The sequence below is a fragment of the Mycobacterium nebraskense genome (assembly GCF_002102255.1).
GTDB lineage: Bacteria > Actinomycetota > Actinomycetes > Mycobacteriales > Mycobacteriaceae > Mycobacterium > Mycobacterium nebraskense.
Genome location: NZ_LQPH01000150.1, coordinates 57,672 through 113,292, shown reverse-complemented (window position 1 = coordinate 113,292; position 55,621 = coordinate 57,672). Strand labels below are relative to the sequence as shown.

Genomic DNA, 55,621 nt, shown 5'->3' with positions numbered 1-55,621 from the left:
ATGCCGCCCACCAGCAGGCCGGCCACCAGAAAGACCACGAACCGGGTGACCAGCACGGTCGTGAACACCGAGCGGTAGCCCAGCTCACCGAACCACAGCCAGTCCACGTAGGCGTCGATCAGCCGCGGACCGGCGAGCAGCAAAGCGATCACACCCAGTGCGATCAGGATCAGAATCCGGCTACGCCGAGTCAGCTTCGGCATCCGTGCGGCGGGTCGCATCCCCACTGGCTACGCTCCCTGCTCGATTGATCGACGGTGACAACTCTACGCATCGCGCGACCTGCGATCCCGGCCCGTCCAACTTCAGCAGCTTGGCGCCTGGCCCCCCGACGTGATCGCATGCAGCGCGTCGACCGCCTGGCCAAGCGTCTCGACCTTCACCAGGCGCAGGCCGGACGGATTGTCCGAGTTCGCCTCGTAGCAGTTCTTGGCTGGCACCAAGAATACGGTGGCGCCCGCCGCGTGGGCGGCGACCATCTTGTGCGTGATGCCGCCGATCTGGCCAACCTTCCCGTCGGCGGAGATGGTGCCGGTTCCCGCGATGAACTTCGACCCGGTCAGGTCACCGGTGGTCAGCTTGTCGACCACCGCCAGGCTGAACATCAGGCCGGCGGACGGCCCGCCCACGTTGGCGAGGTTGAAATCCACGACGAACGGCGCCCAGGGTGCAGTGAGCACGGCGACGCCCAGGAAGCCGTAGTCGCGATCCTTGTTCGCGCCCAGCGTAATTTGCGCCACGCCTGCCGGCTCGTTCTTGCGTCGGTAATCGATGGTCACCGTCTGGCCGGGCTTGGTGCTCTTCAGCAATCCCGTGAACTGGTTGACGTCGGCCACCGGGGTGCCGTTGACCGCGTCGATGGCGTCGCCGTCCTTCAGCTTGCCCGCCGACGGACCCGGATCGGTGACCTTGGCGACCGTGACCGCTGCGGGGTACTTCAGGTAGCCCAGCGCGGCGTACGCGGCGCTGTCCTCCGAATCCTTGAAGTCCGCGTTGTTGGCCTTGTCGACCTCGTCCCGCGACTTGCCCGGCGGGTAGATCAGATCGCGCGGTACCAGCTGCTCCTGCCCCGAGAGCCACAGCGTCAGCGCTTCACCCAGGGTCAGCTCGTCCCGCTGGGACACCGTGGTCATGTTCAGGTGCCCTGTGGTCGGATGGGTCGCGGCACCCTCGATCGCCACCACCTGCTTGCCGTCGACCTCGCCGAGCGTGTCGAAGGTGGGGCCGGGGCCCAGCGAGACGAATGGCACCGTCACCATCGCGAGCAACACGCCGAAGACCAGGATCGGCACGAGCGCGACCATCAAGGTCAGAATCCGCCTGTTCACGCCGATTACACTAGACGGAGCCCGTTGCGCACGGTTCAGCCACAAGCTGACCCGAGACCGCCCGCCCCGTTCCAGCGGTGAGTACCGTTGACGGTATGGCTGACCTGCCTTTCGGCTTCTCCCACGGAGAAGACCCCGACAAACCTGGGAAGAAAGATCCCAATTCGGGCTCCGGCGGCTCCGATCCGTTCGGCGCATTCGGCATGGGCGACCTGGGGCAGATCTTCACTCAGCTGGGTCAGATGTTTTCCAGCGCGGGCACCGGGATGGCCGGGGGCCAATCGGGACCGGTCAACTACGAGCTGGCGCGCCGGGTGGCCACGAACTCGATCGGGTTCGTGGCGCCGATCCCGCCCACGACACACTCGGCGATCGCCGACGCGGTACACCTCGCCGAGACCTGGCTGGACGGTGCCACGGCGCTGCCCGCCGGCACCACCAAGGCGGTGGGCTGGACCCCGGCCGACTGGGTCGACAACAGCCTGGCGACCTGGAAGCGGTTGTGCGACCCGATGGCGCAACAGATTTCGACGGTGTGGGCCTCGTCGCTACCCGAGGAGGCCAAGAGCATGGCCGGCCCGTTGATGGCGATGATGTCGCAGATGGGCGGTATGGCCTTCGGCTCCCAGCTGGGGCAGGCGCTGGGCCGATTGTCCCGCGAGGTGCTGACGTCGACCGAAATCGGTCTGCCGTTGGGGCCCAAGGGCGTTGCCGCCATCCTCCCGGACGCGCTGGAGTCGTTCACCGCCGGACTCGAGCAGCCCCGCAGCGAGATCCTGACATTCCTGGCCGCCCGCGAGGCCGCCCACCACCGCCTGTTCAGCCACGTGCCGTGGCTGTCGAGCCAGCTGCTGGGCGCCGTGGAGGCCTATGCGACGGGCATGCAGATCGACATGAGCGGTATCGAGGAGCTGGCCCGCGACTTCAACCCGGCGACGCTATCCGACCCGGCGGCCATCGAAAACCTGTTGGGGCAAGGCGTTTTCGAGCCCAAGGCGACCCCGGCGCAGACGCAGGCGCTGGAACGCCTCGAGACGCTGCTCGCGCTGATCGAGGGTTGGGTACAGGTGGTGGTGACCGCGGCACTGGGCGATCGGATTCCGGGTGCGGCCGCCCTCGGCGAAACGCTGCGCCGCCGCCGCGCCACCGGCGGCCCTGCCGAGCAGACCTTTGCGACGCTGGTGGGCCTGGAGCTGCGGCCACGCAAGATGCGCGAAGCCGCCGCGCTGTGGGAGCGCCTCACCGAGGCCGTCGGCGTGGACGCCCGCGACGCGATCTGGCAACACCCCGATCTGCTGCCCGCCGCCGAGGACCTCGACGAGCCGGCCGGCTTCATCGACCGGATCATCGGCGGCGACACCAGCGGCATCGACGAGGCGATCGCCAAACTCGAGGAGAACCCCGAGGACCCCGGCCCCGGTCCTGTGGATAACTGACCAAGGCGGCTACCCGCCGCGTGGCACAGTGCACCCGTGCCACCGGCCGTGCTTTCCACCTACGCGCTGAACCCGGCCATGCCTGTGCTGCTGCGGCCCGACGGCGCCGTCCAGATCGGCTGGGATCCCCGTCGCGCGGTGCTGGTGCATCCACCGGGCGGCCTGGCCGCCGCGGAGTTGGCCGCATTGCTGCGGTCCATGCGGTCACCGACGCCGCTATCGGAGTTACAGCGGTGGGCCGCCGACCGCGGCTTGCAGGACGCCGAGGGGCTGATGGACCTGGTCGCCCAGCTGGTCGGCGCGGGCGTCGCGACCGAGTGCGCGAAATCCCGCGGCCGGGCGCCGTCCATCCGGATCCACGGCCGCGGCCCGTTGTCGGAGCTGCTCGTCGAGGCGTTGCGCTGCTCGGGCGCCCGGGTCGCCCACAGCAGCCAACCGCACGCCACCGTGTCGGCAACCGCCGTCGACCTGGTGGTGCTGTCGGATTACCTGGTCGCCGATCCGCGTATGGTCCGCGATCTGCAGACCCAGGGTGTCCCCCACCTGCCGGTACGGGTCCGCGACGGCATCGGGCTGGTCGGTCCGCTGGTCATCCCCGGCACGACCAGCTGCCTGGGCTGCACCGACCTACATCGGCGGGACCGCGACGCGGCGTGGCCGGCCATCTCGGCGCAGCTGCGGGAAACCGTCGGGGTCGCCGACCGGGCCACGCTGCTGGCGACCGCCGCGCTGGCGCTCAGCCAGGTCAACCGGGTAATCGCGGCGGTCCGCAAGCACGAGGCGGTACCCGATCCGGGCCCGCCCCAGACGCTGAACGCCACGCTGGAATTCGATCTCAACGCCGGCGCCATCGTCGCGCGGCAATGGGACCGGCATCCGCTGTGCTCGTGCTGACGCGGGCGCTACCCCAGCCGCCCCTGGTCCGGGACGTTCGCAGACACCGACTCGTAGGCCGTGGCGAGCTGGTGCAGGATCTCCGCGGTCAAGGTCTGGTCGTTTCGGTGTTTGTCCAGCGTCTCGATGATCGCCCTGAACAAGGAGTCTGCAGCGTCGTGCTGCGATTGCTTTGCTGCCATGGCCTGGTCGATACCGCCCTTCGGTGGGTCGCCGACTGCAACCCGCAAGGACAACCTAGGGCTCCGCGCGGCCGGCGGCCCGGGGACCAGGTGTTGCGAAGATCAAGCGCGAGGCGACCCGGCCGTCATGGATGATGGGTACGTGGCAGACATCAAGCGCGGCCGTGCGGCGCGAAACGCGAAGCTGGCCAGCATCCCGGTCGGCTTCGCCGGCCGGGCGGCCCTCGGCTTCGGTAAGCGGCTGACCGGCAAATCGAGAGACGAAGTCCAGGCCGAGCTGATGGAGAAAGCCGCCAACCAGCTGTTCACCGTCTTGGGCGAGCTCAAGGGCGGGGCGATGAAGGTGGGCCAGGCCTTGTCGGTCATGGAGGCCGCCATCCCGGACGAGTTCGGGGAGCCTTACCGCGAGGCGTTGACCAAGCTGCAAAAGGACGCCCCGCCGCTGCCCGCCAACAAGGTGCACCGGGTGCTCGACGGCCAGCTGGGCACCAAGTGGCGGGAGCGGTTCAGTTCGTTCGACGACAAACCCATCGCCTCGGCCAGCATCGGCCAGGTGCACCAGGCGGTCTGGGCCGACGGCCGCCCGGTGGCCGTCAAGATCCAATACCCGGGTGCCGATGAGGCGCTGCGCGCCGACCTCAAGACCATGCAGCGGATGATCGGCTTGGTCAAACAGCTCGCCCCGGGCGCAGACGTCCAGGGCATCGTCGACGAGCTGGTCGAGCGCACCGAGATGGAACTCGACTACCGGCTGGAGGCCGACAACCAGCGCGCCTTCGCCAAGGCCTACGAGGGCCACCCGCACTTCGCGATACCGCACGTCGTGGCCAGCGCGCCCAAGGTCGTGGTCCAGGAATGGATCGAGGGGCTGCCGCTGGCGGAGATCATCCGCAATGGGACTCGCGAGCAGCGCGACCTGATCGGTACCCGGCTACTGGAGCTCACCTTCGACGCGCCGCGCCGGCTGGGAATGCTGCACGGCGACGCCCACCCCGGGAACTTCATGCTGCTCCCCGACGGCCGGATGGGCGTCATCGACTTCGGCGCCGTCGCACCCCTGCCCGGCGGCTACCCCATCGAGCTCGGGATGACGATCCGGCTGGCCCGGGACAAGAACTACGACTTGCTGTTGCCGACGATGGAGAAAGTCGGCTTCATCCAGAAGGGCCAGCAGGTGTCAGTACGCGACATCGACGAAATGCTGCGCCAGTACGTCGAACCCATCGAGGTCGACGTCTTCCACTACACGCGCAAGTGGCTGCAGCGCATGACCGTGGGCCAGATCGACCGGTCGGTGTCGCAGATCAAGACGGCCCGGCAGATGGACCTGCCGCCCAAGCTGGCCATCCCGATGCGTGTGATCGCGTCGGTGGCCGCGATCCTGTGCCAGCTGGACGCACGTGTGCCGATCAAGGAGCTGTCCGAGCAGCTGATCCCCGGCTTCGCCGAACCCGACAGCGCGGTCGTCTAGCGCGGCTCACGCGGCGACCCCGTCTTTGCGGGGTCGCCCGCGCGGTCGCTTGAAGCTCAGGATCGAGCCTCGGTCGAGGATCTCGCCGCCCCACACGCCCCACGGCTCGGCCCGCTCCAGCGCCGACGCCAGGCACGCGCGCCGGATCGGGCAGCCCGCGCAGAGCGCCTTGGCGCGCTCGAGGTCGGCCGGGGTCTCGGCGAACCAGAGGTCGGGATCGCCGACGTGACACGGCAACACCAGCGATGGCTGTCTGGGGACTGTCAGTGCCGACATGTCCTGCTCACCTGCTTCCTGGTCGGGGCTTCCTGCGGTGATCCGGACCAGGTAGCGGGCTTTCAATATTGATGCCCCTAAAACTGTGGCCACGGATCCTTGACTTCGGGTCCGTGGCCATTCGGTGAAAACCGGGCTGTTACGTAGCCATTCGGTGGACCTCGAGTCCCACGGACGCGTTCGTGGCGGCGGCGGCGGCGCGATGCTTGAGCGCGGCCGCCGGCGTAGCGGTGTGGGCGGCATGGAAGGTCCGCGCGGACAGCGCCGCGACGGCCACGCCTACACCGAACGCGTCGTTGATCATCGTGGCCACCCTCCTTTCATAGCGCCAGCACGCGGTTTCGAGGGTAAACGGTCGCCGCCGTTCACCACAACCGATTTTCTGACCTGCACCTTTACCGGTCAACGGTCGCGCACCAGCTCCAGCACGTCGGGCCCGTACTGTTCCAGCTTGCGTGCGCCGATGCCGGGGATCGCGATCAGCGCGTCCTCGTCGTCGGGGCGCAGCTCGGCGATCGCGATCAGCGTGTTGTCGGTGAAGACGACATACGCGGGCACCTTCTGTTCCTTGGCGATGTCGAGCCGCCACGCCTTGAGCCGCAGTAGCAACTCCTCGTCGACGTCGGCGGCGCACGTTTCACAGCGCCGCAGCATGACCGCCGCGGCGGTGCACAGGTCCTTGTTGCAGATCCGGCAGCGCGCCGCGGCGCCCCGGTTGCGCCGGGCCTTGCTCGGCGCGGCGTCGGTGCGCGCCTGCGGCGCGATGCCGTTGAGGAACCGTGACGGCTTGCGGCCCTGCCGCCCGCCGGGGTGGCGGGCCAGCGCCCAGCTGAGCGCCAAATGTATTCTCGCCCTGGTGATTCCGACGTAGAGCAGCCGACGTTCCTCCTCGACGGCCTCGCTATCGGGGCCGTGCGCCAACGCGTGCGAGATGGGCAGTGTGCCGTCGGCCAGCCCGACCAAGAACACCGCATCCCATTCCAGTCCCTTGGCGGCGTGCAGCGAGGCCAGCGTGACGCCCTGCACCACCGGCGGGTGTCGCGCGTCGGCGCGCAACCGCAGTTCGGCCACCAGGCCCGGGAGTTCCAGCTGCGGGCGCTGGGCCACCTCGTCGTCGACCAGCTCGGCCAGCGCGGTGAGCGCTTCCCAGCGCTCCCGGGCGCGGGTGCCGACCGGCGGCTCGGCCGTCAGCCCCAGGGGTTCCAGGACCGCCCGCACGACGGCGGGCAGCGGCCCCTCGGCGCCGCGCTCGGCCGCCCGCTGCAGCGCCAACAACGCCTGCTTGATCTCCTGACGGGTGAAGAAACCCTCGCCGCCGCGGACCTGATACGGAACGCCCGCCTCGGTCAACGCTTCCTCATAGGCCTCCGACTGCGCGTTGACCCGGTACAGCACGGCGATCTCCGACGGCGGGGTGCCCGCTTCGATCAGCCGGGCGATCGAAGCGGCGACCGCGGCGGCCTCGGCCGGTTCGTCGGGATACTCGTGGAACGACGGCGCCGGGCCTGGCGGACGCTGCCCGGACAGGTGCAGCTTGCTGCCGGCGACCCGGCCGCGGGCCGCGGCGATCACCTGGTTGGCCAACGACACCACCTGCGGGGTGGAGCGGTAGTCGCGCTCCAGGCGGACCACGGTGGCGTCGGGATACCGCCGTGAGAAGTCCAGCAGGAACCGCGGTGAGGCCCCGGTGAACGAGTAGATGGTCTGGTTGGCGTCGCCGACGACGGTCAGGTCGTCCCGGTCGCCCAGCCACGCCGCCAGCACCCGCTGCTGCAGCGGCGTGACGTCCTGGTATTCGTCGACGACGAAGCAGCGGTAGCGGCCCCGGAATTCGTCGGCCACGGCGGCGTCGTTTTCGATCGCGGCCGCGGTGTGCAGCAGCAGGTCGTCGAAATCGAGCAGCGTCACCGATTCGTCGCGCACCTTCAGCGCCTCGTAGGCGCCGTAGACCGTCGCGACCCGGGCGGCGTCCAACGGGATGTCGCGCCCCGCCGCGGCCACGGCCGCCGGGTACTCCTCCGGGGTGATCAGCGACGCCTTGGCCCACTCGATCTCGCCCGCCAGGTCGCGGACGTCGTCGGTGCTGGCGTTGATCCGGGAGCGGCTGGCCGCCCGCGCGACCACGGCGAACTTGGTGTCGAGCAGCTGCCAGCCGGTGTCACCGACCACCCGCGGCCAGAAGTACCGCAGCTGCCGGTGCGCCGCCGCGTGAAACGTCAGCGCCTGCACCCCGCCGACACCGGTGTCCGTGCCCGTGGCGGCGTCCAGCGTCCGCAGCCGGGAGCGCATCTCCCCCGCCGCCCGCTGGGTGAAGGTGACCGCCAGCACCTGCCCGGCGGCCACATGACCGCCCGCCACCAGTTGGGCGATGCGGTGCGTGATGGTGCGGGTCTTGCCCGTCCCGGCGCCAGCGAGCACGCAGACCGGCCCGCGCGGAGCCAGCACGGCCTCGCGCTGCTCGTCGTCCAGTCCGGCGGTCAAGGCGTCAGCGACCAACGGCATGGCGTCCATCTTGGCAGCGATAGCCGACAAACCGTGGCGCCGCCCAGTGCGCGTCGGCGAGTTGCCGCCGCCACGCCGCCCGTACCCGTGCGGTGCCCGCGGCGCGGAACACATTGTCGGCGGGCTACGTTAACGAGCTATGACCAGCGCCCCGATCACCGTCTACACGACCTCATGGTGTGGCTACTGCCACCGGCTCATGACCGTGTTGAAGTCCAACGGAATCCCTTACGAGGCGGTCGACATCGAGCACGACCCCGCGGCGGCGGAGTTCGTCGGTTCGGTCAATGGCGGCAACAGGACGGTTCCGACGGTGAAGTTCGCCGACGGGTCGACGCTGACCAACCCGAGCGCGGCCGAGGTGAAGGCCAAGCTGGCCGAAGTCGGCGCCTGAGCGCATCGGCCCAGGCCGCGACGACACGCCGCCGGCGTTGATCAAGTGGTCCGCGCGCCGCGGACAGCGGCCTAACATAGGAGACCATGGCGTCGAGTTTTCGGTCGAGCCGCTTTCTCCGGCGTCTGTCCAAGGTCGGCAAAGCTTTGGTCGTCATCGCCTGCGGCGCCGCGGCGTTCCTGTCGGCGTGCTCGCACTCGCCGGGCAATACGACGGCGAATCCCACCCAACACGCCTACGCCGAATCATTGACCATCAGCCTCGAAGACGCGCGTCGCATCGCCAATTTCGAAGGCCTGCAACCGTATTCGTACGCCGATCGCCACGATCCGCCACGGGAGACCGTCGGGAACCCGCCGGGCCCGTGTCGGGCGGTGGGCACCACCGACCTCACCTTCGCCGGCGGCTGGAAGGAATATCGTTCGCTCGCCTACAGCGGCTCGACCGACGACCTGAGGCCGGGCGGCATCGCCCCGATCAACGAGGTCACCAACGCCGTCGTCATCTACCCGAACGCGGCCGCCGCGCGCGGGGCCCTCAACCAGCTGCACACGACCCTGGACCAGTGCGTCGCCCTGCACCACAGCGCCTACGACTTCGCCCTGAACAAGCCGGACACCGAGACCCTGAAGTTGGACTCCGACGGATGGATCCACCTGTACACGGTGAAATCATCGGTGCTGGTATCCGTCGGCGTGCTGGGAATCGAACCCACCGAGCAGATCGCCAGCACCATCCTGAAGACGGTGACCGACCGCATCAAGTAGCTGCGTCGGGTCAGTCGATCGCGGCCCAGGATTCGATGATCACCCGCGCGATCGAGATCGCCCCGGGCAGCAGCAGTTTCGACTCCGCCGAGCTGGACCAGTCACCCGCAGCCAGCGCCGCGCGCACCTCGTCGCGGGTGAACCACGCCGCCTCGGCGATCTCACCGTCGTTGAACGAGAAGTCCTCGCTCGGGTCCGCGACGGCGTGGAAGCCGACCATGAGTGAGCGCGGGAACGGCCACGGCTGGCTGCCCAGGTAGCGCACGTCGCGGACGGTGAGGCCGATTTCCTCGCGAATCTCGCGAGCGACGCAGACCTCGAAGGATTCACCGGCCTCGACGAACCCGGCCAGCAGCGAGAACATCCGCTCCGGCCACACCGCCTGGCGGGCCAGCACCGCGCGGTCGCCGCCATCGTGGACCAGGCAGATCACCGCCGGGTCGATGCGCGGGAACTCCTCGTGCCCGGTGACCGGATTGACCCGCGCCCAGCCCGCCCGGGCCGGCCTGGTCGGTGAACCGTCCACCGAGCTGAACCGCGCGGAGTCATGCCAATTGAGCAGCGCGACGGCCGACGACACCAGCTGACTGCTGGTGTCGTCGAGGATCGAGCCAAGGCCGCGCAGGTTCACCACCTCGGTGCGCACGTTGGGGTCCGCCGGTGCCTCCAGCGCGCCGCGGATGGCCCACACGTGGCGGTCGTTGTCGATGCGGCCCAGGAACACCGCTTCCGGTGGCGGCTTGTCGGCCAGCTTGGCCGCGGCGCCAAGCACCACCCGGCCGTCGGCGACCAGCACCTGGCTGCGCGAATCCACCCGCAGCAGCGCCGCGTCCGCCCATCCGGCGGTGGCCGCTTCGACGTCGGTGCGCAGCTGGTCGGCCCGGTCGGCGCCGACGCGCGACAGCAACGGAACGTTCCGCAGCTGAAAGTCCGCGATCGCCACTAGGCCCTCACTCCGTGGCGACCCACCGCGACCGGCTTCGCCGCTCTTGCGATCGCCACTAGGCCCTCACTCCGTGGCGACCCACCGCGACCGGCTTCGCCGCTCCTGCGATCGCCACTAGTGCCCCGCGTGCCGGATGTAGAGCAACCGGTCGTTGGCCTCGACGGCGTCCACCTCGGGCGCGCCGATGCGCAGCAGGTGGCCGTCGCGCACCACGCCGAGCACGATGTCGCGCAGATGCCGCGGGGAACCGCCGACCTCGGTCGGCTCCACCTCGCGCTCGGCGATCGCCAGCCCGAAGTCCGGGGTCAGCAGGTCCTCGATCATCTCCACGACGCTCGGTGTGGTGGTGGCAAGCCCGAGCAGCCGGCCGGCGGTGGCCGAGGAGACCACCACCGAGTCCGCGCCCGATTGCTGCAGCAGGTGCTGGTTTTCGGATTCCCGGATCGACGCCACGATTTTGGCGTTGGGCGCAATCTCGCGCGCCGTCAACGTCACCAGCACCGCGGTGTCGTCGCGGCTGGTGGCGACGATGATCGAGGCGGCGTGCTGCGCCCCGGCCAACCGCAGGACATCGGCCTTGGTGGCGTCGCCGTGCACGGTCACCAGGCCCGCGCTGGCGGCGTGCTCGAGGGTGCTCCGATCGGTGTCGACGACGACGACGTCCCCCTGGGCAGCCTCGTCACCGAGGATGGCGGCGACCGCCGTTTTGCCCTTGGTGCCGTAGCCGATCACGATCGTGTGGTTGCGCACTTTGTTCCTCCAACGCTGAATCTTCCACCCTTGCCGGGACCGCTCGGAGAGCACTTCGAGGGTCGTGCCGACCAGCACGGCCAGGAACGCGATCCGCAGCGCGGTAAAAATCAGGGTGTGAACCAAACGCGCGGTTTCGGTGTACGGCGTGATGTCGCCGTAGCCCGTCGTCGACAGTGACACCGCGGAGAAGTACACACAGTCCAGAAAGGTCAGCGGCTGCCCCCGCACATCGCGGTACCCGTTGCGGTCCGCATAAACGATGACCGCCGCGGCGAACAACACGACCAGCGCGATGGCCACGCGGCGGGTGATGACGCGGATGGGGCTGGCGTGATCCTCGGGGATGCGCACCACGCCGACCAATTGGTGGCCTCGCTGGGCGGTCAGCGCTTCTTCCAGGCCGCTCAGTTGTCGGGACCTACCGTTGCGCACGGCGGTCCGTCATCGGCTCGACGCCAGCGCAGGAGACACGCACGAATCAATGTAACCACGATCGCGACCCGCGTACGCGGGCAGCGCAGGTCACGCGACGGCGGGGTCGGCCAGCAACCCGGCCAGTTCAGCGGGGGCGGGCAGATCATCGGGGGCGATCGTGGCGCGGGCGCGCACGTAATAGAAGGCCGTCCGCACCGACGATTCCGGGACACCGGACAAGGCGGCCCACGCCAAGCGGTAGACGGCGAGCTGGACGGCGGCCTGCCGCACGGCTTCCGGCCCGTGCGGCGGCTCACCCGTCTTCCAGTCCACGACCGTGGCGCCGCCGTCGGGGTCGGCGAACACCGCGTCGATGCGGCCGCGCACCAGCGTGTCGCCGATCGGCATTTCGAACGGCACCTCGACGGCGATGGGAGCGCGGGCCGCCCACGGCGATTCGGTGAAAGCCGCCTGCAACGCGGCCAATTCCCGGGTATCTCCGACGTCGGAGTCCGCGGCGCCCGGCAGGTCGGCGAGATCGAACAGACACTCGGCGCCGTAGAACTGCTGAACCCAGGCGTGAAAGGCATTGCCCAGCAACGCATGCGGGTCCGGGCGGGTCGGCAGCCGATGCCTCAGCCGCTGCGCCGCGCCCGCGGGGTCGCGGGCCAGGTCCACCAGGCCGCTGACCGACAACTGACTGGGCAGCTCCCCGGCGGTCGGTTCCGCCAACCGCGCGCGCTCGGCCAGTAGCGCATCGACGTCGGCGGCCCAACCCTCGATGTCGGCGCTTTCCTCACCCGCGTCGCCCGACATCGCCCGGGTCACCAACGCCGCGCCGCGCTCGACATCGCCGCGCCGGGCGGCCAGCGGGTCGGCCGGCCATACCGCCTCGACGGTGTTGTCGCGCAACGGGTTCCGGTCACCGTCGGCGGGCGCGGGCGCCCACTGATCCACCACCCCGCAGGGCTCCCCGGCCGCGGCCGAACGGTCGATGACCTCCTTGATCTCGCACAGGAAATCCGAGGGGCCGCGCGGTTTGATACCGGTGGCACCCCAATGATGACCCGACACCAGCAGGGTGTCCTCGGCCCGGGTGACGGCGACATACAACAGCCGGCGCTCCTCGTCGACGCGGCGCTGTTCGAGCTGGCGGCGATGCTCGGAAATCTTGTCGGACAACTGCTTTCGATCGGTGACGTCCGAGGTGTCCAGCACCGGGATGCCCAGTGCACCGACCGAGGCGCGGTCGCCCCGCAACAGCGGCGGTAGCTCGGCCGCGTCGGTGAGCCAGGTGCTCCTGGAGGCGGTCGACGGAAAGATTCCGCCCGACAGGTGTGCCACCGCCACCACCTGCCACTCCAACCCCTTCGCGGAATGCACCGTGAGCACCTGGACGCGGTCGCGCGCGGCCACCAACGGGGCCGGCGGCAAACCGTTCTCGACGGACTCGGCCACCTCCAGGAACGCCAACAGGCCCGACACCGACGCCGTTGCGGAACGGTCAGTCACGCCGGCGACGTCGGCTCGGTCGGCGTAGCCGGCGACGACGTCAGCGAACGCGTCGAGGTGTTCGGTGCCGGTCCAGCCCGCGTTCGCCGCCGCCGCGGCGCGGACGTCACAGTCGACGCCCAGCACGCGGCGCACCTCGGCGACCAGGTCCGGCAGGGAATGGCCCAGGTGGCCGCGCAGGGCGCGCAGTTCGGCGGCCAGGGCGGTGATGCGCCGATATCCCGCGGCCGAGTACTTTTCGGCCGGACCCGGATCGGCGATGGCGTCGGCCAGGCACGCGGTGTCGGCCTCCAGGCCCGCGGCGATCGCGATCGATTCCGGCGCGGACGTCCCGCCCGCGCCCAGCCCGTCGCAGAGTTGCCGAGCACGCCGCCAGAGCGCGGCGATGTCCCGACCCCCGAGGCGCCAGCGCGGACCCGTGAGCACCCGCATCGCCGCCGCGCCCGCGGTTGGGTCGGCGACGAGCCGCAGCATGGCCACCACGTCGGCGACCTCGGGGACGGACAGCAGCCCCGCCAGCCCGACGACCTCGACCGGGATTCCGCGGGCGCGCAGGGCATCGGCGATGGGGGCGGCGTCGGCGTTGCGGCGCACCAGAACCGCGGCGGTCGGCGGGCTCACGCCGTCGTCCCGGGCCCCGTGGTACCGAGTAGCGAGCTCGTCGGCGATCCATTCACGTTCAGCCTGCACATCGGTAAGCAGTGCGCAGCGGACGGTCCCCGGCGCGGCGTCCGGTCGCGGCCGCAGCGCGTGCACCGCGACCGACCTGCGGCGCGCCTCCGCCGATATCGCGTTGGCCAGCTGCAGGGCCCGCGGCGGGTTGCGCCAGCTGGTCCGCAGCTCCAGGACCGGCGCGGGGGCGCCGTCGGATAGGGGAAAGTCGGTGGTGAAGCGCGGCAGGTTGGTCGCCGAGGCGCCGCGCCAACCGTAGATCGACTGAATCGGGTCGCCGACGGCGGTCAGGGCCAGCCCATCGTCGACGCCACCGCCGAACAAGGCCGACAGGGCGACCCGTTGGGCATGCCCGGTGTCCTGGTACTCGTCGAGCAGCACCACCCGGTAGCGGCCGCGCAGGTCTTCGCCGACCTGTGGGAAGTTCGCCGCCAGCCGTGCCGCACAGGCCATCTGGACGCCGAAGTCCATCGTCTTGGCGGCGCGCATGCGCTGGTTCAGCGCATCGAGCAGCGGTACCAGCTCGGCGCGCTGGGTCTGGGTGGCCAGCAGCCGCAGCAGCCACTGACTGGGGCCGCGGTCGCGCTGATTGGGGCCCGCCGGCAGCGCGTGGATCAGCCGCTCCAGCTCGACATGGGTATCGCCGAGCTGGCGGGTGTCCACCAGGTGTTCGGCCAGCTGACCCCACAACCGCAACACCATCGACGCGACCGCGGCCGGGGTCTTGTCGGTGCGCAGCTCGCCCCGATATCCGCTCACCACGTCGAAAGCCAGCTGCCACAGCTCCGTCTCGCCTAGCAGCCGGGTGTCGGGCTCGATGGGCAACAACAGCCCGTAATCGCGGATCAACGAACCGGCGAAGGCGTGGTAGGTGCTGACCGTCGGGGCGCCCGCCGGTTCCGCGGGGGCCGCGCCGTCGGGACCCAAGCCGACGCCGGCCAACCGGGCCAGCCGGGACCGGACCCGGCGCAGCAGCTGGCCGGCGGCCTTGCGGGTGAAGGTCAATCCCAGCACCTGGCCGGGTTCGGCGTAGCCGTTGGCGATGAGCCACACCACCCGCGCGGCCATGGTCTCGGTTTTGCCGGCGCCGGCGCCCGCGATGACGACCAGCGGTCCGGGCGGTGCCGCGATGACGGCGGCCTGCTCGTCGGTGGGCGGGAAAAGCCCCAGCGCGCAAGCTAATTCGTCCGGGCTGTAGCGCGGGTTCATTGCGCCGCCCCGTCGGCGTGCGCCGGACACGAAGGCCGTAACGGGCAGTGCGAGCAGCCGTCGTTGCGCCGGGCGATGAACCGCGGCCCGGCCGTCGCCTGAGCCGCGCGACGGATCAGCCGGCGCCATTCGTCGCGGGCGGCCGGCGTCAGCGGATCCTGCTCCCGTTCCGTGGCACCCGAGGCTCCGGCCTTGGCGAGGTAGACCAGCCGCGCGCCGCCGGGCTCTTCCCCCGCGGCCACCATGCCTTCGGCCACCGCCAGCTGATACATCGCCAGCTGGGCGTGTTGTTGGGCATCGTCCTTGCTGACCGGCGTTTTGCCCGTCTTGATGTCGACGATCACCAGCCGGCCGGCGGCATCGCGCTCCAACCGGTCGACCCGGCCGCGCAAGCGCACTTCGCCGCCGTCATCGCCGGACGCCCCGAGGGCGCCGTCAATTTCGACCTCGACGCCGACCTCGGTCAGCTCGCCCCGGGTCTGCGCACGCCACTCGATGAAGGCCTCGATCATCGCGCGGTGCCGCGCCAGCTCGTTGGCCGAATGCCACTCGGCTTCGAAGGGCAGATGCCGCCAGGCGCGGTCCAACCCGGCCAGCAGTTCGGATTCACTCCGCTGCGGTTCGGCGACCAGGGCGTGCAGCACCGAACCGATGGTGGAGCGCAGATCGCGCGAATTGGTTCCACCATGCCGCTCGGCCAGCCAGCGCAGCGGGCAGTCGTTGAGCATCTGCAGGGTCGACGGGGTCAGCGTGACGGCGTCGTCGTCGCCACGTAGCGGCTCGCTGGTGCTGACCGGGATCAGGCCGTGCCAGCCCGCCGGGTCGGCGCCCGGGACGCGGGCCCCGGCCAACCGCGCCAATTGCGTTGCCGCGCAAGCGCGGGTGGCGTCGTCCACCGCGCCGTCGGGTGCGCACACGACACCGCGCAGCCGGCCCACCAGCGCCGCCGTGGACAACACCCGGGGCGCTGAGATGGGTTGCTCGCCAGCGAGATCGCCGTCGCCGTCGGCCCACTGCGCGAGTTCGTGGCAGAACGCCGACGGCAGCGCGCCGTCTTGGTCCGCGCCGCCCGTGTCGCTGTCCACGGCGGTCACCACCAAGCGCCGGCGGGCCCGGCCCATCGCCGCCACCAGCAGCCGCCGCTCCTCGGCCAGCAGCGGCGCCCGCACCGACGCGTCCTCGGTGACGCCGTCCAGCACGTCGAGCAACCGCTGGGTGCCCAGCACACCGCCGCGCGGAACCGTGTTGGGCCACAACCCCTCTTGCAGCCCGGCGATGACCACCAGGTCCCATTCGTGTCCCAGCGCGGCGTGCGCGCTGAGCACCCGCACCTGCTCCACGGTTGACAACGGCTCCCGGTTCACGCTCGGCAGGTGCAGCGCGGCCACGTGCTCGACCAGTCCGCGCAGCGACGCACCCGACGTGCGCGACACGTACTGATCGGTGATGTCGAACAACGCGGTCACCGCCTCCAGGTCACGGGTGGCCTGGGCACCCGAGGGACCGCCGCGCTCCGCAGCCGACAGCCAACGGCGCTGCAGACCGGAACGGTGCCAGGCGGCCCACAACGTGTAGCGCGGGTCTTGGCCCGCGCTATGGCAGCGCGCGGCCGCGTCCAGCACCGCCCGCACCCGTTGCACCGGGCGAAACTGCGGGCCCGATGGTGGCGTGTCACCGGACAGCGTGCCGGCCAGCAGGTCCCCAAAATCGCCCGGTGCGTGATTGGCGTTGGCGCGCTGCAGTGTTCGGCGCAGCTGCCGCAGCGAAACCGGGTCGACGCGACCGATGGGGCCGGTCAGCAGCGCCAGGGCCCGTTCGCCGTCGAGCCCGTCGGCGGTGGCCGCCAGGACGGTGAGCAGCGCCCGGGCCGCCGGCTCGTCGGACAGCGGCCCACTCGCCGCGGGTGCGGCCACCGGCACCCCGGCGGCGGCCAGCGCGCGGGGCAATCGGGCGCCGGCCCGTGGCACCGACCGGACGATGACCGCCATCTGCGACCACGGCACGCCGTCGACCAGGTGCGCGCGTCGCAGGGCGTCGGCGATCATCGCCGCCTCCGCGTGTGCGGACGCGGCCAGGCGCACCGTGACCGATCCCTCCTCGGGCCCGGTGCCCTCGATCCGCCTGCCGCCGCTGGCGCCGGGCAGTCGGCGGGCGATGCCGCTGACGGCGCGGGCTACCGCCGGGGCGCAGCGATGCGAGACGGTCAACGTCACCGACTCCGAATCGTCCTCGAGCAGCCCGGCGGATTCACCGCCCCGGAAGCCGAACACCGCTTGGTTGGGGTCGCCGGCGATCAAGGCCAGCTCCGCACCCGCCGCGAGCACCCGGACCAGGCGGGCCGCCTGCGGGTCGAGTTGCTGGGCGTCGTCGACCAACAAGACCCGCACCCGGGCCCGCTCGGCGGCCAGCAGCTCAGGATCGATCGCGAAGGCTTCCAGGGCCGCACCCACCAGTTCGGCGGCGCCCAGTGCGGGCGTCGTCGCCTGGGGCGCCGCCGTCCCGACCGCTGCCCGCAGCAGCATCACCTGCTCGTACTGTCGGGCGAACTGCCCGGCGGCGGTCCATTCCGGACGCCGGCACCGACGGCCCAGCCGCTCCAGGTCCTGCGGGTCCAAGCCCCGTTCGGCACAGCGCGCCAGCATGTTTCGCAGTTCGGTGGCGAAGCCCGCGGTGGCCAGCGCGGGTTGCAGATGGGCGGGCCACGCGGTCGCCGCGCGCGGTCCGTCCTCGAGGTCACCGGCCAGCAGCTCCCGGATGATGGCGTCCTGCTCGGCGCTGGTGATCAGCCGCGGCGGCGCATCACCGGCCCGCTCGGCGGCCCGCCGCAGAACCGCGTACGCGTAGCTGTGCACGGTACGTACCAAGGGTTCGCGCACGGCGGCCCGGCAGGGCCCGGTGGAGCGCGGCCGCAGCAACGCCGTCGTCAAGGCGCTACGCGCCTTCATGCCCAGCCGGCCGGAACCGGTAAGCAGCAGAACCGATTCCGGGTCGAGCCCAGCGTCGATGTGGGCGACCGCGGCCTCGACCAGCAGGCTGCTCTTGCCCGTGCCCGGGCCGCCCAGCACCCGGACCGGCCCGCGCACGCCGGGCGCCAGCAGAGCCCGCGCCTCGGTGTCCCAGGTGTACGACATGGCTGCATGGAATCACCAGGGTCTGACAAGCCGACCCGACCTGCACCGGCGCGGCCCCCTACGATGGAGGCCCGAGCGCCAGACGACCGGTGAGGAAAGGTAGGTAATCGTGACGGAATTCGAACCCGGCTTTCCCAGCGACGAAGCGCCCGAAGGCGACGCCGCGGAACAACTGCAACCCGTCGACTCCGACGATGAGGCCGGCTTGGACACGGAGTATCTGAACGTCGCCGACCGCGAGGCGAACGAGGCCGACGTGATCGAGCAGGCCTACGTCGTCCCCACTGACGACGAGTGGGACGACCAACGCTGAGCCGCCTGCACGCGAGCGGGCGTGGCGGCGGCTGGCACGATCGACGAGTGACCGCTGATCTCCATGTGCACCGCTACGGCCCGCCGGGTCCGGTGCGAGTGCTGGCGCTGCACGGGTTGACCGGCCATGGGCAGCGCTGGCAGCAGCTGGCCGGCCTGCTGCCCGAAATCACCTTCGCGGCACCGGATCTGATCGGTCACGGCAGGTCGTCGTGGGCGGCGCCGTGGACCATCGACGCCAACGTCGAGGCGATGGCCGCGCTACTCGACGACCAGGCCGAGGCGCCGGTGCTGGTGGTGGGGCACTCCTTCGGCGGCGCGCTCGCCATGCAGCTGGCCGCGGCACGACCGGAGCGGGTGGCGGCGCTGCTGCTGCTCGACCCGGCGGTCGGACTGGACGGCGGGTGGATGCGCGAGATCGCCGACGCGATGTTGTCCTCGCCCGACTACCCCGACGCCGAGGAAGCGCGCCTGGAAAAGGTGCACGGCTCCTGGTCGGACATCGATCCCACGCTGCTCGACGCCGAGATCGACGAGCATCTGATCGAGCTGCCGGGCGGTCGGTACGGCTGGCGCGTCAGCCTGCCGGCGATGATGTCGTACTGGAGTGAGCTGGCCCGCGACATCGTGCTTCCGCCGGCCGGGACGCCGACGGTCCTCGTGCGGGCCAAGCGCACCTCGCCGCCATACGTCGGCGACCACCTCGTCGCCGGACTGCGGGAACGGTTGGGATCCGATTTCCGGATGCTGGAATTCGACTGCAACCACATGGTGCCCTACGCCGCGCCGGCCGAAGTCGCCGCGCTGACGCGCGAGCTGCTGGAAGCCCGCTGATCGTGGCGCCGGTGACCGAGGAGCAGGTCGAGCGGGTGCGCGCGCTGGTCGCGGCGATTCCGTCCGGCAGGGTCGCCACCTACGGCGACATCGCCGACGTCGCAGGCCTTTCCAGCCCGCGCATCGTCGGCTGGATCATGCGGACCGACTCCTCGGACCTGCCGTGGCACCGGGTGATCACTGCCTCGGGGCGCCCGGCGCGTCATCTGACCACCCGGCAACTGGAGCTGCTGCGCGCCGAAGGGGTCCTGGCCACCGACGGCAGGGTTGCGCTGCGCGAGGTCCGTTACGACTTCCGTCGCTAGAGCACCAGCCGGACCAGCGCCGCGGTGCGAGCCAGCCCTGGGAAGGCCTCGGCGGTCGACCGCGGGTGCAGCGCATGAACGGCCAGGCGAAACATCAAGGCGCGCAACAACATCTGTGGCCATTCCGGCAACGCGTTCCAGCGTTCGATGAGTCCGTCGTCGGCCTCACCCCAAGACAGGGCGTCGACCACGACGACGCCGGCCGCCCACGACGCGGGCCGCCAGTAGGGGGTGATGTCGATGATCCCCGGCGGTGCGGTGCCGACGAAAAGCACTGTGCCGTAAAGGTCCCCGTGCACCAGCTGGTTCGGGCTCTTGGTCGGCCGGCGCAAGGTGGCCAGCTGATTGATCAGTTCCACCGACCGCTGGGCGTCGGCCGTCGGCGGGGCGGTCCGGGCGCCCGGGGGCACCGAGGCCAACGGCCGTTCCTCCCAGGCCGCGCGGTCGGCGGCGATGAAGATGTCCACGTCACCCCACGGCGCGGTGGGGCCCTGCGTCAGAAATCGGGGGCGTTCCAGTTTGCCGGTCGCCTCGTGCAGGCGCACCGCCGCCGAGACCACCTCGTCGTGCCGGGGTTCGGGCGTGCCGGCGACGAAGGTATCCGCCCGCCACCCGGAAACCACGTATCGCCCGTCCGTCGAGCGGACCGGACGGGCCAGCCGAACACCGTCGACGAACAACGTCTCCCGCACCCGGGCCGACCAAGCCGCCCGGGCGTGATCGGCCACCAGCGACAGCACGACTTCGCCGCAGCGCCAGCCGCCTTCCCAGCTAGCCCCCAGATAGACGGGCTTCACACCGGTCAAACCAAACGCCGCCAGCACATGCTCCGGCGGTGGCTCGACATTCACACGGGTAGCCTAGACGAGGCCACCTGCGGCGACCGCGAGCGCGGCGAGGCCGGGCGCGGCGGGTCGCCGCCAGACAAGCAGGGCGTATCGGGTCAGTACATCACCATGTCGGGTTGCATCTGCTGCGCCCATGCCACGATGCCACCCTGCAGATGCACCGCATCGGAGAATCCGGCCTTCCGCACCGCCGCCAGCGCCTCGGCCGAGCGCACCCCCGTCTTGCAGTACAGCACCGGCATGCGGTCCTGTGGCAGCTTTGCCAGACCCTCACCGGAGTTGATCGACGACTGCGGGATCAGCTGGGCGCCGTCGATGTGCACGATGTCCCATTCCGCGGGTTCACGAACGTCGACCAACGCCAGCTTCTTGCCGGAATCCAGCAATTCGCGCAATTCCCGCGGGGTGATGGTGGAGCCGGTGACAACCGAACCGGCGTCGTCGGGCGCCACACCGCAGTACTGCTCGTAGTCGATCAACTCGGTGATCTTCGGCCGGAAGACGTCCTCGGGGTCCCTGCGGATCTTGATGGTGCGGTAGGACATTTCCAGCGCGTCGTAGATCATCAACCGGCCCAGCAGCGATTCGCCGATCCCGGTGATGAGTTTGATGGCCTCGGTTCCCATCACCGACGCGACGGAGGCGCAGACGATGCCGAGCACGCCGCCCTCGGCGCACGACGGCACCGTCCCGGGTGGCGGCGGCTCCGGGTAGAGGTCGCGGTAGTTGAGGCCCCGCCCGCCGGGCGCGTCCTCCCAGAACACCGAGACCTGCCCCTCGAACCGGTAGATCGACCCCCACACGTACGGCTTGGCGGCCAGCACCGCGGCGTCGTTGACCAGATACCGGGTGGCGAAGTTGTCGGTGCCGTCCACGATCAGGTCGTATTGCTCGAACAGGCCGACGGCGTTGCTCGAATCCAGCCGGAACTCGTGCAAACGCACCTGGACCAACGGGTTGATCGCGGCGATCGACTCGCGCGCCGACCGGGCCTTGGACCGCCCGACGTCGGCCACGCCGTGGATGATCTGGCGCTGCAGGTTGGACTCGTCGACGACGTCGAAATCGACGATGCCGATCGTTCCGACACCGGCCGCGGCCAGGTACAGCAGCGTCGGCGCGCCCAGCCCGCCGGCGCCGATCACCAGCACCTTGGCGTTCTTGAGCCGTTTCTGCCCGTCGATGCCCAGGCCGGGAATGATCAGATGGCGGCTGTAGCGGGCCACCTCATCGCGGGTCAGCTGGTCTGCCGGCTCCACGAGAGGCGGCAACGATGTCGACACCACTTCTCCTCGGTTCTCCTAGGTCTCGCATTGCGGTTCGTCCATAACCATCACAGCAGCCGCCGAAGTGGACGGCAATGAATTCAACCCGGCGAGCGTGGGCCGAGCCGAGTTAGGCGATCGGGAACGGCCAGGGGTTGAATCGGCACGTCTTCCCGTCGGCCTTGACGAAATCCGGGTCGAACTTGGCGGCATCGTCATTCGACGTGGAGAACGTCTGCTGCATCATCACCGGCGCCAACGCGCCCTGCTGCTCGCACGGCTCGTGGCGCACGTACCCGATGGCGTGGCCGACCTCGTGGTTGATCACGTATTGGCGGTAGGAGCCGATGTCACCCTCGAAAGGGACGGCGCCGCGCACCCAGCGCGCCTCGTTGATGAACACCCGCGACTGCCGGTCCCTGCCGAAGGCCGGGTTGTAGCAGGAGGTCTCCAGCCGGAATTCGTAGCCACAGCCCTCGCGGACCGTCACCGGGGACACCAGTGAGATCCGGAAGTCGGGATTTCCCCCGTTAGTTCCGTCGATCCGGACGAACGCGAATTGCGGATTGTGGGTCCAGCCCTTGGGATTGGCCAACGTCTGGTCGACCATCTCGGAAAAAGCGTTGTCGCCGCCGAACATCGTGGGGTCGATGCCGTCCTCCACCTCGACCGTGTACCGAAACACCTTGACGGTGCCCTGACCGATCTGCGGCGTCGTGCCGGGCACGACGCGCCACGTCTTCTCGCCCGCCTCGGTGAACGGGCCGCCGTCCGGCAGCGTCCCGGCCGGCAGGTTGGCGTCGAACGCGGCGAGCCCGCGAGGTGGCACGTCGATGATCGAGGTGCCCACCGCGCCGATCGCCTGCGGACTCTGGATGGGCTGATTCGCCGTCGGTTTCGTCGCGGCGGTGCCGGTCACCGTCTGGTAGACGACGACCGCGGTGAGCCCCGCCAAAACGGGCAGCGCGTAAGCGCGCCAACCGTACGTGGAGACGAACCGTCCCAGCCACGTCTGTTTGCGCCACTGGCGCGGCCGCTCCCGGTCGGCCCGGGTCCGTCCGGCGTCGCGCGCGATCGGGTCACGCAGGGCCCGTAGCGGTTCCCGCCACTCGTCCCGCAGCACCGGAACTCGACCGGTGCCGCGCGAAGGCCGCTGGGACGTCATTTCCCCAGGATTACATAGTCGGCAGCGCAGCCGTCCTTGGCGCGCCCGAATGCACCGCCCGGCACCACATTCTGGCAGCGACGACGGCGGCGACGACGATTACCAGAACGACGCGGGTAGTAATGTCTGTGCAACGAGCCGCGCGCGGCCGGCCCAGTAGTGCCGGCGGCCGGTTGCCGACACATCAGATGAGGACTCGATGAGCGAACTCGCCAAACCGGCGGCGCGGCGTGCCGTCAAGTCGGCCGACCGCAGTCGGCCCGGGGACGGCATTGCGGCTTCGAGCCGGCGCGGCAACCGGTTACCCCGGGATGAGCGTCGGGGTCAGTTGCTCAGCGTCGCCAGCGATGTCTTTGTCGATCGCGGGTATCACGCGGCGGGTATGGACGAGATCGCCGACCGGGCCGGGGTTAGCAAACCGGTTCTGTATCAACACTTTTCGAGCAAACTCGAGCTCTATCTGGCCGTGCTTGCCCGGCACGTCGAGAACCTCGTCTCGGGCGTGCAGCAGGCGTTGCAGACCACGACCGACAACCGCCGGCGGTTGCACGCGGCGGTCCAGGCGTTCTTCGACTTCATCGAGCACGACAGCCAGGGTTACCGGCTGATCTTCGAGAACGACTACGTCACCGAACCCGAGGTGGCCGCGCAAGTGCGCGTCGCCACCGAATCGTGTATCGACGCGGTGTTCGCGTTGATCAGCGAGGACTCGGGCCTCGATCCGCACCGCGCCCGGATGATCGCGGTGGGATTGGTCGGCATCAGCGTCGACTGCGCCCGCTACTGGCTCGACTCCGACCGCCCGATCTCCAAGGCGGACGCCGTCGAGGGCACCGTCCAGTTCGCCTGGGGCGGGCTGTCACACGTGCCGCTTACTCGCCTTTAGCGCCCTTGCCGGTGAGCTTGGCAACTTCGGCGCCGATGCCGAAGCCGACCCGGCGTGCGTCGGCGGGGCCGATCTCGACGTAGGCGATCTTGCTGGTGTGAACGAGGAAGCGACGTCCCCGCTCGTCGTTCAGCCTCAGCAGGCCCGGTCCCTCGCTCAGCGCGGCGCTGACGAGCTCTTCGACTTCGGCCGGCGTCTGCGCACTGGCGAGGACCAGCTCGCGCGGACTGTCCGTAATACCGATCTTGACCTCCACGGTCACCCCTTCCGTTGGTATCGAAGTCGACAGACCTGTCAGCTGCAGGCTAGTGGACGCCGTGGGCCCGCATCCCCGACAGCCCCCCACCGCACGGTTCGCGCTGAGCGAAACCTCGGTCGCGAGCAGATAACGATTAGCTTGCAGCTGATCTCAGACCCGGGTTCGAAGCCCGATCTGTGTTTTCACATCGCTAACTTCGGCACCATGGGTACCACACTGGCCGATCTCGACGAGGTGCGGGACTACCCCGACGACGAGACCGATGAGCTTTACGGAGCCGACTCCTACCCCGAGGGCGACTACGGCTGGACCGGCTGGCCGGTCGAGCTTCGCTGGCGCCCGGTCACGGCGATCCTGGGTGCCGTGGTGGCCGTCGGCGCGATCGCGACCGCCGTCATCATCAACAGCGGCGACAGCGCGTCGACCAAGGCCGTCGTCGCACCGGCCCCCCAGCCGGTGACGTCCGCGCCCGCCACCACGAAGAGTTCCGTCCCGCCCAGCGCGCAGCCCAGCCCCTCGCGCACGGCCCAATTGCCGCCCGAAACGTTCACCACCGTGACCACGCCCAGCGCGTCGCCCAGCCTGGCGCCGACGGGAACGCCCACCGCCGCACCGCCCCTGACGCTGACGCCCCCGCCGCCGGCCGCGCTGAACCCGCGCACCGTCGTCTACAGCGTCACCGGCACCAAGCAGCTGCTGGACCTGGTGAACATCGTCTACACCGACGGGCAGGGCCACTCCCAGACCGACTTCAACGTGTCGCTGCCGTGGACCAAGGCGGTGATCCTGAACCCCGGCATCCAGAACCCGTCGGTGGTCGCGACCAGCTTCTACGGCCGGCTCAACTGCTCGATCGTCAACGCCGCCGGTCAACTGGTGGCCGCGTCGACCACCAACTCGAGCCTGGCGACCTGCGCGCGCTGAGCCTCAGCTCAGACCCAGTTCGCGCATCCGCCGGTCGTGCGTGTGCTGCAGCCGGTCGAAGAACGCGCTGAGCTGGCCCAGGCTGCCGGCGCCCGACATCACCAGGTCGACCAGCTCGTCGTGGTCGGCCAGCAGGTACTGGGCCTGCGTGATCGCCTCGCCGAACAGGCGACGCGACCACAGCGCCAGCCGGCTGCGCTGCTTGCCGCTGGCGGTCACGGCGGCGCGCACCTCGGCGACGACGAACTGCGAGTGCCCGGTCTCCGACAGCGCCGCCCGCACCACGCCGGCGATCTCGTCGGGCAGCCCGTCGGCGATCTCCAGGTACAAGTCGGCAGCCAGGGCGTCGCCGACATAGGTCTTCACCAGGGCCTCCAGCCACGTGCTGGGCATCGTCAGTCGGTGGTAATTCTCCAGCGCCGAGACGTACTTCGACATCGCCGGCACCACATCGACGCCCCGTCGTTCCAGGGCGTCGCGCAGCACCTCATAGTGCTGCATCTCGGCGGCGGCCATGCTCGCCATCGAGATCCGTCCGCGCAGGTCAGGGGCCATCCGCGCCTCGTCGGTGAGCCGATAGAACGCGGCGATCTCGCCATACGCCAAGACCGCGAACAACTCGTTGACGCCCGGGTGGTCGGCCGACAGACGAGGGGCGGGCGAATCGTCCACCTGGTCGGCGGAGGGCTGCCAAGAGGGCCGGGTCATGGCAACACTGTAGTCGGCGGAAGCGGCGCGAAATGGGGGCCAGCTGTCGACCAGCTATCATGGGTGTAGATAGCGGCTGTATTGCTTTCCAAGCAGCTATCGGCGAAATGTGCGTGCACAGCTGGCCCGCCCAGATTGAGCAGGGGCCGGCAACTCGGCGACGTATTCGGAGTCGGAACTCGTGCGCGCTTGACCGCGACAGAGAAACACCGACACAAACCGATACGTCACCGAAAGGCTTACTACCCACGCATGAGCACACTCACCAGCACAACTGAATTGACTTTTGCCAACCTCGGCGTTCGCGACGAAATCGTCCGTGCCCTCACGGAAAAGGGCATCGAACGCCCGTTCGCGATCCAAGAACTGACCATGCCGCTGGCGCTCGCCGGCGACGATGTGATCGGCCAGGCCCGCACCGGCATGGGCAAGACCCTCGCCTTCGGCGTGCCGCTGCTGAACCGCATCACGTCCGGAGTCGGCGTGCGGGCGCTCACCGGTGCCCCCCGCGCCCTGGTCGTGGTGCCCACCCGCGAGCTGTGCATGCAGGTCACCGAAGACCTGGCCGCCGCGGCCAAGTACCTCACCGCCGACGAGGGCCGGCGTCTGTCCGTCGTCTCGATCTATGGCGGGCGGCCCTACGAGCCACAAATCGAGGCGCTGCAGGCCGGCGCCGACGTCGTGGTCGGCACCCCCGGCCGGCTGCTCGACCTGGCCCAGCAGGGCCACCTGCAGCTGGGCGGGCTGTCCATGCTGGTGCTCGACGAGGCCGACGAGATGCTCGACCTGGGCTTCCTGCCCGACATCGAGCGCATCCTGCGTCAAATCCCCGAAGACCGGCAATCCATGCTGTTCTCGGCGACCATGCCGGGCCCGATCATCACGCTGGCCCGCACCTTCATGAATCAGCCCACCCACATCCGGGCGGAGGCACCGCACTCGGCCGCCACGCACGACACCACCGAGCAGTTCGCCTATCGCGCCCACGCGTTGGACAAGGTCGAGATGGTCAGCCGGATACTGCAGGCCGAGGGCCGCGGCGCGACGATGATCTTCACCCGCACCAAGCGCACCGCGCAGAAGGTCGCCGACGACCTCGCCGAGCGCGGCTTCAAGGTCGGCGCCGTCCACGGCGATCTGGGTCAGATCGCCCGGGAGAAGGCGCTCAAGGCGTTCCGCAACGGCGACATCGACGTGCTGGTGGCCACCGACGTCGCCGCCCGCGGCATCGACATCGACGACATCACCCACGTCATCAACTACCAGATCCCTGAGGACGAACAGGCCTACGTACACCGGATCGGCCGCACCGGTCGCGCCGGTAAGACCGGTATCGCGGTCACCCTGGTCGACTGGGACGAGCTGCCCCGCTGGACCATGATCGACAAGGCGCTGGGCCTGAACACCCCCGACCCGGCCGAGACGTACTCGAACTCGCCGCACCTCTACGAAGAGCTGGGCATCCCCGCCGAGGCGAGCGGCACCATCGGCACGCCCAAGAAGCCACAGGGCCAGCGCCCCAAGACCGAGCGTGACGGCCAGAAGGCGGAACGGTCCGAGCGTGCTCGCTCCGGTGCGCCGCGGCGGCGCACCCGCGGCGGCCAACCCGCCACCGGACACCCCGGCGGGAATGCCGCGACCGGCGCCACCAAAGGTGAATCCGCCGCCGAGGCGACCGGTAACACCGGAACGAGCCCGCGCCGCCGTCGGCGCCGCAAGCCCGCCGAAGCCGGCGCGCACGCCGACTGAGCCGCGCGCCCACGGATGGTCAGACCCGAACGCCGGACCAAGGGCGACCTCTTGGCCGCCCTGGCGATCGCGGTCGTGGTCGGCGCAGTCGCCTCACTGATCTGGTGGACCAGCGACGCCCGCGCCACCATCAGCCGGCCGGCCGCCGTTCCGGCGCCCAACCCGACCCCGGCCCGACAGGTACCGGCCACGCTCAAGGAGCTGTGGACCGCGGCCAGTCCGGCCACCACCGCACCCGTGGCGGTCGGCGGGACGGTCGTCACCGGCGACGGCCGCCGAGTCGACGGACGCGACCCCGGCTCGGGGCAGTCCCGCTGGAGCTACGAACGCGGTAGCGACCTGTGCGGGGTCTCCTGGATCTACCACTACGCCGTCGCCGTATACCGGGACGACCGCGGGTGCGGGCAGGCGAGCACGCTCGACGGGTCCACGGGTAGCCGCGGGCCCGCCCGCAGCGGCTACGCCGACCCGCACGTGCAGCTGTCCTCCGACGGCACCACGGTGTTGTCGGCCGGCGACACCCGGCTGGAACTCTGGCGCTCGGACATGGTCCGGATGGTGGCCTACGGCGAGACCGACGCCCGGGTGAAGCCCTCGGCTCGCGGGCTGCACTCCGGCTGCAAGCTGGTCTCGGCGGCGGCCAGCTCGTCGGCGGTATCGGTGCTCGAGGCCTGCGCGAACCAGGCTGACCTGCGGCTCGTGCTGCTGCGGCCGGGCAAGGATGACGACGAACCACAGCAACGCATCGTGTCCGAACCCGGGATCACGGCGGACTCGGGTGCCCGGGTGCTGGCCGTCTGGGAGAGCAACACCGCGGTGTACCTGCCGTCACCGCGGCCCCGGGTCGAGGTGGTCGATGAGACCGGCACCGCGGTGTCGAGCGTCCTGCTGCCCAAACCGCCGTCGACCCCTGGGGCGGTTTCGCACGCGGGCAGCCTGATCACCTGGTGGACCGGCGATTCCGTCATGGTTTTCGAGACGCCCAACCTGACGCTGCGCTACACCATCGCCGCCGGCGACACGACCGCCCCGTTGGGGCCGGGCGCCATGATGGCGGGCCGCCTCCTGGTCCCGGTCAGCGGCGCGATCGGGGTCTACGACCCGGTCAGCGGCGCCAACGAGCGCTACATCCCGGTGAACCGGGCGCCGGGCACGCCCGGACGGGCGGTGGTCCCGGCCGTCGCGGGATCCCGGGTGTTCGAGCAGCGCGGCGACACCGTCGTGGGCCTGGGCTGACGTCGCGTGGGCGCTCAGGGCGGCGACACGCCGACTGGCCGCACCGCCACGGCACACTCAATGCCGTGACCGCACACTCGAACCGCTAGACCTCGACGGCGAACGTCGGCAGCGGCTTGCCGGTCTTCCAATGCTTGAGCAACGCCTTCGCCAGCTCGCCGTAGGCCAACGCGCCCTTGTTCTTGCGCCCCGCCATCACGGACGAGCCCGAGGCGCTGGCCTCGGCGAAACGGACGGTGCGCGGGATCGGCGGGGCCAGCACCGGCATGTTGTAGCGGTCGGCGACGTCCAGCAACACGTCGCGGGTGTGGGTGGTCCGCGAGTCGTACAGCGTCGGCAAGGCGCCCAGCAGCCGCAGGTCCGGGTTGGTGATCTGCTGGACATCGGCGACCGTGCGCAGGAACTGGCCGACACCGCGGTGCGCGAGTGTCTCGCACTGCAGCGGCACGATCACCTCGTCGGCGGCGGTCAGCCCGTTGAGGGTGAGCACGCCCAGCGACGGCGGGCAGTCGATGATGACCACGTCGAAATCGTCGGAGAGCTTGGCCAGCGCGCGTTTGAGCGCGTATTCGCGGCCGGCGCGCATCAGCAGCATCGCCTCGGCTCCCGCCAGGTCGATGTTGGCCGGCAGCAGGGTCATTCCCTCCATCGTCGAGACCAACGCGGCGTTGGGCTCGACGTCACCGAGCAGCACCTCGTGCACCGACACCGGGAGTTTGTCGGGATCCTGGCCGAGCGAGAAGGTCAAGCAGCCCTGCGGATCGAGGTCGACCAGCAGCACCCGTTGACCCTCGTCCACCATCGCCGCGCCCAGCGACGCGACCGTCGTCGTCTTGGCGACGCCGCCCTTCTGGTTGGCCACCGCCAATACCCGGGTCTTAGCCATAGGCGCGGCTCTCCCCTCTGCGTCGTCGCCATGGGTCAACAGTGCCCATCCTGGCACGTTCGCTCGCCGCGCGCTGCGGGCAGTGACTCCAGCGGGCGCTGGCATGTCCATCCGGCAGAATCGGTCGATATGGGCTTGCACAACCATCGCCTGGTCCTACTCCGTCACGGCGAGACCGAGTGGTCGAAATCCGGCCAGCACACGGGCCGAACCGACCTCGAGCTCACCGACACCGGCCGTGTTCAGGCCGAGCTCGCGGGCCGCGTTCTGCGTGAGCTGAACCTCGCCGACCCGTTGGTGATCAGCAGCCCGCGCATACGCGCCCTGACCACGGCCAAGCTGGCCGGGCTCGCCGTCGACGAGGTCTCTCCCCTGCTCGCCGAGTGGGATTACGGTTCCTACGAGGGGTTGACGACCCCGCAGATCCAGGAATTGGTCCCCGATTGGCTGGTGTGGACGCACGGATGCCCCGGCGGCGAGAGCGTGGAGCAGGTCAGCGACCGTGCCGATCGAGCCGTCGCATTCGCGCTGGAGCAGATGAGCTCGCGCGACGTGGTGTTCGTGGGGCACAGCCACTTTTCCCGGTCGGTCATCACGCGCTGGGTGGAGCTGCCCCTGGTCGAGGGCAGCCGCTTCTGGATGCTGGCCGGCTCCGTTGCCGTGTGCGGTTTCGAACATGGCGTGCGGCAGCTCGCTGCGCTCGGATTGACCAGCCAGCCCCAGGCGATCAAACCCGGGTGAACACCGAACCGCCGTTCGCGCTGTGCGGACCGAAGCAAACCCTGGTCGCCGACGGGGTGCGGGAGCGCTACCGCGACGTGGCAGCGGCGCAGGACGCGCTGCGTTCGGGTTCGGCCCCGATAGTGTTGGGCGCGTTGCCATTTGACGTGGACCGGCCCCCGGCGCTGCTCGCGCCCGACGCGGTGCGCCGCACCGACGGGCCACCGGACTGGCCCACCGGCCCGCTGCCGCCGGTGCGTATCGCCGCCGCCGACCCGCCGCCGGCCGACTACCGCCGCCGGATCAGCCGGGCCCTCGATCAGCTGACCGCTCCCGACAGCCTGCTGAGCAAGGTGGTGCTGTCCCGCGCGCTGCGGCTCGTCGCCGACGCCCCCCTGGACGGACGCATCATCCTGCGCCGGCTCATCGCCGCGGACCCGGCCACATACGGCTATCTCGTCGACCTGACCGGCGCCGGCGACGACTACGCCGGCGTGGCGCTGGTGGGCGCCAGCCCCGAACTTCTGGTGGCGCGCACCGGGGACCGGGTCACCTGCCGGCCGTTCGCCGGTTCGGCGCCCCGCGCCGCCGACCCGGAAGCCGACGCCGCCAGCGGCGCCGGGCTGGCCGGATCGGCCAAGGACCGGCACGAGCATCAGTTGGTCATCGAGACCATCCGGGCCGCCCTGGAGCCGCTGTGCGACGAGCTGACGATCGCCGCCGAGCCCGAGTTGAGCCGCACCGCGGCGGTGTGGCATCTGTGCACACCGATCAGCGGCCACCTGCGCGATACATCAACCACCGCAATCGATTTAGCGCTGGCGCTGCATCCCACCCCGGCGGTCGGGGGGGTGCCGACCAAGGCCGCGATCGAGCTCATCGCCGAGCTGGAAGGCGACCGTGGGTTCTACGCGGGGGCGGTGGGTTGGTGCGACGCGCGCGGCGACGGCCACTGGGTGGTGTCCATCCGCTGTGCGCAGCTGTCGGCTGACCGCCGCACCGCGCTCGCCCGCTCCGGTGGCGGTATCGTCGCCGAATCCGACCCCGATGAGGAAGTCGCGGAAACCACAACGAAATTCGCCACGATCCTCAACGCGCTGGATGTCGAGCAATGACCATTCGCCGCGCCGCGCCCGAGGACACCGCCGCGATCACCGCAATGATTCACGCACTGGCCGAATACGAACACGCCGCAGATCAATGTACGGTCATCGAAAAGCAAATTGCCGCAGCGCTTTTCGGTGCCACCCCGACCGTGTACGGACACGTCGCGGAAGTCGACGGCGAGATCGCCGCGATGGCGTTGTGGTTCCTCAACTTCTCCACGTGGGACGGCGTGGCGGGCATCTACCTCGAAGACCTGTTCGTGCGGACGGGATTTCGCCGCCGCGGCCTGGCCCGCGCACTGCTGGCGGCGCTGGCGGCCGAATGCCTCGACAAGGGCTACACGCGATTGTCCTGGGCCGTGCTGAACTGGAACGCCGATGCCATCACGCTGTACGACGGCGTCGGCGGCGAACCGCAGCGCGAGTGGACCACCTATCGACTGTCCGGGCCCCGGTTGGCCGAGCTGGCGGAGTCGCGCTGATCGCCGCCGGCGGCCCAACGCACGCCCGCGGGGCTGAAGAGCAACCCCACCACGGCCAGCGCCACAACGGCCGCGGGAATCCCGAAGCCGGGCCGGTGCGAGTCGACCGTCAGGTACCACGCCACCGGCAGTAACAGCAGCTGGGTGATCACGGCCGGTCCGCGCCCCCAGCGCTTGCCGAGCGTGAGCGCGCGTCCGGCGGCCAGCACCACCGCCCCGACCAGGACGAAAAAGACCGCCGTGCCCAGGCCGTTGACCACGCGCTGGTCGGCCCCGGCGATGCCCCGCACCACCAGCACCGCCGCCATGACCAGCGCGGCCACCCCCTGCACCATCACGAGGAGCCCGGCGCCGCGTACGGCGGCCGGGGCGGCCCCCGGGTTGCGACGGAAAACTGTCACCCGCGTCAGCGTAGTCACCCCCGCTGGCGGGGCAGTTCCCCACAGCGCGGCCTTAACCGGCCCGCATAAGCTCGTGCCTCATGCGCGCCGTGCTGATCGTGAACCCCACAGCCACCTCCACCACCCCGGCCGGCCGCGACCTGCTGGCGCACGCGCTCAAGAGCCGCCTGCAGCTCACCGTCGAACACACCAACCACCGCGGTCACGGCGCGGAACTCGCGGAGAAGGCGGTCGCGGACGGCGTCGACCTGGTCGTGGTGCACGGCGGCGACGGCACGGTGAGCGGGGTGGTCAACGGCCTGCTCGGCCGTCCCGGTGCGGCTTCGGGGCCCACCGGCCCGGTGCCGGCGGTCGCGGTGGTCCCCGGCGGTTCGGCGAACGTGCTGGCGCGGTCGCTGGGGATCTCGCGGGACCCGGTGGCCGCCACCAACCAGCTCATCCAGCTGCTCGACGACTACCGCCGCCACCACACCTGGCGCCGCATCGGCCTGATCGACTGCGGTGAGCGGTGGGCGGTGTTCAACACTGGGATGGGGGTCGACGCGGAGGTGGTCGCCGCCGTCGAGGCCGAACGCGACAAGGGCGGCAAGGTCACCGCGTGGCGCTACATTCGCGCGGCCGTACCCGCCGTGTGGGGCTACACGCGCCGCGAACCGATGCTCCAGCTCGAACTGCCCGGCCGCGAACCCATCCCGGGGGTGAGCTTCGTGTTCGTCTCCAACTCCAGCCCCTGGACGTTCGCCAACGACCGGCCGGTCTGGACCAATCCCGGCTGCACCTTCGAGTCAGGGCTGGGAGTGTTCGCACCCACCAGCATGAAAACGATCCCCACCCTGCGGATCGTGCGGCAGATGTTCGCCAAACGGCCCAAGTTCGAGTTCGACCACCTCATCACCGAGGACGACGTGCCCTGCTTGCGCGTCACCTCGACCGGGGGCCCGGTCGCCTGCCAGTTCGACGGGGATTACCTCGGCGTGCGCGAAAGTATGACGTTCAAGGCGGTACCCGACGCACTGGCGGTGGTCGCGCCTCCCCGGAAAGATCCGCTCTGAGCTGCGGAAACGAAGCGCCCGGGGGCCAGGCGGCGAAAACTCTCCCCGAGATCGGCCCGTCAGTGTAGTACAACGGAGTAATGGCCCGACTACTGAACGATCAAAGTGAGATTGCCCACGAGCTAACTCACGCTATTGACATCTGTTGGGCCTGTGAAACGATCAAAAGGTTGCATGCAGAAATTTAGATAGGGGTACGGACCCTTTTCTTGTGCACGCGTTAACAGCCGAAGAAAATTGGCCGTGCGCCTTGCTGCGCACTCAGTGAGGAGTAACAACTTATGGATTGGCGCCACAAGGCGGTCTGTCGCGACGAGGACCCGGAGCTGTTCTTCCCGGTAGGGAACAGCGGCCCGGCGCTCGCGCAGATCGCTGACGCGAAACTGGTCTGCAATCGGTGCCCGGTGACCACGGACTGCCTCTCCTGGGCCCTGAATACCGGCCAGGACTCGGGCGTCTGGGGCGGCATGAGCGAAGACGAGCGGCGCGCACTCAAGCGTCGCAACGCCCGGACGAAGGCCCGTAGCGGAGTCTGACTCAGTTAGAGCCAACAGTGCGGCCTCGACGAAAGTCGGGGCCGCACTGTTGTGTACGCCTACAACACCAGTCGGGCTCGCCGACCGATCGGCACCCGCAACACTACGTCGGTGCCGCGTGCAGGAGCTTCGCGCATGCCCAGCGTGCCGTCGAGTTCCGCCGACACCAACGTCCGCACGATCTGCAGACCGAGGCTGTCGGACGTCTCCAGGCTGAAGCCTTCCGGCAACCCGCGGCCGTCGTCGTGGACGACGACGTCGAGCCAGCGCGCCGAACGCTCGGCGCGGATGGTCACCGATCCCTCTTCGACCGCAGGGTCGAATGCATGCTCGATCGCGTTCTGAACCAGTTCGGTGATCACCATGATCAGGGCCGTCGCCCGGTCGGAGTCCAGCACGCCCAGATCGCCGACCCGGTTGATCCGGATCGGCCGGTCCACCGACGCCACGTCGTTCATGATCGGCAGGATCCGGTCGATGACCTCGTCGAGGTTCACCTGCTCGTCGACCGACATCGACAGCGCGTCGTGCACCAACGCGATCGACGACACCCGGCGCACCGACTCGATCAGGGCTTCGCGCCCTTCGGCGTTGACCGTCCGGCGGGCCTGCAGGCGCAGCAGCGCCGCCACCGTTTGCAGGTTGTTCTTCACCCGGTGGTGGATTTCGCGGATCGTGGCGTCCTTCGAGATCAGGGCCCGGTCGCGGCGCTTGACCTCGGTGACGTCGCGAATCAGCACCGCGGCACCGGCGCTGGCGCCGTCGACCACCAACGGCAGTGTCCGCAGCAGCACGGTGGCGCCGCCGGCGTCGACCTCCATCCGCATGCTCTTCCCGCCGGCCAGCAAGTCGAGCACGTGCTCGGCCAGCTCCTGCGCCTCGAACGGGTCGGAGATCAGCGGGCGCGTCACCTTGACCAGGTTGCGGCCCTCCAGCTCGGTCGTCAGGCCCATCCGGTGGTAGGCCGACACCGCGTTGGGGCTGGCGTAGGCGACGACGCCGTTCACGTCCAACCGGATGAAGCCGTCGCCCGCCCGGGGGGTGGAGCGGGACATGACCACGTCCCCCACGTCGGGAAAGGTACCGTCGGCGAGCATGTGAACGAGATCGCCGGCGCAGTCCCGGTATGCCATCTCCAGCTGGCCGGACGCGCGGTCGGCCGCGACGGCGGTTTGATGCCGGGTGAGCACGGCCACCACCTGGCCGCCATACCGCACCGGGGAGGCCTCGACGTGCGGGCCGGGCAGCAACGAATCCTCTTGGCCCGCATCGTAATCCCGCTGGGCGGTGCCGGAGTCGAAGGTCTCGGCGACGAGCGCGAGCCGGTCGGCGCCGACGACACTGCCCACCGAGTCGGTGAGCAGCACCGTGGGCGCGGTGTTCGGCCGGCACTGCGCCACACACACCAACATGCCGTCGTCGCGGCGAACCCACATCAGGTAGTCGGCGAACGACAGGTCCGCCAGCAGCTGCCACTCCCCCACCACCGCGTGCAGGTGGTCCACCGCGTTGCCCGGCAGCACGGTGTGTTCGGCAAGCAGATCACCGAGAGTCGACATCACTCACTCCCCGGGCCATCCCCCGGCAGCAGACAGGGCGGTCCAACGGCTAGCTGATCACGGCAATCAGGTCGCCCGCCTGGATGACATCGCCCACCGAGACGCTCACCTTGCTGATGGTGCCGTCGACCTCGGCCAAGACGGGGATCTCCATCTTCATCGACTCCAGCAGCACCACGATGTCGCCTTTGCCGATCTGGTCACCCTCGTTCACTACGACTTCGAGCACGCTGGCCACGATCTCGGCGCGCACATCCTCGGCCATCTTCACCCCACTCATTTCGGCCATTGCGCAGGCTGGCTGCTGGTCCATCTAGCTTCCGTCAGGCTCACGTACATCGAACCACAGGACTGCTCGGGACCGCGGCGCACGGGCCGTTGTCGCAGCGCCCGACTTCCGTGAGAGACTGTGCGGCAGGCTGACGGGCGCCGGACGCCCGGATCAAAGACCAATCAACGGAGGTTCGACCGATGGCCAAACGGGGCCGTAAGAAGCGCGACCGCAAGCACAAGAAAGCCAACCACGGCAAGCGGCCCAACGCCTGAGGACCGCTACTGCGTACCCCGGATGATGGTGGTCCGGCGGATCTCCAGCCGTAGCCGCTCCTTCAGGCCTTCGGGGGCCCTCTCCCCTTGGCACTTGGTGGCGATCAACGCCTTGATCCGCTCCTCGAGGCCGTAATGCTTGAAGCACCCGGGGCACGCCTCGAGGTGGCGGCGCAGCTGGTCCCGGGACTCCGGCGTGCATTCGCCGTCGAGCAGGAGCCAGACCTGGCGGATCACCTCGGCGCAGCCGACGGCGCCGTGATCGTCGTCGTTGGGGCACGTGTCGCTGGAGCCGGAGAATTCGCTCATGACGACACCTCCTCGTGCGCCTGGTGGCCGCGGTTGAAGCCCCGCTCCTTAGCCACGTCAGCCAACAGCCCACGCAGCTGACGCCTGCCGCGGTGCAGCCGTGACATTACCGTCCCGATGGGCGTATCCATGATCTCGGCGATCTCCTTATAAGGGAAACCCTCGACATCGGCGTAGTAGACCGCCATCCGGAATTCTTCCGGCAACGCCTGCAGCGCTTCCTTGATCTCGTTGTCGGGCAGCGCCTCGAGCGCCTCGACCTCGGCCGAGCGCAGCCCGGTGGACGAGTGCTCGGCGTTGGACGCCAGCTGCCAGTCGGTGATCTCTTCGGTCGGATACTCGACCGGTTGGCGCTGCCTCTTGCGGTAGCTGTTGATGTAGGTGTTGGTCAGGATCCGGTACAGCCACGCCTTGAGGTTGGTGCCGGCCCGAAAGGAACGAAAGCCCGCGTAGGCCTTCACCATCGTCTCTTGCAGCAGGTCTTCCGCGTCGGCGGGATTGCGCGTCATGCGCAGCGCACCGCCGTAGAGCTGGTCCAGCAGGGGAATCGCGTCGCGCTCGAACCGCGCCATCAGCTCCGCGTCGGTCTCCGGCGGGGCGGGATCGGGAATCTCCTGTGCTGTCGCGCCGTCAGTGTCGGCCATCTCGATTACCCCGGTCCCTTCTGCTGCGGTGTCGCCGGACAGCGCTGAAAGCGCCACCGGGCTTGCAAGAAAGCAAGCCAGCTGCTCGGCACCCATTGGACTGTCCAACAGGCTCGTCGCCGCTGACACCAAACCGCTCCTCCCAATCTAGAGGCTGCCACCGACAGTGTCTGCCCGGGTGCGCCCACGTCACTTCAGAGACCGATTGTTCTAACAGCGGTGACCGACGTGCTATTTCCCGGCGGAATCCATGGCCGCCCGTCCCCCGATCCGGCCCGTCGCGGCAGGACGTTAATGTGGCGCCATGTCCCTGAACGGCAAGACCATGTTCATCTCCGGCGCCAGTCGCGGTATCGGCCTGGCGATCGCCAAACGTGCGGCACAAGACGGCGCCAACATCGCCCTGATCGCCAAGACCGCCGAGCCGCACCCGAAGCTGCCGGGCACGGTGTACACCGCCGCCAAGGAACTCGAGGAGGCGGGCGGCCAGGCCCTGCCGATCGTCGGGGACGTCCGCGACCCGGAGTCCGTCGAGTCCGCGGTGGCCAAGACCGTCGAGCAGTTCGGCGGCATCGACATCTGCGTCAACAACGCGTCGGCGATCAACTTGGGGTCCATCACCGAGGTGCCGATGAAGCGGTTCGACCTGATGAACGGCATCCAGGTGCGCGGCACCTACGCCGTGTCGCAGGCCTGCATCCCGCACCTGAAGGCCGCGCAGAACCCGCACATCCTGACGCTTTCACCGCCCGTGCTGCTCGGCAAGGAGTGGCTGAAGCCGACCGCGTACATGATGGCCAAATTCGGCATGACGCTGTGCGCGCTGGGAATCGCCGAGGAGATGCGCGAGGCGGGCATCGCGTCGAACACGTTGTGGCCGCGCACGCTGGTGGCCACCGCCGCGGTACAGAACCTGCTCGGCGGCGACGAGGCGATGGGACGCGCCCGCAAGCCGGAGGTGTACTCCGACGCGGCGTACGTCATCCTCAACAAGCCCTCCCGCGAGTACACCGGCAACACCCTGCTGTGCGAGGACGTGCTGGTGGAGTCCGGCGTCACCGATCTGTCGGTCTACAACTGCGTGCCGGGTGGGCAGCTCGGCGTCGACTTCTGGGTGGACGGCGTGAACCCGCCGGGGTACTCCGGTCCGTAGCGGCGGTACCTTGCCGCCTGCATCCGCGCGGGCGTAAGGCCGTGGCGAAAACCGGGCCGATTTCTCGCCGTGGCGTTACGCTCGCGCCATGAAGACGAAGCGATCCCGCGGCGCGACGATTGTCGCCGCCGGTGTGCTGGCTTTCTCCGGGTTGATGACCACCGGTGTGGGCATCGGCCACGCCGACACGATCCAAACCGAGGGCAACTACCCGACTCGGGCGGCCTGCCAGGACGCCGGCCCGGGCGTGAAGGCCTCGACGCCGGGTAATTGGAACAACTTCTGGTGCGTCCCGGATCGCAACGTCAACGGCAACTGGAAGTTGGTTCTCAGCAACTGACGCGCTAAAGCAAAGTCGCCTGTTCGGACTCCGGGCTGGCCGGCTCGAGTAGCTGCGGCCCATTGTTGCGCACGTTGTTGACCAGCGTCGACACCTCGCGCATCCGAATGCCGCGCACGTCGGGCGAGCGGCTGAGCAGCTTTTCATCGACGGGGGCGTCCGGGTCCAGCCAGCGGTCCCAATCCCGCTCGGGCACCACCAACGGCATCCGGTCGTGGATCTCGCCCAGCTCGCCGGGCGCGTCGGTGGTGATGATCGTGCAACTCAACAGCGGCGCACCGTCCTTCGCCGGTTTCCACACCGACCACAGCCCCGCCATGAACAGCGGCTCGCCGTCCTCGCGGTACATGAAGAACGGTGTCTTGCGGGACTTCTTGCCGGCGGCTGCGTCGGCGTTGACACGCCATTCGTAGTAGCCGTCCATCGGGATCAGGCACCGCTTCGATTTGGCGCTCGACCGGAACGCGGGCGAGGTGGTGACCTTGTCCGCGCGGGCGTTGATCAGCATGGGGCCCTTGGTCTCGGGCGCCCCGTCGTCGCCGGCCTTGGCCCAGGGGGGCACCAGGCCCCAGCGCATCAGCCGCACCCGGCGGGTGGGCTGGTCGTCGGGGTCGGTGTGCCGGCTCACGACGGTCGCGATGGTCGAGGTGGGGGCCACGTTGTAGTTGGGCGCCCCGGCAGTTTCGGAGGCGCCCGTCGCCTCGTCGATCGCCTGGATCTTCTGGGCCAATTGCGCCGGATCGGTGGTGACCGCAAACCGTCCACACATAACTCCCATGGTGGCAGAGCCACAAAGACACGCAATGATGGACCGGTGAGTATGTGGACGGCCCCAAGCGCGCCGAAACCGGTGCGCGCGACCGTGACCGTTCCGGGCTCGAAGTCGCAGACCAACCGGGCGCTGGTGCTGGCCGCCCTGGCGGCCGCGCAGGGCCACGGCACCCCCACCATCAGCGGAGCGCTGCGCAGCCGGGACACCGACCTGATGATCGGCGCGCTGCGCACCCTGGGGTTGCGCGTCGACGGCGCCGGGTCGGAGCTGACGGTGAGTGGTCGGATTGCTCCCGGGCCCGGCGCGCGAGTGGATTGCGGCCTGGCCGGTACGGTTCTGCGGTTCGTTCCGCCGCTGGCGGCGCTGGCCGAAGCGGTGGTCGAGTTCGACGGCGACGAGCAAGCCCGGGTGCGGCCCATCGCGCCGCTGCTCGACGCCCTGCGCGGTCTGGGCGTGCCGATCGAGGGCGCTGGTCTGCCCTTCCGGGTACATGGCAGCGGATCGGTCGCCGGGGGAACCGTGGCCATCGACGCTTCGGCGTCGTCGCAATTCGTGTCGGGGCTGCTGTTGTGCGCGGCGTCCTTCACCGGGGGCCTGACCGTGCAGCACACCGGTGCGACGCTGCCGTCGGCGCCGCACATCGCGATGACCGTGGTGATGCTGCGGCAGGCCGGCGTCGAAGTCGACGACTCGGTTCCCAACCGCTGGCGGGTGCGCCCCGGCCCGGTCGCGGCGCGGCACTGGGAGGTGGAACCCGATCTGACGAACGCCGTGCCGTTCCTGGCGGCGGCCGTGGTCAGCGGCGGAACGGTACGCATCACCGGCTGGCCGGCGGCCAGTGTGCAACCCTCCGAAAACATCCTGACCGTGCTGGGCAAGCTGAATGCCGTTGTCACTCACGGTGATTCGTTCCTCGAGGTGCAGGGGTCCGCCGATTACGACGGCTACCCCGGTTTCGATGTCGACCTGCGCGCCGTCGGCGAGCTGACCCCGGCGGTGGCGGCGCTGGCCGCGCTGGCCAAGCCGGGATCGGTTTCCCGCCTCTCCGGCATCGGCCACCTGCGGGGCCACGAGACCGACCGGCTGGCCGCGCTGAGCGCCGAGATCAATCGCCTGGGCGGCGACTGCGCCGAAACGCCCGACGGCCTGGTGATCACCGCGACACCGCTGCGGCCCGGCGTCTGGCGCGCCTACGCCGACCACCGGATGGCGATGGCGGGCGCGATCGTCGGGCTGCGGGTGGCCGGGGTCGAGGTGGACGACATCGGCTCCACCGCCAAGACGCTGCCGGAGTTTCCGCAGCTGTGGGCGCGAATGCTGGAGTCCACCGGTTGAAGCCCGGCGATTACGACGAATCCGACGTCAAGGTCCGCTCCGGCAGGGGCTCGCGACCGCGCACCAAGACTCGTCCCGAGCACGCCACCGCCGAATCCGCGATGGTCATCAGCGTCGACCGCGGCCGCTGGGGATGTGTGCTCGGCGGGGACCCCGATCGCCGGGTCACGGCCATGCGGGCCCGCGAACTGGGCCGCACCCCGATCGTCGTCGGCGACGACGTCGACATCGTCGGTGATCTGTCCGGACGGACGGACACCCTGGCCCGCATCGTGCGGCGAGGACCTCGGCGAACGGTGTTGCGGCGCACCGCCGATGACACCGATCCCACCGAACGCGTGGTGGTCGCCAACGCCGACCAACTGCTGATCGTGGTGGCGCTGGCCGACCCGCCGCCGCGCACGGGCCTGGTCGACCGCGCGCTGATCGCCGCCTATGCCGGCGGGCTGACGCCGATTCTGTGCCTGACCAAGACCGACCTCGCGCCACCGGAGCCGTTCGCCGAGCAGTTCGCCGACCTGGACCTGACGGTGGTCGCCGCCGGTGTCGACGATCCCCTGCTGGCGGTGGCAGAGTTGCTTCCCGGCAAGATCACGGTGTTGCTCGGACATTCCGGCGTCGGCAAGTCGACCTTGGTGAACCGTCTTGTGCCCGAGGCTGATCGGGCCGTCGGTGAGGTGACCGATATCGGCAGGGGGCGGCACACCTCGACGCAGACTGTGGCACTGCCGTTGGGAGACTCGCTGCCGGGGTCCGGCTGGGTGATCGACACCCCGGGGATCCGCTCGTTCGGGTTGGCCCACATCCGGCCCGACGACGTGCTGTCGTCGTTCTCCGACCTTGCCGAGGTGATCGAGGACTGCCCCCGTGGCTGCGGACACATGGGACCGCCGGCCGACCCCGAATGCGCGCTCGACACCCTGTCCGGCCCCGCCGCCCGCCGGGTGGCCGCGGCCCGCCGGCTGCTGGCCGCACTCAACCAGACTTAGCCAGCCGCACGCCGAGCTCGTCGGGTGGCACCAAATGCCCTTCCGTGCAACGCAGTTGGACCTCCGCGTCCGCGCCGCAGCCCAGATGGGTCAGGCGGAGCCGGTGCTGGCCCGGCAGGTGGCGCCGGCCCCACTCGAACATCGCCCACACCACCGGCATGAAGTCGATGCCGGCCTCGGTGAGCACATACTCCTCACGACGGCGCTGCCCGGGCTGGTGGTAAGGCTGCCGCTTCAGCAGCCCCAGCTCGACCAGTTCGGACAGCCGCGCCGAGGTGGCGGCCTTGGTGATGCCCACCCGGCGGGCGAAGTCATCGAAGCGCGTGGTGCCGTAATACGCCTCGCGCATGATGAGCATCGCGGATTTGGTGCCCACCAGCGCCATGGTCTTCTCGATCGCGCATTCGCCCACGGCCGACCAGGCATCGCGGTCGGCCAGCGGTCCCTGCAGCAGTGTCATAGATCACCTCCCGAGCTGGGTTGCATTTAGTGTACCTAGATGTTTACCTGGGTACAGGGATCTATACCTAGATTGTGGGACTCGAGGAGGAGCCATGAACCGCGACGCCGTCATCGTCGGAGCTGTCCGCACCCCCATCGGCAAGGGCAAGCCCAGCGGTGCGCTGCACGACGTGCTGCCCGCCGACCTGCTGGCGCACAGCCTGCGCGAACTGGTGACGCGCAGCGGCGTGGACCCGGCGCAGATCGACGACGTCATCGCCGGCGCCGTCGCCCAGGTCGGCGACCAGGCGGTCAACATCGCCCGCAATGCGTTGCTGGGCGCCGGATTCCCCGAGTCGGTTCCCGGCGTCACCATCGACCGCCAGTGCGGCAGCAGCCAGCAGGCCATCAGCTTCGCCGCCCAGGGCGTGCTTTCCGGCGCCTACGACCTCGTCGTCGCCGCCGGCGTGGAGTCGATGGGCCGCGTCCCCATGGGCACCTCGGTGCTGCCGGGTAGCAATCCCTTTGGCGACGACATGACGCGGCGCTACCCCGACGGCCTGGTGCCGCAGGGCATCAGCGCCGAACTGATCGCCGCGCGGTGGGGCTTCTCGCGCACCCAGCTCGACGAATTCTCCGCCGGCAGCCACGACAAGGCCGCCCGCGCCACCAAGGACGGGCTGTTCGACAACGAGCTGATCCCGATCGCCGGGCTTGTCACCGACGAATTCATCCGGCCCGGCACGACGGTCGAGACGCTGGCCGGGCTGCAGCCCGCGTTCTACAGCGAGGCGATGAAAGCCCGCTTCCCGCAGATCGACTGGTCGATCACCGCCGGCAACTCCTCGCCGCTCTCCGACGGCAGCGCCGCCGTGCTGATCACCACCAGCGAGGTCGCCAAGAAGCTCGGCCTGCGCCCGCTGGCCCGCATACACACCACCACCGTCGTCGGCTCCGATCCGCTCTACATGCTGACCGGGGTCATCCCGGCCACGGAAAAGGTGCTCCACCGCGCCGGGCTGACGCTGGCCGACATCGACCTGTTCGAGGTGAACGAGGCGTTTGCGCCCGTCGTGCTCGCGTGGGCGCAGGACACGGGGGCCGACCTGGCCAAGACGAACGTCAACGGCGGTGCCATCGCGATCGGCCACCCGCTGGGCGCCAGCGGCGCTCGCATCATGACGACACTCGTCAACGCGCTCGAACAGCGCGGCGGCAGGTATGGCCTGCAGACGATGTGCGAGGGGGGCGGCATGGCCAACGCCACCATCATCGAGCGGCTGTGACACCGACGATGTCTTCGCACACCACCTCGAAAATATTTGTCATCGGCGGCACCGGCGCCCAGGGTATTCCCATCATCCGTGCCCTGGTCGCCGACAAGAAATACTCGGTTCGACTCCTCAGCCGCGACCCCGGCTCCCGACGAGCCAAGGACCTCCTCGCCCTCGACAACGTCTCCGTCCTGGAAGGCTCATTCGCCGACGAAGCGATCCTGCGCGAGGGATTCCGCGGTTGCGACGGAGCATTCATCAACATCGACGGGTTCAATACCGGTGAGAAATCCGAGATCTACTGGGCGATGCGCAGTTACGAGATAGCCATCGAAGAAGGAATCAAGTTCTTCGTCTATGGAAACCTCGACTATGGGCTCAAGAAGTCAGGATATGACTCTCGATTCCGCACCGGCCACTATGACGGCAAGGGCCGCGTGGGCGAGTGGATCCTGTTCCAGAATCAGATGAATAGCGATCGAATGGGCGCAGCGCTCTTCACTTCGGGTCCCTACATCGAGATGGTGATTTCACCCGGGACACCCATGGCGCCCACCGTGGAGGACGGTGTCTTAACTTGGCGGGTTCCGCTTGGCGCGGGAGCTGTGCCACATGTGTCTCTCGAAGACTGCGGATACTATGTTCGTTGGCTTTTCGACAATCCCGAGCGCGCGAATGGGATGGACCTCGAAGTCGCTATTGACCAGATTGGCTACGCGGATCTCGCTGCAGCGTTTGAGAAGGTCACCGGACATCCCGCGCGCTACATCGACACCGATTTGGACACGTACTGGCGCGAGGGTCCCCTGAGCAGGATCGCCGATACGCCCGCTGGGTACAACGCGGACCCGAATGACAAGAGCACCATGAACATCCGCGACAACTTCACGGGATTCTGGAATCTCTGGAAATTCACAGTCGTCAAGCGCGATTACGCCCTGCTCGACGAGATCCACCCGAATCGGATCAGGAGTGCCGAGGAGTGGTTCCGGAGAGAAGACGAATTAGGGAGAGCGCTGAGGAAGGGCGGGCTTTGGGAGAGGGTTCAACCGGAGAACTGGACTCCAATCCTGAAGGTTGGCGAGGATATGCGGACAGGGAAATTGTAGATCGGCGCACGGATCGGCCTGAAAGGTGTTGGAGAACATGGATTTACGACTTCGCGTGGTATCCCATCATCGAGCGGAGGGGCTAGTCCGGTGACTGAGACCCGCTTCGGCGGTGTGCGGGTGCGCTACGACAGCGCCAAGAGCTACGACGAGGTGCTCGCCGCGTTGCTGGCCGACATCGGCGAGCAGCCCGTCCCGATCAACGACATCGCGACGACCACCGACAGCTGGCAGTCCTATCAGGAACGGGTCGAATCCCACGTCGGACCAAGCGGATTCATGCTGTTCGGCATCGTCGACCACGGCACGTGGATCACCAAGGCCGGCATCGACCGCAAGACGATCCGCGTCATTCTCGGCAACCCGTTGATCGCGATCACGATGCTGCGCCACGACGTGACCGCTGGCCTGTTCGTGCCGGTCGAGCTGCTGCTGGCCGACGAGGGCGCCGGCAGCAGCCTGACCTACGTCAAGCCGTCGTCGCTGATGGTCGTCGAGCCCAATCCCGAATTGCTCAGCGCCGCAGAACAACTCGACGCCAAGCTGGCGGCGCTGGCCGCCAAGGTGACTGAGGGTTGATCAGAGCCAGCCGGTGCGGGCGGCGGCAACCGGCTCGGCGGGCGCCGGAGCCAATTCCCCGTCCCGCACCCCGTCGAGCATCCGCTTCACCGCCGCGACGATCTCCGGGGCCGCCGCGGCCAGGCCGGCCTTGTCGGCCTCGCTGACCTCATCGGGATCGACGCCCGCCCGGGCCAGCACGGCGGCCGGGTCGGCCAGCTGATCGGCCAGCCAGGACACCGGGTCGGCCGACAGCTCGGGGACGAAGTGCCGCCGGCCGGGTTCCCAGCCGTCGAACCGCGGGTGGTGATGGGCCCGGTCCAGCGTCCCGGGCGGGCTCTCGGTGGATCCGAACAGATCCACCCGCCACACCGGGCGGTTGAATCCGATCGGGACGCCGGCGTAGATCGACCCCTGCGGCTCATCCCGATCGACGAGGCGCAGTTCCAGCCTGACTCCCCGTTCCGGGGTCTCCTGACCTTTGAGCGGAGTCGGGTCGACGAAGAACATGTCCCCGACGACCACACCCATGGTTTCGAATCCGAACGCTGCGAGCATATTTCCGAGCGTAGTCCCGGCCGCCGAACCGGGTCACGCGCCAACCTTCTTGGCCGCGCGCTCGGGCAGCACTTGCTCGTAGTCCGCGAGGGCCACTGTCCTTGTGCGGCGCTGGTATTCGTGTACCAGCCCCGGCCAGTTGGTGGTGACGCGGCCGGAGGCGGTGCGGTACCAGGAGTCGCAGGTGGTCCAGACGCCGGCGTCCAGGCGGGACTGGACCTCCGCATCGTAGGCCTGCTCCACGGCGGCCCGGACTTCGAACGCGCGGGCCACGCCCCCGCTGGCGAGCTCTTCGGTGATCTGGCGGATGTAGCGGGCCTGCTGTTCCATCATCAGGATGATCGAGCTGCTGCCTAGATTGGTGTTCGGTCCGTAGATCAGGAACATGTTCGGGAAGCCCGGCACGGCCATGCCCAGGTGGGCGCGCGCACCCTCGGCCCACTCGGCATGCAGGTCGCGCCCGTCGCGGCCGGTGATCGTCATCGGGGCAAGGAACTCGGTCGCCTTGAATCCGGTGCCGTAGATGATGACGTCTACCTCATGCAGCCGGCCGTCTGCGGTGCGCACACCCGTGGGCGCCACCTCGGTGATCGCCTCGGTCTCGACATCGACGTTGTCGCAGGCCAGCGCCGGATACCAGTCGTTGCTGAACAGCACGCGCTTGCAGCCGATCGGGTAGTCGGGCGTGAGCTTGGCCCGCAGCATCGGATCTTTGATGTGGCGCTTGAGGTTTGCCGACGCGACGACGCCCATCAGGCGGGCGAGCGGGGCGAGCTTGGTCAGCGCGAGGCCGAAAAACTCCGAGATCTCCCAGATCAGCCCGCGCATGGCGGCGGCGAACCCGGGCACCTTCCGGAAGGCGGCGCGGTGCGCGTCGGTGTAGGCGCGGTCCGGCTTCGGGATGACGTACGGTGCGGAGCGCTGAAAAACGGTGACTCGCTTGGCAGTCTCGCGAATGCGCGGAACGAACTGGATCGCCGACGCGCCGGTGCCGAGGACGGCGACGCGCATGCCTGCCAGGTCGACGTCGTGGCGCCACTGGGCCGAATGGAACGACGGGCCCGCGAATGTGTCGAGTCCCGGGATGTTCGGGAACGCCGGCCGCGACAGCTGTCCCACGGCGGGCACCAGGACGTCGGCCTCGAAGGTTTCGCCGGAGGCGGCCGCGACCCGCCAGGTGGCGGCGCTCTCGTCGTACTCAGCCGAGGTGACCTCGACCCCGGTCCGCACCAGGTCGCGCAGGCCGAACCGGTCGGCGGTGTCATGGATGTAGCCGAGGATGTCGGGCTGCTCGGCGTACCGCCGACCCCAGTCGGTCTTTCGGGCGAAGGAGTAGGAGTACAGGTTCGACGGGACGTCGCAGGCGGCACCGGGGTAGGTGTTCTCCCGCCAGACGCCGCCGACGTCGTCGGCCTTCTCCAGCACGGTCACGTCGGCGAGACCGCCCCTCGATAGCTCGTAGGCGGCGGCGAGGCCACCGAAGCCGGCCCCGATCACCAATATCCGAGGACGAGTTGAAGTCATGACTCAAACGGTAGGGGCGCGCGGCACGTCAGGGGCAGCCGATTGCGGTCGGCAAATCCATGATTCCGGCCACGCTCAGCCGGCGGCCAACCGCTCGCGGGGCGCGACCGAACGCTGGTAGCGGGCGGGAGTTGTGCCCGTCCACCGTTTGAACGCGGCGATGAAACTCGTCGCCTCCGCGTAGCCCAGCCGCAATGCGACGTCATCCACCGAAAGCGCGCCCGTTGCCAACAGCTCCTCGGCGAGAACCCGGTGCACCTCCTCGACCAGATCCCGGAAGGTCGTGTTCTCCTCGGCAAGCCGCCGGCGCAGCGTCCGCTCGCTCATCGCCAGTTGCCGGGCGACGGCCGCGATCGTGTGGGGTTGGCCGTCGATCGACGCCAGTCGCTCACGGACTTGCCGGGCGACACCGGTCCGCTCCCGGCGGCGCTCCAACAGGGCGCGGCACTGCTGCTCGCACATGGCCACGCTGATCTCGCTGGCCTGCGGGAGCGGGTTGTCCAGCAGCACGGCCGGCCAGCGCGCCACGTTGGCCGGCGAATCGTAGCGCGGGGTCACGCCGAATGCCTTGCACGCCAAGGCGTCCGACGAAGGCGCCGGGCCCGCGAACTCGATCGAGGTGAACGGAACGGGACGGCCGAGCAGCTCCGCCATGACCCGCGCGATGGCCGCCAAGTCGCGTCGCACCAGAAACTCCGCGACCGGGCCGGTCAGGTCGGGCAGGTCGAGCCGCATCGCCGCCACCGGCCCCTCCACCGTGACGGTCGGCAGGCAGAAGCCGTAGCTGAGTTCATAGAACCGGGCCGCGAACCGGACGGCGTCACCCAATGTCGAACTGGTCAGGCAGGCAAAACCGAAGATGCCCAGCGATCCGACGTGATAGCCGCCGCCAACCCGCACCCCGAGGTCGGCCGGGTCACCCAGCAGGTTCACCAGATTCGTCACCACCGCCAGCTCCTGGCGCCCGACGATCATCCGATTGTGGTCCCGCAGGTCGGCCTCCGACAGGCCGGTCCCCTTGAGCACGTCCGCTACGGCAAGCCCGTTCTCGCAACCGAATTCGGCCATCAACGCGACGCTGGCCATGCTGCGCGGGAAATCCCAGTGCGACACGTGCGATCCGACGAACACCTGCACGTATCCCAGTATGGCGAACGACGATGGGCGAGGGCGGCTAGACCGCCGGCCGCGCCGAACGTGCACTCACTGCGAGAAAGAGCCCCCGAAAGCCCGCGCTGAGTACCCGTTCGGTGCGAAACGCTAGGCCGCCAGGTCGTTCGCGCCGCCGACCGCCCGCCGCGCATCCCGCTGCGCGCGCTTGGCGCGCCGCCAGCCACGCACGGTCGAGATGGCGGTCTTCAGCCCGCGCCGCCGGCCGGTCTCCGGGTCGGTGCCAGCGAAACCGGGCTCCAGTTCGGCGAACATGCGCTCGCTGCGGGTTTCCGGGGCGTTGTCGGCGTCGTCGCGCAGGTATTTGTTGGGCAGCGACAGCTTGGCCAGCGTGCGCCAGGTCTTGCCGTACTGCATGAGGAAAGAGCCGGTGGTGTACGGCAGGTCGTACTTGTCGCAGATCTCGCGCACCCGCACAGAGATCTCCGCGTACCGGTTACTCGGCAGGTCCGGGAACAGATGGTGCTCAATCTGGTGGCACAGGTTCCCGCTCATGAACCGCAGCGCGGGCCCGGCCTCGAAGTTGGCGCTGCCCAGCATCTGGCGCAGGTACCACTGCCCCTTGGTCTCGCCGATCATGTCGGTCTTGGTGAATTTCTCTGCGCCGTCGGGGAAATGGCCGCAGAAGATGACGGCGTTGGCCCACACGTTGCGGATCACGTTGGCAACCGCGTTGGCCTTCAACGTGGACGTGTACGTGGCTCCGGGCGACAGCGCGGTCAGCGCCGGGAAGGCGACATAGTCCTTGAGCACCTGCCGACCGGCCTTGGCCAGGAACTCGTCCGTCCTTTGCCGGGCGTCGTCGTGATCCATCCGCTTCTTGGCGATCTTGCCGAGCTCGACGTGCTGCAGGCCCACGCCCCACTCGAAGAGGAGCGCGAGCAGGGTGTTGTACACCAGGTTGAAGATGTTGAAGCGCTTCCAGCGCTGGTCGCGGGTGACGCGCAGCAAGCCGTAGCCGACGTCGTCGTCCATCCCGAGGATGTTCGTGTACTTGTGGTGCACGAAGTTGTGGGTGTAGCGCCAGTGCTTGGACGACCCGCTCATGTCCCACTCCCACGTCGAGGAGTGGATCTCCGGGTCGTTCATCCAGTCCCACTGGCCGTGCATGACGTTGTGGCCGATTTCCATGTTCTCGACGATCTTGGCCACGCCCAGTGTGACGGTTCCCGCCCACCAGGCCGAGCGCCGCGAACTGGCGGTGAGCATCAGCCGGCCGGCCACCTCTAGCGCGCGCTGGGCTGCGATGGTGCGGCGGATGTAACGGGCGTCGCGCGCCCCACGAGAGTCTTCAATGTCCTGGCGGATGGCGTCGAGCTCAACGGCCAGGCTTTCGATGTCGGCGTCCGTCAGATGGGCGAATACGTCGACGTCGGTGATCGCCATCGTCTTTTTCTCCCTGCGGTCGTTGTGTGTTACTGACCTACGCTATCGTAACCTACGAACGCGTAGGTTACCTGTGAGTAGCCTTTAGATGTCGAGCACACAATCGCCGGAAGCGGCCGATATGCAGGTCTGAATCCGGGTGCCCGGTTCGTGTTCCGCGCCGGTGCGCAGGTCACGGACGTGGCCCTCCACCAGGCTCACCACGCACGACTGGCATATACCCATTCGGCAGCCGAAGGGCATCTGCACGCCGGCGCCCTCGCCCGCGTCCATCAACGACGTCGCGGCATCGGCCGCGACGGCGCGACCGCTCCGGGCGAAGGTGACCGTTCCGCCGGCGCCCGCCGGCGCGGCCTTGGATACAGCGAATCGCTCGAGGTGCAGCCGGTCGCCGGCGCCCGCCGCCGACCAGATCTTTTCGGCCTGGGCCAGCATGCCCTCCGGCCCGCAGGCCCAGGTGTGGCGTTCACGCCAGTCCGGTACCTCGTGGTCGAGCAGGGCGAGGTCGAGCCGGCCCTGGGTGCGGGTTTCGCGCAGCAGCAGGCGATAGCCCGGATGGTCCGCGGCCAGGGCGGCCAGCTCGGCGCGAAACATCACGTCGGATTCGGTGGGCGCCGAATGCACGTGCGTGATGTCACCAATCTGGTTGCGGCGCACCAGGGTTCGCAGCATGGACATCACCGGCGTGATCCCGGATCCGGCGGTGAGGAACAGGATCGACGGCGGCGCGGGGTCGGGCAGCACGAAGTTGCCCTGTGGCGCGGCCAGCCGGACGATGGTCCCCCGCTCGACGCCCGCCACCAGGTGGGTCGAGAGGAACCCTTCAGGCATCGCCTTCACGGTGATGGTCACCGTGCGCGACGAGCCGGATCCGGAGGTCGCGGCGGGACTCGACGTGAGCGAATACGAACGCCAGCGCCAGCGTCCGTCCATCAGCAGGCCGATCCCGATGTACTGACCCGGCTGGTAGTCGAAGTTGAAGCCCCAACCCGGCTTGATCACCAGCGTCGCGGAATCCTCCGTCTCGCGGCGCACCTCCAGGATGCGGCCCCGCAGTTCGCGCGCCGACCACAGCGGATTGGCCAGATGCAGGTAGTCGTCGGGCAGCAACGGCGTCGTGATGCGCGCGGCGATCTTGCGCAGCGCGTGCCAACCGGGATGCCGGTCGGCGCCGGCGACGACGGGCCGCTTGGTCTCGACGACGTTGCCCGTAATCGAGGGGTTACGTCTGCCCAGAGGAAGCTCCTGATCACTAAGCGGCTTGTTGCTTACGCTCATATTGTGATCGATTCTGTGCGCTTCACGAAACCTACGGTACCGTAACCTACGGTGTCGTAGCTAGCGTTGTGGCCCGGACTGCGTCACATTCCGCCGGTCAGAGCAGCTCGAGCAGGAACGGCAGCTCCTGGTTGGCGTACCACGCCAAGTCATGGTCTTGAGCGTCGCCGACGATCAGCTCGGCGTCCTCGTCGCCCAGGTCGGCGTCGTCGATGGCCTCGATCGCCATCATCACGGCCGGCTCGGCCTCCGCGTTGTCGACGTAGGCGGCGACCACGTCCTGAAGCGCGACGGGCGCACCGAGCCTCACCACCGCGTCGTCGAGGTCGGGACGGTAGCTGACGTCGTCGACCTCGGCGGCCAGCACCGCGCGCCGCGGCGGCAGGGACTCGGCGGCGGCGGCTCCTTCGGCTTCCGAGTCGGCCAGCAGCCGCAGCGACGCCAGCGCCGCCTCGCGCAGCGCGACCTCGGCGAGCTCGTCGTCATCACCCTCCGCGTACGCCTCGCGCAACGTCGGCGTCAGAGCGAACGCAGTGCCGTTGACGGGCCGCAACGATCCGTCGGCGACGAGCCGCTGCAACATGGCCAGCGTGGCCGGAATGTAGACGAGCGTCATCGATCCCCGATCAGTGTGGCCACGTAGTCGTCGACGTACTTGGACAGCTCACGCGGCGGGCGCTGGTAGTTTCCGCTGACCACCGGACTCTTGGGCAGTTTGACGTGGGGCCGCTCGACGTCGTGATATTCGATGGTAGACAGCAGATGGGCCATCATGTTCAACCGCGCGTGCTTTTTTATGTCCGATTCCACGACATACCAAGGGCTGACCGGGGTATCGGTGTGCACCATCATTTCGTCCTTGGCGCGTGAATAATCCTCCCGCCGATACAGCGATTCCGTGTCCATCGGGCTGAGTTTCCATTGCCGCACAGGGTCATTGCGCCGCGCCTTGAACCGGCGCAGTTGCTCGGCCGCGGAGACCGAAAACCAATATTTGCGCAGCAGGATGCCGTCATCGATCAGCATCTGCTCGAAGATCGGGGTCTGCCGCAAGAACAGCACGTGCTCTTGCGGCGTGCAGAATCCCATGACTTTCTCCACGCCGGCGCGGTTGTACCACGACCGGTCGAACAGCACGATCTCCCCTTTGGCGGGCAGATGGGCGATATAACGCTGGTAATACCACTGGCCGCGTTCCCGCTCGGTCGGCGCGGGCAACGCGGCGATGCGGGCGACGCGCGGGTTGAGGTATTCGGTGATCCGCTTGATGGTTCCGCCCTTGCCCGCTCCGTCGCGGCCTTCGAAGACGACCACCAGGCGTTGGCCGGTATGCCGCACCCACTCTTGCAGCTTCACGAATTCCGTTTGCAACCGGAACAATTCGGCTTGGTATACGTCGTCGGAAATCCTCGGCGCGTTCGGCTCCGTTGATTTCGCGGAATTCGCCATGGGGCCATTCGTCGCGTTGCTCACATCAACGAATGATAGAACCGGCCACCGGTTTTCACCGCGAGTAATTACCGGGAAGCTTCGAGCAATTCCTCGAGCGATTGTTTCAACAGGCCGGGCAGCAGCTCGACGTCGCTCATCGCTTCGCGGTCGGCATTGATGCCGAAATACAGCATGCCGTTATAGGACGTCACGCTGATGGCCAGCGCCTGGTTGTGCAGCAGCGGCGGCACGGCGTAGGTCTCCAGCAACTTGGTGCCGGCGATGTACATCTGCGACTGAGCCCCGGGCGCGTTGGTGATCAGCAGGTTGAAGGTCCGCCTGGAAAAGCTCGGGAAACTGGTGGCCACCCGGATACCCATGGCGTGCAGCGTGGGTGGCGCGAATCCCGACAGGGTGACGATGGTCCTGGCGTCCACCAGGCGCGCGGCCGTCGGGTTCGACTCGGTGGTGTGCGCGATCTGCGAAAGCCGCACCACCGCGTTCGGCTCCGCCACCGGCAGGTCGACCAAGAACGGCATCACTTGGCTGATGGCCTGGCCGGGGCCGGTCGCGTCGAGCTGGCCGTCGGCGTAGACGGGGAGCGGCGCCATGGCCCGCACCGTCGCGGTCGGCGACACCGCCACCCCGCGTGACATCAGCCAGCTGCCCAAGGCCCCGGCGATCACCGCGAGCACCACGTCGTTGACGTCGCAGTCATACCGCGCGCGGACGGTGCGGTAGTCGTCGAGGTTGCCGCAGGCGACCGTGAACCGCCGGTGGCGCGAAACGGTGGCATTGAGCGGGCTGCTGGGCGCGGTGCCGCGCGCCACGGCGCGCGCGAAATCGAGGACCCGGCGGCCGGCGGCGACGAGTTCGCCGTGGTTGGTCACCAGCCCGCCGACGGCCGACCCGACGGCCTGCAGCTGGGTGCCCGGCCCCACGAACCAGTCACCGAGGGCCCCGAAGATCAGCCGCGCGTTGCCCGGGTCGCGTTCCGGGACCCAGATGTCTTCGGGGAACGCCAGCGGACGTTTGGTGCGATCGGCGATGACGTGGTTGATCTCCAGCGCCGTCATGCCGTTGATGAGCGCTTGATGCGACTTGGTGTAGAGGGCGACCCGGTTCTTGGACAGGCCCTCGACCAGATACATCTCCCACAGCGGCCGCGACTTGTCCAGCGGCCGGGCCGCCAGCCGGGCGATCAGCTCGTGCAGCTGTTCGTCGCTGCCCGGCGAGGGCAGCGCTGAACGCCGCACGTGATAGGTGATGTCGAAGTCGGCGTCGTCGGTCCACACGGGCCGGGCCGAGCCCACCCGCACCTCCCGGACTTTCTGCCGATAGCGCGGGATTTGGGGCAACCGCTGTTCGACGGTGGCGAGCAGCGTCTCGTAGCTCAATCCCGCGCGCGGCCGGCGCAGGATCGACAGCGATCCGACATACATCGGGGTGGCCGTGTTTTCCAGCCGAAAAAACGATGCGTCCGATGGGGACAACCGGGTCACCATAGGGCGCAGTCCTCCTCACCGAATCATGGCCCTGTTGCTTAAGGAGATGTCCCGCCCACGGTAATCGTCTGGCCGGTCCCCGGCCGAGCGCGGGTACGCGCGAGCGCGAGTTGTGCCATGATGACCACTGCCCAGCCACTCTCCAGCGGGCTCCCGGTTCGACCGAAGAGTTGGAGAGTGCGCGTTGAACACCCGTCCTGTCGTGGGTACGCCCGACGCCTTCGCCGTCCTACCCGTCGTCGACTACGAGCCTCCGACACAAGACGTACCGCGGAACGGTCCTGCGTGCCGGCAATCGTCACGCGCACCATCGCGCCGGCGCAGCACCCACGCGCCGCACCGGCCGTACCCGCCCGGCAGGCAGCCGACCGAGGAGCCGCGGGCCGCGATGTCCGGGCAGATGCGCCAGGCGGCGATCTTCGCCGACGCGGCCCTGCGCCGGGTGCTGGAAGTCATCGACCGCCGCCGCCCACCCGCCCAGCTGCGCCCCTTGCTGACGCCCAGCCTGGTGGATTCCGTCGTCTCGGTGGGCCATTCGGCCGCCGGCCACGAGGGCGCCGCGGTGCTCCGACGGATGCGCCTGCAGCCGGCCGGTCACCGGGATCCGGGGGCCGCGGCCGAAGTTTCCGGCTCGTACAGCCGCGGGGACCGGATCCACGCGATCGCCTGCCGCGTCGAGCGGGTGCCCGCCGGTTCCGGCACTCGCTGGCTGGTGGTGGCCCTGCACATCGGCTGACCGCCTGGTCAGCGCGCAGGCCCGGCGCTGGGCGCCAGCGGACCGCCCGTGTAGCGGGTCAGCACCGGACCCGCGATCGCCATGATAAAGACGTACGACGTCGCCAGCGCGGCGACCGCGGGGATCGACGTGCCCGCCAATCCGATGATGATCAGCGAGAATTCGCCCCTGGCAATGAGGGCGGTGCCCGCACGCAGTTGCCCGCGCCGCGCCACTCCGTCGCGCCGGGCGGCGAACATGCCGGTGGCCACCTTCGTCGCCGCGGTCACCACAGCCAGCAACAGCGCCGCCGGAAGCATCGGGATCAGCTCGTGCGGATCGACCGAAAAGCCGATCGCCAGGAAGAAGATCGCGGCGAACAGATCCCGCAACGGGCCCAGCACCTTGCGCGCCCGGCCCGCCGTGTCCCCGGTCAGCGTGAGCCCCACCAGGAACGCGCCCACGGCGGCCGACGCGTGCAGGGATTCGGCGATCGCCGCCACGATCAACGTGACACCCAGCACCCTGAGCAGCAGCTGTTCGGAGTCGGGGTGTTCGACCAGCCGGCCGACGTGGTGGCCCCAGCGGTAGGACGCGGCGAACGCCGCCAGCAGCGCGGCCACCGCCACCACCATGCCGCCGACGGCGCGCAGCCAGCCGCCACCCGCTGCCAGGACCGCGAACAGCGGCAGGTAGGCCGCCATCGCGAAGTCTTCGAGGACCAGCACGGAAAGCACCGCCGGCGTTTCGCGGTTACCGAGCCGGCGCAAGTCCTCCAGCAGGCGCGCAATGACACCCGACGAGGAGATGTAGGTGACGCCGGCCAGGCACAGGATGGCCACGCCGTCCAATCCCAGCAGCCAGCCGGCAACCGCGCCGGGCGCCGCATTGAGGACGATGTCGACACCCGCGGACGGCAGGTGGTGGCGCAGGCTGGCGGCGAATTCAGCCGCGGAGAACTCCAGGCCCAGGGTCAGCAGCAGCAACACGATGCCGATGGGCGCGCTTGTCGTGATGAACTGACCGCCGGCGGCCAGCGGGAGGATCCCGCCCTTGCCCAGCGACAGGCCCGCCAGCAGGTACACCGGAATCGGAGACAAAGCGAATCGCCGTGCGACGCCGCCTAATACGGCCAGCGTGGCCAGGAGGGCGCCGAGTTGTAGCAGCAGCGCCCACGAAACTTGCACCGGCTCAGCCCTTGTCGATTATCTGCTCGACGCCGGCGATGCCGTCCTGGGTGCCGATTACTATCAAAACGTCTCCGGCATAGAGCATTTCGGCCGGGCCCGGCGAGGCGAGCACTTCCTCGTTACGCACGATCGCGACGATGGAGGCGCCGGTGCGGGTGCGGGCGTGGGTGTCGCCCAAGGGATGGCCCACGAAGGGGCTGTTGGCCAGGATGTGGACTTGCCCCGTCTCGAGTCCGGGGATTTCCCGGGCCAGCTCGGTGAACCGCTCGGCGAT

General features: G+C 69.1%; 59 protein-coding genes (2 of these 59 only partly in view). 26 read left to right on the top strand and 33 right to left on the bottom strand.

The features are described from left to right. Both AWC17_RS21720 and AWC17_RS21715 read right to left on the bottom strand, forming a co-directional pair. A protein-coding gene (locus AWC17_RS21720; protein ID WP_085165081.1) for a UPF0182 family protein crosses the window boundary here: on the bottom strand, positions 1-227 show its start. 2,755 nt of this gene lie to the left of the window's left edge; only the first 227 of its 2,982 coding nucleotides appear in the window; the start codon lies at positions 225-227; the stop codon falls past the left edge of the window. Positions 228-305: 78 nt separating this feature from the next. Beyond that, complete coding sequence (locus AWC17_RS21715) at positions 306-1,328, bottom strand: YlbL family protein (RefSeq protein ID WP_046186416.1); 1,023 nt, start codon at positions 1,326-1,328, stop codon at positions 306-308. A gap of 77 nt (positions 1,329-1,405) precedes the next feature. Between AWC17_RS21715 and AWC17_RS21710 the strand changes: the two genes are divergently transcribed. Both AWC17_RS21710 and AWC17_RS21705 read left to right on the top strand, forming a co-directional pair. After that, complete coding sequence (locus AWC17_RS21710; RefSeq protein ID WP_167385614.1) at positions 1,406-2,764, top strand: zinc-dependent metalloprotease; 1,359 nt, start codon at positions 1,406-1,408, stop codon at positions 2,762-2,764. 78 nt (positions 2,765-2,842) lie between these two features. Further along, entirely contained in the window at positions 2,843-3,658 is an 816-nt protein-coding gene (locus AWC17_RS21705) for a cyclodehydratase (protein WP_047322044.1), read from the top strand. Between the two features lie 8 nt (positions 3,659-3,666). Here AWC17_RS21705 and AWC17_RS32810 read toward each other — a convergent pair whose 3' ends face one another. Beyond that, the gene (locus AWC17_RS32810; protein WP_167385613.1) at positions 3,667-3,840 is read right to left on the bottom strand and encodes a hypothetical protein; all 174 of its coding nucleotides are present in this window, start codon (positions 3,838-3,840) and stop codon (positions 3,667-3,669) included. 127 nt (positions 3,841-3,967) lie between these two features. Between AWC17_RS32810 and AWC17_RS21700 the strand changes: the two genes are divergently transcribed. Further along, on the top strand, positions 3,968-5,311 hold the full coding sequence (locus tag AWC17_RS21700) for a macrolide-binding ATPase MABP-1 (RefSeq protein WP_046187245.1): 1,344 nt from the start codon (positions 3,968-3,970) through the stop codon (positions 5,309-5,311). Positions 5,312-5,317: 6 nt separating this feature from the next. On the opposite strand, the gene AWC17_RS21695 is transcribed toward AWC17_RS21700, so the two are convergent. The 3 genes from AWC17_RS21695 to AWC17_RS21690 form a co-directional block, all read right to left on the bottom strand. Continuing rightward, entirely contained in the window at positions 5,318-5,587 is a 270-nt protein-coding gene (locus tag AWC17_RS21695) for a WhiB family transcriptional regulator (RefSeq protein WP_047322043.1), read from the bottom strand. 139 nt (positions 5,588-5,726) lie between these two features. Further along, positions 5,727-5,891 (bottom strand): hypothetical protein, encoded by a 165-nt coding sequence (locus tag AWC17_RS32805; protein WP_167385611.1) that lies wholly within the window; start codon positions 5,889-5,891, stop codon positions 5,727-5,729. A gap of 98 nt (positions 5,892-5,989) precedes the next feature. After that, the gene (locus AWC17_RS21690) at positions 5,990-8,089 is read right to left on the bottom strand and encodes an ATP-dependent DNA helicase UvrD2 (RefSeq protein WP_167385612.1); all 2,100 of its coding nucleotides are present in this window, start codon (positions 8,087-8,089) and stop codon (positions 5,990-5,992) included. Between the two features lie 139 nt (positions 8,090-8,228). Between AWC17_RS21690 and mrx1 the strand changes: the two genes are divergently transcribed. Further along, the gene (gene mrx1, locus AWC17_RS21685) at positions 8,229-8,483 is read left to right on the top strand and encodes a mycoredoxin Mrx1 (protein WP_046187032.1); all 255 of its coding nucleotides are present in this window, start codon (positions 8,229-8,231) and stop codon (positions 8,481-8,483) included. A gap of 86 nt (positions 8,484-8,569) precedes the next feature. Continuing rightward, the gene (locus AWC17_RS21680) at positions 8,570-9,250 is read left to right on the top strand and encodes a sensor domain-containing protein (protein WP_046187031.1); all 681 of its coding nucleotides are present in this window, start codon (positions 8,570-8,572) and stop codon (positions 9,248-9,250) included. 10 nt (positions 9,251-9,260) lie between these two features. On the opposite strand, the gene nudC is transcribed toward AWC17_RS21680, so the two are convergent. The 4 genes from nudC to AWC17_RS21660 form a co-directional block, all read right to left on the bottom strand. After that, a complete protein-coding gene (gene nudC / locus AWC17_RS21675; protein ID WP_047322030.1) occupies positions 9,261-10,193 on the bottom strand; it encodes an NAD(+) diphosphatase in 933 nt (310 codons plus the stop codon). 117 nt (positions 10,194-10,310) lie between these two features. After that, positions 10,311-11,381: a potassium channel family protein gene (locus AWC17_RS21670; protein ID WP_046187009.1), complete on the bottom strand. Its 1,071-nt coding sequence runs from the start codon at positions 11,379-11,381 to the stop codon at positions 10,311-10,313. A gap of 90 nt (positions 11,382-11,471) precedes the next feature. Continuing rightward, positions 11,472-14,756: an ATP-dependent helicase gene (locus tag AWC17_RS21665; RefSeq protein ID WP_085165082.1), complete on the bottom strand. Its 3,285-nt coding sequence runs from the start codon at positions 14,754-14,756 to the stop codon at positions 11,472-11,474. Beyond that, positions 14,753-17,887 carry an ATP-dependent helicase gene (locus AWC17_RS21660; RefSeq protein ID WP_047322029.1) on the bottom strand — a complete coding sequence of 1,045 codons (3,135 nt, stop codon included), beginning with the start codon at positions 17,885-17,887 and terminating at the stop codon, positions 14,753-14,755. Before AWC17_RS21660 ends, AWC17_RS21665 begins: the two co-directional genes overlap by 4 nt. A 109-nt stretch (positions 17,888-17,996) precedes the next feature. Here AWC17_RS21660 and AWC17_RS21655 point away from each other — a divergent pair, with 109 nt between their 5' ends. From AWC17_RS21655 to AWC17_RS21645, 3 genes are read left to right on the top strand one after another with little or no spacing between them, the layout of a single operon-like run. After that, a complete protein-coding gene (locus AWC17_RS21655; protein ID WP_046185304.1) occupies positions 17,997-18,200 on the top strand; it encodes a hypothetical protein in 204 nt (67 codons plus the stop codon). A 47-nt stretch (positions 18,201-18,247) separates the two neighbouring features. Next, positions 18,248-19,033, top strand: a complete 786-nt coding sequence (locus tag AWC17_RS21650; RefSeq protein WP_046185303.1) for an alpha/beta fold hydrolase — start codon at positions 18,248-18,250, stop codon at positions 19,031-19,033. 2 nt (positions 19,034-19,035) lie between these two features. Further along, a complete protein-coding gene (locus tag AWC17_RS21645; protein WP_046185302.1) occupies positions 19,036-19,338 on the top strand; it encodes an MGMT family protein in 303 nt (100 codons plus the stop codon). Here AWC17_RS21645 and AWC17_RS21640 read toward each other — a convergent pair. The 3 genes from AWC17_RS21640 to AWC17_RS21630 form a co-directional block, all read right to left on the bottom strand. Next, positions 19,335-20,189, bottom strand: coding sequence for a TIGR02569 family protein (locus AWC17_RS21640; RefSeq protein ID WP_046185301.1), 855 nt, complete (start codon positions 20,187-20,189; stop codon positions 19,335-19,337). The genes AWC17_RS21645 and AWC17_RS21640 overlap by 4 nt on opposite strands. 92 nt (positions 20,190-20,281) lie before the next feature. After that, a complete protein-coding gene (moeZ, locus tag AWC17_RS21635; protein ID WP_046185308.1) occupies positions 20,282-21,469 on the bottom strand; it encodes an adenylyltransferase/sulfurtransferase MoeZ in 1,188 nt (395 codons plus the stop codon). Between the two features lie 112 nt (positions 21,470-21,581). Further along, entirely contained in the window at positions 21,582-22,616 is a 1,035-nt protein-coding gene (locus AWC17_RS21630) for a DUF3152 domain-containing protein (RefSeq protein ID WP_141224714.1), read from the bottom strand. A 199-nt stretch (positions 22,617-22,815) separates the two neighbouring features. Here AWC17_RS21630 and fasR point away from each other — a divergent pair, with 199 nt between their 5' ends. Next, entirely contained in the window at positions 22,816-23,502 is a 687-nt protein-coding gene (fasR, locus tag AWC17_RS21625; protein WP_046185299.1) for an HTH-type transcriptional activator FasR, read from the top strand. Here fasR and AWC17_RS21620 read toward each other — a convergent pair. After that, the gene (locus AWC17_RS21620) at positions 23,489-23,758 is read right to left on the bottom strand and encodes a DUF3107 domain-containing protein (RefSeq protein WP_046185307.1); all 270 of its coding nucleotides are present in this window, start codon (positions 23,756-23,758) and stop codon (positions 23,489-23,491) included. The genes fasR and AWC17_RS21620 overlap by 14 nt on opposite strands. Positions 23,759-23,965: 207 nt before the next feature. Between AWC17_RS21620 and AWC17_RS21615 the strand changes: the two genes are divergently transcribed. Continuing rightward, positions 23,966-24,685: an MmpS family transport accessory protein gene (locus AWC17_RS21615; protein WP_046185306.1), complete on the top strand. Its 720-nt coding sequence runs from the start codon at positions 23,966-23,968 to the stop codon at positions 24,683-24,685. A 3-nt stretch (positions 24,686-24,688) separates the two neighbouring features. Here AWC17_RS21615 and AWC17_RS21610 read toward each other — a convergent pair whose 3' ends face one another. Then, the gene (locus AWC17_RS21610; protein ID WP_046185298.1) at positions 24,689-25,393 is read right to left on the bottom strand and encodes a ferritin-like fold-containing protein; all 705 of its coding nucleotides are present in this window, start codon (positions 25,391-25,393) and stop codon (positions 24,689-24,691) included. Between the two features lie 252 nt (positions 25,394-25,645). Here AWC17_RS21610 and AWC17_RS21605 point away from each other — a divergent pair, with 252 nt between their 5' ends. Continuing rightward, the gene (locus AWC17_RS21605) at positions 25,646-27,142 is read left to right on the top strand and encodes a DEAD/DEAH box helicase (protein ID WP_085165080.1); all 1,497 of its coding nucleotides are present in this window, start codon (positions 25,646-25,648) and stop codon (positions 27,140-27,142) included. A 15-nt stretch (positions 27,143-27,157) separates the two neighbouring features. Continuing rightward, complete coding sequence (locus tag AWC17_RS21600; protein ID WP_047322026.1) at positions 27,158-28,378, top strand: Rv3212 family protein; 1,221 nt, start codon at positions 27,158-27,160, stop codon at positions 28,376-28,378. An 85-nt stretch (positions 28,379-28,463) separates the two neighbouring features. Here the strand turns inward: AWC17_RS21600 and AWC17_RS21595 are convergent, their stop codons facing one another. Further along, positions 28,464-29,264 (bottom strand): ParA family protein, encoded by an 801-nt coding sequence (locus AWC17_RS21595; protein WP_046187194.1) that lies wholly within the window; start codon positions 29,262-29,264, stop codon positions 28,464-28,466. A gap of 129 nt (positions 29,265-29,393) precedes the next feature. Between AWC17_RS21595 and AWC17_RS21590 the strand changes: the two genes are divergently transcribed. Genes AWC17_RS21590 through AWC17_RS21580 form a run of 3 tightly spaced genes read left to right on the top strand, consistent with a single transcriptional unit; the run spans position 29,394 to position 31,572 of the window. After that, positions 29,394-30,005, top strand: coding sequence for an acid phosphatase (locus AWC17_RS21590; RefSeq protein WP_046187193.1), 612 nt, complete (start codon positions 29,394-29,396; stop codon positions 30,003-30,005). After that, complete coding sequence (locus tag AWC17_RS21585; RefSeq protein WP_047322024.1) at positions 30,002-31,099, top strand: isochorismate synthase; 1,098 nt, start codon at positions 30,002-30,004, stop codon at positions 31,097-31,099. Before AWC17_RS21590 ends, AWC17_RS21585 begins: the two co-directional genes overlap by 4 nt. Then, the gene (locus AWC17_RS21580) at positions 31,096-31,572 is read left to right on the top strand and encodes a GNAT family N-acetyltransferase (protein WP_046185530.1); all 477 of its coding nucleotides are present in this window, start codon (positions 31,096-31,098) and stop codon (positions 31,570-31,572) included. Before AWC17_RS21585 ends, AWC17_RS21580 begins: the two co-directional genes overlap by 4 nt. Here the strand turns inward: AWC17_RS21580 and AWC17_RS21575 are convergent. Then, the gene (locus tag AWC17_RS21575; RefSeq protein WP_046185529.1) at positions 31,524-31,907 is read right to left on the bottom strand and encodes a hypothetical protein; all 384 of its coding nucleotides are present in this window, start codon (positions 31,905-31,907) and stop codon (positions 31,524-31,526) included. The two genes, AWC17_RS21580 and AWC17_RS21575, sit on opposite strands and share 49 nt — an antisense overlap. Positions 31,908-32,053: 146 nt before the next feature. Between AWC17_RS21575 and AWC17_RS21570 the strand changes: the two genes are divergently transcribed. Next, complete coding sequence (locus AWC17_RS21570) at positions 32,054-33,025, top strand: diacylglycerol/lipid kinase family protein (RefSeq protein ID WP_047322023.1); 972 nt, start codon at positions 32,054-32,056, stop codon at positions 33,023-33,025. A gap of 281 nt (positions 33,026-33,306) precedes the next feature. Further along, a complete protein-coding gene (gene whiB1 / locus AWC17_RS21565; RefSeq protein WP_007168139.1) occupies positions 33,307-33,561 on the top strand; it encodes a transcriptional regulator WhiB1 in 255 nt (84 codons plus the stop codon). 59 nt (positions 33,562-33,620) lie between these two features. Here the strand turns inward: whiB1 and AWC17_RS21560 are convergent, their stop codons facing one another. Together AWC17_RS21560 and AWC17_RS21555 are read right to left on the bottom strand one after the other, a co-directional pair. After that, complete coding sequence (locus AWC17_RS21560) at positions 33,621-35,120, bottom strand: sensor histidine kinase (protein ID WP_046185527.1); 1,500 nt, start codon at positions 35,118-35,120, stop codon at positions 33,621-33,623. 49 nt (positions 35,121-35,169) lie between these two features. After that, positions 35,170-35,385, bottom strand: a complete 216-nt coding sequence (locus AWC17_RS21555; RefSeq protein WP_046185533.1) for a biotin/lipoyl-binding carrier protein — start codon at positions 35,383-35,385, stop codon at positions 35,170-35,172. 206 nt (positions 35,386-35,591) lie between these two features. On the opposite strand from AWC17_RS21555, the gene AWC17_RS34235 reads away from it, so the two are divergent. After that, the gene (locus AWC17_RS34235) at positions 35,592-35,666 is read left to right on the top strand and encodes a 50S ribosomal protein bL37 (RefSeq protein ID WP_141224718.1); all 75 of its coding nucleotides are present in this window, start codon (positions 35,592-35,594) and stop codon (positions 35,664-35,666) included. Positions 35,667-35,672: 6 nt separating this feature from the next. On the opposite strand, the gene rsrA is transcribed toward AWC17_RS34235, so the two are convergent. Beyond that, entirely contained in the window at positions 35,673-35,975 is a 303-nt protein-coding gene (rsrA, locus tag AWC17_RS21550; RefSeq protein ID WP_046185526.1) for a mycothiol system anti-sigma-R factor, read from the bottom strand. Next, positions 35,972-36,619 carry a sigma-70 family RNA polymerase sigma factor gene (locus tag AWC17_RS21545; RefSeq protein ID WP_167385615.1) on the bottom strand — a complete coding sequence of 216 codons (648 nt, stop codon included), beginning with the start codon at positions 36,617-36,619 and terminating at the stop codon, positions 35,972-35,974. Before AWC17_RS21545 ends, rsrA begins: the two co-directional genes overlap by 4 nt. Positions 36,620-36,923: 304 nt before the next feature. On the opposite strand from AWC17_RS21545, the gene AWC17_RS21540 reads away from it, so the two are divergent. Further along, a complete protein-coding gene (locus AWC17_RS21540; RefSeq protein WP_046185525.1) occupies positions 36,924-37,772 on the top strand; it encodes an SDR family oxidoreductase in 849 nt (282 codons plus the stop codon). Positions 37,773-37,860: 88 nt separating this feature from the next. After that, positions 37,861-38,112, top strand: coding sequence for a hypothetical protein (locus AWC17_RS21535; protein WP_046185524.1), 252 nt, complete (start codon positions 37,861-37,863; stop codon positions 38,110-38,112). Between the two features lie 4 nt (positions 38,113-38,116). Here the strand turns inward: AWC17_RS21535 and AWC17_RS21530 are convergent, their stop codons facing one another. Next, positions 38,117-38,881, bottom strand: a complete 765-nt coding sequence (locus AWC17_RS21530; RefSeq protein ID WP_046185523.1) for an SOS response-associated peptidase — start codon at positions 38,879-38,881, stop codon at positions 38,117-38,119. Between the two features lie 45 nt (positions 38,882-38,926). Here AWC17_RS21530 and aroA point away from each other — a divergent pair, with 45 nt between their 5' ends. After that, positions 38,927-40,219: a 3-phosphoshikimate 1-carboxyvinyltransferase gene (gene aroA / locus AWC17_RS21525; RefSeq protein ID WP_141224713.1), complete on the top strand. Its 1,293-nt coding sequence runs from the start codon at positions 38,927-38,929 to the stop codon at positions 40,217-40,219. Beyond that, complete coding sequence (gene rsgA, locus AWC17_RS21520) at positions 40,216-41,208, top strand: ribosome small subunit-dependent GTPase A (protein ID WP_046186588.1); 993 nt, start codon at positions 40,216-40,218, stop codon at positions 41,206-41,208. Before aroA ends, rsgA begins: the two co-directional genes overlap by 4 nt. Here rsgA and AWC17_RS21515 read toward each other — a convergent pair. Continuing rightward, complete coding sequence (locus AWC17_RS21515; RefSeq protein ID WP_046186587.1) at positions 41,195-41,668, bottom strand: winged helix-turn-helix transcriptional regulator; 474 nt, start codon at positions 41,666-41,668, stop codon at positions 41,195-41,197. The two genes, rsgA and AWC17_RS21515, sit on opposite strands and share 14 nt — an antisense overlap. A 94-nt stretch (positions 41,669-41,762) precedes the next feature. Between AWC17_RS21515 and AWC17_RS21510 the strand changes: the two genes are divergently transcribed. From AWC17_RS21510 to AWC17_RS21500, 3 genes are all read left to right on the top strand, one after another. Further along, entirely contained in the window at positions 41,763-42,935 is a 1,173-nt protein-coding gene (locus tag AWC17_RS21510; protein ID WP_046186586.1) for a thiolase family protein, read from the top strand. Positions 42,936-42,943: 8 nt separating this feature from the next. Next, positions 42,944-44,032, top strand: coding sequence for an NmrA family NAD(P)-binding protein (locus AWC17_RS21505; protein ID WP_046186585.1), 1,089 nt, complete (start codon positions 42,944-42,946; stop codon positions 44,030-44,032). Positions 44,033-44,122: 90 nt separating this feature from the next. Further along, positions 44,123-44,611, top strand: coding sequence for a DUF302 domain-containing protein (locus tag AWC17_RS21500; protein WP_046186584.1), 489 nt, complete (start codon positions 44,123-44,125; stop codon positions 44,609-44,611). Here AWC17_RS21500 and AWC17_RS21495 read toward each other — a convergent pair whose 3' ends face one another. The 8 genes from AWC17_RS21495 to AWC17_RS21460 all read right to left on the bottom strand — a co-directional run bounded on the left by AWC17_RS21495 (position 44,612) and on the right by AWC17_RS21460 (position 53,442). Further along, a complete protein-coding gene (locus AWC17_RS21495; RefSeq protein ID WP_085165077.1) occupies positions 44,612-45,148 on the bottom strand; it encodes a hypothetical protein in 537 nt (178 codons plus the stop codon). A 33-nt stretch (positions 45,149-45,181) separates the two neighbouring features. Next, positions 45,182-46,672 (bottom strand): flavin-containing monooxygenase, encoded by a 1,491-nt coding sequence (locus tag AWC17_RS21490; RefSeq protein WP_046186258.1) that lies wholly within the window; start codon positions 46,670-46,672, stop codon positions 45,182-45,184. A gap of 75 nt (positions 46,673-46,747) precedes the next feature. Continuing rightward, positions 46,748-47,809, bottom strand: a complete 1,062-nt coding sequence (locus AWC17_RS21485; protein ID WP_082123172.1) for an AraC family transcriptional regulator — start codon at positions 47,807-47,809, stop codon at positions 46,748-46,750. Between the two features lie 123 nt (positions 47,810-47,932). After that, on the bottom strand, positions 47,933-49,228 hold the full coding sequence (locus tag AWC17_RS21480) for a fatty acid desaturase family protein (RefSeq protein ID WP_046186259.1): 1,296 nt from the start codon (positions 49,226-49,228) through the stop codon (positions 47,933-47,935). Positions 49,229-49,312: 84 nt separating this feature from the next. Beyond that, positions 49,313-50,506: a ferredoxin reductase gene (locus AWC17_RS21475; protein ID WP_372517388.1), complete on the bottom strand. Its 1,194-nt coding sequence runs from the start codon at positions 50,504-50,506 to the stop codon at positions 49,313-49,315. Positions 50,507-50,603: 97 nt separating this feature from the next. Next, positions 50,604-51,122, bottom strand: a complete 519-nt coding sequence (locus AWC17_RS21470) for a DUF6912 family protein (RefSeq protein ID WP_047322018.1) — start codon at positions 51,120-51,122, stop codon at positions 50,604-50,606. Continuing rightward, positions 51,119-51,955 carry a polyphosphate kinase 2 gene (gene ppk2, locus AWC17_RS21465; RefSeq protein WP_082123261.1) on the bottom strand — a complete coding sequence of 279 codons (837 nt, stop codon included), beginning with the start codon at positions 51,953-51,955 and terminating at the stop codon, positions 51,119-51,121. Before ppk2 ends, AWC17_RS21470 begins: the two co-directional genes overlap by 4 nt. Positions 51,956-52,023: 68 nt before the next feature. Then, entirely contained in the window at positions 52,024-53,442 is a 1,419-nt protein-coding gene (locus AWC17_RS21460; RefSeq protein WP_085165076.1) for a WS/DGAT/MGAT family O-acyltransferase, read from the bottom strand. A gap of 184 nt (positions 53,443-53,626) precedes the next feature. On the opposite strand from AWC17_RS21460, the gene AWC17_RS21455 reads away from it, so the two are divergent. Next, on the top strand, positions 53,627-54,178 hold the full coding sequence (locus tag AWC17_RS21455; protein WP_047322016.1) for an Rv3235 family protein: 552 nt from the start codon (positions 53,627-53,629) through the stop codon (positions 54,176-54,178). A gap of 8 nt (positions 54,179-54,186) precedes the next feature. Here the strand turns inward: AWC17_RS21455 and AWC17_RS21450 are convergent, their stop codons facing one another. After that, positions 54,187-55,344: a cation:proton antiporter gene (locus AWC17_RS21450; RefSeq protein ID WP_046186892.1), complete on the bottom strand. Its 1,158-nt coding sequence runs from the start codon at positions 55,342-55,344 to the stop codon at positions 54,187-54,189. Positions 55,345-55,348: 4 nt separating this feature from the next. After that, a protein-coding gene (locus tag AWC17_RS21445; RefSeq protein WP_046186893.1) for a cation:proton antiporter regulatory subunit crosses the window boundary here: on the bottom strand, positions 55,349-55,621 show its 3' portion. It continues 210 nt past the right edge of the window; only the last 273 of its 483 coding nucleotides appear in the window; its start codon lies off the right edge, out of view — the gene reads right to left on this strand; its stop codon occupies positions 55,349-55,351.

What these genes read in the sequence shown, in the direction of transcription:
- AWC17_RS21705 (WP_047322044.1), top strand. Translation starts at nt 2,843, where the DNA reads ATGCCTGTGCTGCTGCGGCCCGACGGCGCCGTCCAGATCGGCTGGGAT.
- AWC17_RS32810 (WP_167385613.1), bottom strand. Translation starts at nt 3,840, where the DNA reads ATGGCAGCAAAGCAATCGCAGCACGACGCTGCAGACTCCTTGTTCAGG.
- AWC17_RS21700 (WP_046187245.1), top strand. Translation starts at nt 3,968, where the DNA reads ATGGATGATGGGTACGTGGCAGACATCAAGCGCGGCCGTGCGGCGCGA.
- AWC17_RS21695 (WP_047322043.1), bottom strand. Translation starts at nt 5,587, where the DNA reads ATGTCGGCACTGACAGTCCCCAGACAGCCATCGCTGGTGTTGCCGTGT.
- AWC17_RS32805 (WP_167385611.1), bottom strand. Translation starts at nt 5,891, where the DNA reads ATGATCAACGACGCGTTCGGTGTAGGCGTGGCCGTCGCGGCGCTGTCC.
- AWC17_RS21690 (WP_167385612.1), bottom strand. Translation starts at nt 8,089, where the DNA reads ATGCCGTTGGTCGCTGACGCCTTGACCGCCGGACTGGACGACGAGCAG.
- mrx1 (WP_046187032.1), top strand. Translation starts at nt 8,229, where the DNA reads ATGACCAGCGCCCCGATCACCGTCTACACGACCTCATGGTGTGGCTAC.
- AWC17_RS21680 (WP_046187031.1), top strand. Translation starts at nt 8,570, where the DNA reads ATGGCGTCGAGTTTTCGGTCGAGCCGCTTTCTCCGGCGTCTGTCCAAG.
- AWC17_RS21665 (WP_085165082.1), bottom strand. Translation starts at nt 14,756, where the DNA reads ATGAACCCGCGCTACAGCCCGGACGAATTAGCTTGCGCGCTGGGGCTT.
- AWC17_RS21660 (WP_047322029.1), bottom strand. Translation starts at nt 17,887, where the DNA reads ATGTCGTACACCTGGGACACCGAGGCGCGGGCTCTGCTGGCGCCCGGC.
- AWC17_RS21630 (WP_141224714.1), bottom strand. Translation starts at nt 22,616, where the DNA reads ATGACGTCCCAGCGGCCTTCGCGCGGCACCGGTCGAGTTCCGGTGCTG.
- fasR (WP_046185299.1), top strand. Translation starts at nt 22,816, where the DNA reads ATGAGCGAACTCGCCAAACCGGCGGCGCGGCGTGCCGTCAAGTCGGCC.
- AWC17_RS21615 (WP_046185306.1), top strand. Translation starts at nt 23,966, where the DNA reads ATGGGTACCACACTGGCCGATCTCGACGAGGTGCGGGACTACCCCGAC.
- AWC17_RS21610 (WP_046185298.1), bottom strand. Translation starts at nt 25,393, where the DNA reads ATGACCCGGCCCTCTTGGCAGCCCTCCGCCGACCAGGTGGACGATTCG.
- AWC17_RS21605 (WP_085165080.1), top strand. Translation starts at nt 25,646, where the DNA reads ATGAGCACACTCACCAGCACAACTGAATTGACTTTTGCCAACCTCGGC.
- AWC17_RS21600 (WP_047322026.1), top strand. Translation starts at nt 27,158, where the DNA reads ATGGTCAGACCCGAACGCCGGACCAAGGGCGACCTCTTGGCCGCCCTG.
- AWC17_RS21595 (WP_046187194.1), bottom strand. Translation starts at nt 29,264, where the DNA reads ATGGCTAAGACCCGGGTATTGGCGGTGGCCAACCAGAAGGGCGGCGTC.
- AWC17_RS21590 (WP_046187193.1), top strand. Translation starts at nt 29,394, where the DNA reads ATGGGCTTGCACAACCATCGCCTGGTCCTACTCCGTCACGGCGAGACC.
- AWC17_RS21580 (WP_046185530.1), top strand. Translation starts at nt 31,096, where the DNA reads ATGACCATTCGCCGCGCCGCGCCCGAGGACACCGCCGCGATCACCGCA.
- AWC17_RS21575 (WP_046185529.1), bottom strand. Translation starts at nt 31,907, where the DNA reads ATGGTGCAGGGGGTGGCCGCGCTGGTCATGGCGGCGGTGCTGGTGGTG.
- AWC17_RS21570 (WP_047322023.1), top strand. Translation starts at nt 32,054, where the DNA reads ATGCGCGCCGTGCTGATCGTGAACCCCACAGCCACCTCCACCACCCCG.
- whiB1 (WP_007168139.1), top strand. Translation starts at nt 33,307, where the DNA reads ATGGATTGGCGCCACAAGGCGGTCTGTCGCGACGAGGACCCGGAGCTG.
- AWC17_RS21560 (WP_046185527.1), bottom strand. Translation starts at nt 35,120, where the DNA reads ATGTCGACTCTCGGTGATCTGCTTGCCGAACACACCGTGCTGCCGGGC.
- AWC17_RS21555 (WP_046185533.1), bottom strand. Translation starts at nt 35,385, where the DNA reads ATGGCCGAGGATGTGCGCGCCGAGATCGTGGCCAGCGTGCTCGAAGTC.
- rsrA (WP_046185526.1), bottom strand. Translation starts at nt 35,975, where the DNA reads ATGAGCGAATTCTCCGGCTCCAGCGACACGTGCCCCAACGACGACGAT.
- AWC17_RS21545 (WP_167385615.1), bottom strand. Translation starts at nt 36,619, where the DNA reads ATGGCCGACACTGACGGCGCGACAGCACAGGAGATTCCCGATCCCGCC.
- AWC17_RS21540 (WP_046185525.1), top strand. Translation starts at nt 36,924, where the DNA reads ATGTCCCTGAACGGCAAGACCATGTTCATCTCCGGCGCCAGTCGCGGT.
- AWC17_RS21535 (WP_046185524.1), top strand. Translation starts at nt 37,861, where the DNA reads ATGAAGACGAAGCGATCCCGCGGCGCGACGATTGTCGCCGCCGGTGTG.
- AWC17_RS21530 (WP_046185523.1), bottom strand. Translation starts at nt 38,881, where the DNA reads ATGTGTGGACGGTTTGCGGTCACCACCGATCCGGCGCAATTGGCCCAG.
- AWC17_RS21515 (WP_046186587.1), bottom strand. Translation starts at nt 41,668, where the DNA reads ATGACACTGCTGCAGGGACCGCTGGCCGACCGCGATGCCTGGTCGGCC.
- AWC17_RS21510 (WP_046186586.1), top strand. Translation starts at nt 41,763, where the DNA reads ATGAACCGCGACGCCGTCATCGTCGGAGCTGTCCGCACCCCCATCGGC.
- AWC17_RS21505 (WP_046186585.1), top strand. Translation starts at nt 42,944, where the DNA reads ATGTCTTCGCACACCACCTCGAAAATATTTGTCATCGGCGGCACCGGC.
- AWC17_RS21495 (WP_085165077.1), bottom strand. Translation starts at nt 45,148, where the DNA reads ATGCTCGCAGCGTTCGGATTCGAAACCATGGGTGTGGTCGTCGGGGAC.
- AWC17_RS21490 (WP_046186258.1), bottom strand. Translation starts at nt 46,672, where the DNA reads ATGACTTCAACTCGTCCTCGGATATTGGTGATCGGGGCCGGCTTCGGT.
- AWC17_RS21480 (WP_046186259.1), bottom strand. Translation starts at nt 49,228, where the DNA reads ATGGCGATCACCGACGTCGACGTATTCGCCCATCTGACGGACGCCGAC.
- AWC17_RS21475 (WP_372517388.1), bottom strand. Translation starts at nt 50,506, where the DNA reads ATGAGCGTAAGCAACAAGCCGCTTAGTGATCAGGAGCTTCCTCTGGGC.
- AWC17_RS21470 (WP_047322018.1), bottom strand. Translation starts at nt 51,122, where the DNA reads ATGACGCTCGTCTACATTCCGGCCACGCTGGCCATGTTGCAGCGGCTC.
- ppk2 (WP_082123261.1), bottom strand. Translation starts at nt 51,955, where the DNA reads ATGGCGAATTCCGCGAAATCAACGGAGCCGAACGCGCCGAGGATTTCC.
- AWC17_RS21460 (WP_085165076.1), bottom strand. Translation starts at nt 53,442, where the DNA reads ATGGTGACCCGGTTGTCCCCATCGGACGCATCGTTTTTTCGGCTGGAA.